A 54373-nucleotide genomic window follows, 5' to 3' on the forward strand; every position below is an offset into this window, starting at 1 on the left:
GGCGATCGCCGCGCTGGCCGGCATGCACGACTACATGATCCGCTGGGAACTGGAGCCCCCGATCGCCTGGCTCACCGAGTGGACCGCCGAACGCTTCCAGCTGCTGCACCTGGGCGCGAGCCTGGTGCTGCTGGCCATGGGCGCGCTGCTCACCCGGCGCTTCATCGCCGCCCTGCATTCGCTGGAAGACGTGAACCAGACGCTGGAGGCGCGCGTGGCCGAGCGCGAACAGCAGCTGGCCGCCAACTACATGCGCATGTTCGCGCTGGAGCGCGAGAACGTTGCCGCGCAGGAGCGCCAGCGCATCATGCGCGACATGCACGATGGCCTCGGCTCGCGGCTGTTCGTGTCGCTGTCGCGGGTGGAGCGCGGCGCGATGCCGCCGGAGGAAGTCGCGAGCATGCTGCGCGACTGCATTTCCGAGATGCGGCTGGCGCTGGACACGCTGGCACCGCAGGAACAGGACTTCCGCTCGACGCTGGGCAACTTCCTGTTCCGCTGGCGCAGCCAGCTGCTGGCCTGCGGCATCCGCCCGCGCTGGGAGATCGCCGTGCCCGACGAGGCGCTGCAGCTCTCGCCGCATGCCTCGCTGCAGCTGCTGCGCATGGCACAGGAGGCGCTGACCAACGTGGTCAAGCACGCAGGCGCCTCCGAGGTGCAGGTGCGGCTGCGCGTCGTCGACGGCCAGCTCGAGCTGGAAGTGCGCGACAACGGCATCGGCGCCGCCGGTGTCTCGCCGGACTCCTACGGGCGCGGCATCGTCAACATGCGCGCGCGCGCCGGCCAGCTGGGCGGCCACGTGGACGTGCACGGCGGCTCGGGCGGTACGCGCGTGAAGGTGCAGGTGCCCTTGCAGGCGGTGTGCGCCTGATCTCACCCTTTGGGGTTGGCAGCTAGCCGCGATGCCGCGGCGCATCGGCGCCATTTCGCCAGCGCGCTTCGCTTCCTAGAGTGGTTCGTACGCCGCCATCGGCGTGCATCGCACCCAGGAGGAAGCATGAAGCACCGTCTCCGCCGCGAAACCACCCGCAGGGGCGCCAGCTGGTGGCTGGTCCCCGTCGTGTTCGCCACGGCCGCCCTGGTGGCGGTGGCGACCGCCGAGAGCGAAGCGCCCACCGCGATGTCCGTGCCGCAACTGCTGCAGCCTGCCCCCGCGCCGGCGCTCCTGCTGCCTGCCGCGCAACACGCGCAGGAAGCCACCGAGGTGACCGAACATGTGCAGGCCTTTTGACCACGTGCTGCGGCGCGGTGCGGCCCTGTGCCTGCTGCTGTCGCTCGCAACGCAGGCGGGCGCCTACGCGCCGGCAGCGACCGCGATGCGCATCAAGTTCGCCCCGCAGGCCAGCGCATCCGCCGCGCCGGAGTCGGCGCTGGCGCAACTGCGCGAGTTCGCCGTGCTGGGCGACACCGATGCCAGCGGCGAACTCGCCACCCGGCTGCTCGATCGCTTCGAGCGCACCGGCGACCGCCGGCACCTGCACGAAGCCATGCAGTGGATCGCGCGCGACTGGGAGCATGAGCGCGTGGTGCGCGCCGACCTGGCCGACCGCGTGCTCTCGCGCCACTGCGCGCGGCCCGCGCTGCAGCGGCACTGGCTGTGCACCGGGGGCGACTGAGGGGCTAGGGGTCGCTTCCTGAAACTGCCCGCGCCGGCCAGGCCAGCGCCAGGTCGCGCACGAAGACCTCGAAAGCCTGCGGCTGCTGCTCGGGCGGCATGCGCAGCAAGGCGGACGGATGCAGCGTGACCAGCACGCGCAGTCCGTCGCCGCGCTCTCGCCATTCGCCGCGCTCGGACAGCACCGCCACCGGCCGCCCGAGCAGCGCGCGGGCGGCCGTGGCGCCCAGCGCCACCAGCGCGCGCGGCCGCACGATCGCGATCTCCTCGTCCAGCCAGTGGCGGCAGGCCAGGGCCTCCTCCTGCGCCGGGGTCTTGTGGATGCGGCGCTTGCCGCGCAGCTCGTACTTGAAGTGGCGCAGCGCGTTGCTCACGTACACGCTCTCGCGCGCCACGCCGATGCGTTGCAGGGCGCGATCGAACAGTTGCCCCGCGGGGCCGACGAAGGGACGACCCCGCAGGTCTTCCTGGTCGCCCGGCTGCTCGCCGACGAACATCACGGCGGGCTGCAGCGGTCCTTCGCCCGGCACCGCCTGCGTGGCGTTGGCGCCGATGGGGCATTCGCGGCAGCGCTGCATGCGCGCGTTCAAGGACGCCAGCGCATCGGGCTCCAGCAGCGGCGGTGCCGGTTCCGCGGCACGCGGGATGCGCCGCAGCGGCACGGTGGCCGGCTGCGCGATCATCCGCGCGCTGCGCTCGCGCGCCTGCGCGGCCAGCGGCGCGATCAGCTGCGCCTCGGGCAGGTTGCGCCAGTACTTGCGCGGCATCTCCTTCTGCATCATGGCCAGCTTCAGCCGTGCCGGGTTGAAGATGTTCTGGTAGTACGTGAGCCACAGGGCTTCGCCGGCATCGGCCGGCGGCGCGTCGGCGCGCGTGGCGCCGGCGCGGAACTGCAGCTGGCGGCGGTCCCATTCCACGCAGCGTTCCGGCGTGAGGATCGCCCAGCGCATGTTGGCAAAGCGGCGGCGGAACCAGGGTGCGTTGGCTTCCACGATCCGGTGGTCCGGCTCGTACCAGGCGACATGCAGCGGATCGAGCGCGTCGTCGGTGTCCTGCACCTGCCGGAAGCGGACGAAGGCATGCATCTTGTGGATGTCGCGCTTGACCGCCTGCGCCATCTGGCGCGCCTGCAGCATGTCGGCGTCCAGCGGGTCGTGGCGCAGCGCCGGCTCGTGCACCAGGCGCCAGAGCAGCCGGTACAGCAGCGCGAAGCGATGCGGCTCGCGGTGCAGCACCAGCGTGTGGCACAGCTCGAGGAAGGCCGGTGGCACCGTCACGCCGGTGTCGGGAGGCGGCTCCTCGTCCTGCGCCACGTCGCCGTCCGCGAACAGGTCGTCGTGGCACGGGCCCGCCGACCAGGACACGTCGATCGGCCGCACCCTGCGCGCCAGCAGCGCGCGGGCCTCGCGGCGAAAGCCCGCGAGGTCGGTCTCGTGGTCCAGCCGCACCAGCATGCTCAGAACAGCGGAACCTGCTGCGGGACCGCCTGCGAGGCCTGCGCCACCAGCCCTCGCACGTCGAGCACGCGCGCCGGGCGGTGGTCCACCAGCACCACGAAGGGCAGCACCTTCTTCACCGGCACGCGCAGCCGCTGCAGGTCGTCCGCGCGCAGGCGGCGCACCCGGCGCGTGAGCAGGAGGCGATCCACCGCCTTCACGCCCAGGCCCGGCACGCGCAGCAGCAGTTCGCGTGGCGCCCGGTTCAGGTCCACGGGGAAATTCTCGGGATGCGCGAGCGCCCAGGCCAGCTTGGGATCGACTTCCAGCCGCAGCATGCCGCCGGTGCGCGGCGAGGCGATCTCGTCGGCCGCGAAGCCGTAGAAGCGCATCAGCCAGTCGGCCTGGTACAGGCGGTGCTCGCGCACCAGCGGCGGCGCCTGCAGCGGCAGCGACGAGGAGGCATCGGGGATCGGGCTGAACGCGGAATAGTAGACGCGCTTGAGTCGGTAGGAGCCATAGAGCTGCGCGCTGGTCGCCAGGATGGTGGCGTCGTCGGCCGCATCGGCGCCCACGATCATCTGCGTGCTCTGGCCCGCCGCGGCGAAGGGCTTGCTGCGTGCCCGTGCCGGTTTCGCACGCGGCAGCGAGACGACCGGACTGGCCTCCACCTCGCGCGCCTGCTCCTTCGCTTCCTCGATGTGCACGCGCAGCCGCGCCATCGAGCGGCGGATCGCGGGGCCGTCCTTCTCCGGCGCCAGCGACACCAGCCCGGCTTCGGTGGGCAGCTCGATGTTGATCGACAGGCGATCGGCGTACTGGCCTGCGCGCTGCAGCAGCTCGGGCGCCGCATCGGGAATCGTCTTGAGGTGGATGTAGCCGCGGAAATCGTGCTCCTCGCGCAGGCGGCGCGCGACCTCGACCAGCTGCTCCATCGTGTAGTCGGGGCTGCGGATGATGCCGCTGGACAGGAACAGGCCCTCGATGCAGTTGCGGCGGTAGAAGTCGAGCGTGAGCCGGACCACCTCGTCCACCGTGAAGCGCGCGCGCGGCACGTTGCTGCTGACGCGGTTGACGCGTACAGGCAGTCGTACTGGCAGTAGTTGGTCAGCAGGATCTTGAGCAGGGAGATGCAGCGGCCGTCGGGCGCATAGCTGTGGCAGATGCCCATGCCTTCGTTGGACCCGAGCCCGCGCCCGTCGGTCGAGTCCCGGCGCTGGCCGCCGCTGGACGCGCACGAGGCGTCGTACTTGGCGGCGTCGGCCAGGATGGCGAGCTTGTCGTGAAGTTCCACTGTATGAGCATACAGTGTTCCGTTGCCGCTGGCGGCAGCAGGCGCACCGCGCTCAGCGCGGGCGCCAACAATTCCCGGCTCAGGCCTGCGCGTGCACCACCCGCAAGCCGACCCAGGCCGCGCCGATCACCGCGTTGATGGGCACGGCCAGGGCGCAAGGCACGTAGAAGACCACGGAAAGGCCGGGGGCGTTCAGCAGAGACTCGACCAGCATCCCGAGGCCGTAGAAGAACAGGCCGCACCACAGCCAGCGCCGCATGTAGGTCGGCAGCCAGCGCGCCTGGTCCCGGTTGTGCCGCCAGGCGGCCGCGCGCTCCAGCAGGTTGCCGCGGTTGACGTCCTTGAACAGCCAGCCGAAGAAGAAATAGCGATACAGCAGGGTGCTGAAAGACATGATTCGCTCGCTCCTAGCCGGGCATAGCGCGCTGAAGCGGCGAACGCCCTCACTGCCATGTTCGTTCCTTGTAGCGCCAAGGCTCGTGCGTGTCCATGCTGCTTTTGTGTAGGAGTGCCGGGACTGGGGCGCCCGGTTCCAGTCGGCGGCCCAAGGGCACCTGACTGGTGCGGCGCACGGTTGCCGCGCGGCGTGCATACTCCCCTTTAACGAAAGACGTTCATGAGCGACTGGACCGAAGAACTGGCCGCGGCCGAAGCGGAAGCGGAGCGCTTCCAGGCCGCAGAGAGCCACGCCGAAGAGAAGTTCCACATCGTGCTGGCCAAGGCCGAGCAGACCGGCGACAAGCAGCGCGCTGGAGAGCCCCGAGTTCCAGCAGTGGATGCATGCCCGCCGCGCGACCGACCTCGCCTGGGGTTCCTGGTCCCTGCTGAAGGACGGCAGCCGCTAGAGGCGCAGGCCGAGCGCCAGCAGGCCCGCCACCACCAGGGCCAGGCCGCCTTGCTCCACCGGCGCGAGCTTCTCGCGCAGCAGGCGGCGCGACACGAGGTAGCTGAACACGACCTCCACCATGCCCAGCGTGCGCACGTTGGCGGCGGTGGTGAGCGCGAAGGCCGTGAACCAGCCGATCGAGGCCATCGCCCCCATGCCGCCCGCCACCGTGGAGATGCGCCACGCGGTGACGGTGGCGCGCAGGGCCTCGGGTGCGCGCCAGGCCAGCCAGCCGCCGAGCAGCACGGTCTGGATGCTCTGCGCCAGCAGCACGCCCCAGGCGCCCGCCAGCCAGGCGGAGCTGTCCGGCACTTGCAGCGCGGCGCCGCGATAACCGACGGCCGACAGCGCGAAGCCCGCGCCCGAGGCCAGCCCGTACCACGCCGCGCCCGAGGTCCACGCCCGGCCTTTCAGTGCCGCGCCCTTCTGCGGCAGCGACAGCATGATCACGCCGGCGGTGGCCAGCGCGATCGCGACCATGGTCACCGCCCCGGGCAGCTCGCGCAGGAACAGCGAGCCGAACAGCGCCACCTGCAGCGCATCGGTCTTGGAGTACGCCACGCCCACCACGAAGTTGCGCTGCTTCATCGCCGCCAGCAGGAAGGCGGTGGCCGCCAGCTGCCCCAACGCACCGAGCAGCAGCCAGCCGAAGTAGCCGCTGGTGAACGCAGGAATGTCCGCCGCCGTCGCCGGCAGCCGGTGCAGCAGCAGGACCCAGGCCGCGGCGAAGGGGATGCCGTAGAGGAAGCGGGCGAGGGTGGCGCCCAAGGTGCCGGCCTGGGCGACCAGGGAGCGCTGGGCGGCGTTACGGGCGGTCTGTGCCAGTGCCGCCCAGAGGACGATGGGCACCCACAGCCACGCCGCGGTGCTCAATGCCGGCAGCTGCCGCCGGTGGCGCGGGTGAAGAACTGGCCCTTGGCCATCGCCAGCATGCCGGTGGCGCCAACGATGCGCGCTCGTTGCCCTGGGCCAGCAGTTCCATCGTGTGGTCGCGCTGCGGATCGGTCTTCACCACGGCGCCGTGCACGTGGCCGGTGATCTCGCGCACGCGCGCCTTGCGCATGAGCTTGCCCTGCACGTCCTGGTAGTGCTGCGCGATCTCCAGCGTGAATTCACGCAGCAGGCCGGCACCGCACCACAGGCCGCCGACGTTCGCCGTGCCCTGGCGCACCGCGACCTGTTCGGGGGCGAGTGCAGGATCCGCGCTCACCGCCAGCGGCAGGGCGGCGAAGGCAAGCGCGGCAGCGGCGAATGCCGCGGGGCGGTGTCTGTACTGCATGGCGCGCACGATAGCACCGCAGGAGTCGCCGTACAAAGGGCTGGGACAAATCCGCTGGCTCAGCGGCGCGGGGGCAGCACCGGTGCGCGTGCGCGCACGCGCGCCGCACGGCCGAGGTACATCGCGTCCGACCAGGTGGCCAGCCACTGCGGCCGATAGGCCACCAGGAAGCTCGCGATCGCGCAGGTCCACGACGCCTCGCCCATGGAGAGCAGGCCGATGGCCACCTTCTGCAGCCCCGCCGTGTTGCCGTGCAGCGTGTGCGCGAGCAGCACGCCGACGATGCCGCAGACGGCCAGCGCCAGCATCGGCACGAAGAACGCACGTCCCAGCATGTACGCCACCGGGTTCGGGCCGAAGGCCTTGCGCACGCCGTGGCCCATCGCCAGCACCAGCGTCGCCGGCACCAGCCCGGTCCAGACGATCAGCGACAAGGCCTGCCAGATGGTGTTGCCCGTGGTGAGCAGGGTGCTCAGGCCGGCGAACACGATCACCGGCACGGCCAGCGGCCAGCCGACCAGCAGCACCACCAGCGGCGCGCCGGACCAGTGCAGCGGCAGCGGCAGCGCCGCCAGCCCCGGCCAGGACCACAGCCAGGGCATCACGGTCAGCGAGGCGAGCAAGGGCGTCGCCAGGGGCACCTTGCCCTCGTGGGGACGCAGCAGCCGCCAGGGACGCAGCGCCAGCGTCGCCGCCGTTGCCAGCAGCAACAGGATCACTTCGATGGCGGCGCGCGAGACCATGGCCGGGCCTATCGGCCGAGAAGGCGGATCTTGCCTTCCTGCACGTAGCGGTCGTACTCGTCGCGGGTGATGGCCGTGGTCGTCACGTTGCCTTCACCGTCGTTCCAGGACAGCGTGACGCTGTCGTCGGCCACTTCGATGTCGACCTCGCCGTCGGGTACCGGCATCAGGATGCCGTCGCCCGCGCGAAAGCAGACTTCTCCCCGGATCATGGCGTGCTGGTTCATCGTGGCTCCTGGTCGTGGGTGAGTGAGCAGTGTCCGGGCGCCGCCGGCGGCTGCCGTGTCAGCGGAGGACGCATGTGCATGCCGGGGGCCGCCGCAGCGCACAATGCAGCCCATGAGGAGAACGTTGAGGGACGCCGGGGCACTGCTGGCCGTGGCGTTGCTGACCGGTGCGCTGCTGGTGTTCGCCCTGCTCTACCTGCGCGAGGCGGCGCTGCGCAGCGGCGAGGAACTGACGGCCTCGCTGTCGCGGGTGATCTCGGAACAGACCGCCCGCACCCTGCAGTCGGTGGACCAGACGCTGCAGCTGGCGATCGTGCGGCTGGAGTCGCTGCGCCAGGCCGGGCAGCTGGACGAGGCCAGCGCGCGGACGACGCTGCGGTCCGAACTGCGCGAGCTGCCCTTCCTGCGGGCGCTGTGGGTGGTGGACGCCCAGGGCCGCATCGTGCTGGACTCGGACGAGGGCAACATCGGCGTGTCGATGGCGGACCGGCCCTACTTCCAGGCCTACCTGGGCAACGACAGGACCGGCTTCTTCATCGGCCCGGTGCTGCGCAGCCGGACCAAGGGCACCTGGATGATGAGCGTGGCGCGTCCCATCCGCAACGCCGACGGCAGCCTGCGCGCGGTGCTGGTGGGCGCGGTCGAGCCGCCTTACTTCGAGGAGCTGTGGCGCGGCATCGACCTGGGTCCCAACGGCGCGGTGGCGCTCTACAACCGCAACGGCCAGCTGCTCGCGCGCAGCCCGACCGACGAGTCGCTGCGCGGCAGGGATTTCTCGCACCTCTCGATCTTCCGCGAGCACCTGCCGCGCGCGCCTTCCGGGACCTTCATCCGCGAAAGCGGCTTCGACGGCGTGGTGCGCGTGATCGCCTACCGGCAGCTGCCGACCTATCCCGACCTGGTGGTGGCCGTGGGCTCGGGCTACGACGAGATGCTGGAGTCCTGGCGCCGCTTCGCCAGCCTCACCGGCGGCGTGTGGCTGGTGGCGCTGGCGATCACGATCGCGCTGGCCCTGCAGGTGCGCCGCCATTCGCGCAGCCGCGAGGAGACCGAGGACCGCTTCCAGCAGCTGGCGCAGGCGATGCCGCAGATCGTGTTCACCGCCGACGCGCGCGGCTCGCTGAAGTTCGTCAACCAGCGCTGGGTCGAAGTCACGGGGGGCGGCCGGTGGAGGAGGCGCTCGGCTCGCGCTGGCAGCACCTGGTGCATCCGGCGGATGCGCAAGCCATGGTGCAGCGGATCGCCGAGGGCCTGCGCACCGGCCTGGAACTGCAGCACGAGCACCGGCTGCGCTACCGCGACGGCAGCTACCGCTGGCAACTGCTGCGCGCGGTGCCCGCGCGCGAGAAGGGCGGCGAGCTGTCCTGGTTCGGCACGGCCACCGACATCGACGCGCTCAAGCAGGCGCAGGACCGGCTGCGCGCGCAGGCCGAGCAGCTGCACATGGCGGGGCGGCTCACGCGCATGGGGCACTGGCGCGCCGACCTTGCCACGCAGCGCCTCACGCTGTCGGAGGAGGCGGCGACCGCGCTCGACCTGCCGCCCCACGCCGAGCCGACGCTGCAGGAGATGTTCGCCATGGTGGCCCCGGGCTCGCTGCCCAAGGCCCTGCACGCCGTCAACGGCTGCGTCGACGAGGGCCTGCCCTTCGACCTGGAACTGGAGCTCGTGACCGGAACCGGGCGCCGCGTGTGGCTGCGCTCGGTGGGCGAGCCGGTGCACGATGCGGCAGGCAAGGTGGTCGCGATCCAGGGTGCGCACCAGGACATCACCCTGCGCGTGCTGATGATGGAGGAGATCCGGCGCCTGAACGCCAGCCTGGAGGAGCGCATCGCGGAGCGCACCAGCCAGCTCGTGCGCCAGGAGGCCTTGTTCCGCACGCTTGCCGAGCAGGCGCCGCTGCCCTTCTGGACCGTCGATCCCAAGGGCCGCATCACCTTCCTCAGCCGCGCGTGGTACGAGCTCGCCGGAGGCGCCCCGCCCAAGTGGCACGGCCACGAGTGGACCGAGGCCATCCATCCCGACGACCGGGCCGTCATGCAGCGGGCCTGGGAGCGCTGCGCGCCCACCGGCGAACCCTTCACCGGCACCCGCCGCATCCGCGCCAGGGACGGCACCTACCACACCACCACCTACCGGGCGGTGCCGGTGCGCGACGAGCGCGGCGAGATCCTGTTCTGGGTGGGCGTGGACGCGGACATCACCGACCTCGTCGCCAACCAGGAGGCGCTGCGGCTGGCGAACAAGCAGCTGGAGTCCTTCTCCTATTCCGTGTCGCACGACCTGCAGTCGCCGCTGCAGCGCGTGAGCTCGTACGCCGCGCTGCTGCAGCAGGAACTGGAGCAGGTGCCCGGCGGGCGCGGCCACCACTACCTGGCGCGCATCCAGGCCAACGCGCAGGAGATGGCGCACCTGATCGAAGGCCTGCTGGCGCTCGCCCACGTGTCCGAGGTGGAGATCATCCGCTCCGTGGTGAACGTGAGCGACCTGGCCACCGACATCCTGCAGCGCCTGCAGGCGGACGAACCGCAGCGCCAGGTCAGCTGGCGGGTGGACCCCGGCCTGGCGGTGCTGGGCGACGCGCGCCTGATGCGCTCGGTGCTCGAAAACCTGATCGGCAACGCCTGGAAGTTCACCTCCAGGACGGCGCAGGCCAGGATCGCCGTCGGCGGCAGCAAGGAGCGCGGCGAATACTTCGTGCGCGACAACGGCTGCGGCTTCGACATGGCTTACGCCGACCGCCTGTTCGGCACCTTCCAGCGCCTGCATGCCGCCGACGAGTTCCCCGGCACCGGCATCGGCCTGGCGACGGTGGCGCGCGCCATCGTGCGCCAGGGCGGCCGGGTCTGGGCGCAGTCCGTGCCGGGGGAGGGGGCCACCTTCTGCTTCACGCTGCCGCGCGCGGACGGGGCCGCTTGACGCGTGTCAACCCGGGGTCGGGACAGCGCGCCTATCGTTGCGGGAACGCTGGAAAGAGGTGTGGTGATGAGAAGCAACCTGACGCTGCTGGGCGCGCTGGTCGTGGTGGGCCTGGGGGCCTGCTCCGCTTACGGTCCCGGTTCCATGATGCAGGAGTACGGCATGGGGCCGGGCATGACGCCCGGCATGCCGCGATCGCTCCATGCCGCCCCCGGCAGCACGATGCTGGCCCTGGGGCCGCTGCCCGCGAGCCTGAGCGCGCAACAGCGCGCGCAGGTGGATGCGATCGCGCACGACCTGCGCCGCGAAACGATGGAACGCACCACCGAGGCGCGCAGGCGCGTCGACGCCGTGTTGACGGCGGAACAGCGCGAGGAGTGGCGGCGCGCGCAGGCGCCGCGTTGATGCCTAGTGCCGCGCGTCGCGCGGCAGCGAGGACTCGAGCGGCTGGAAGGCCGAATCGATCGGGTGGCGGCGCGGCGTGCCCTTGGAGGCGGCTTCCTTGCCCAGCATCAGGCGGGTGATCTTGCGGCCGCGGCCGACGACGAAACGCACCAGCGAGCGCAGCAGGATCGAGCCGTTGAAGGGGATGTACGTGAGCATCCCGTGGCCCTGCACGTAGCCGGGGTTGTTGTCCAGGTAGAAGCGCGTGTCGCGGCGCTTGCTGGCCAGCCAGCGGTTGCGTTCTTCCTCGGTCTCCAGCGTCACCCAGTTCACGTGGCGCACCAGCGGGTTGGCGGGGTCGACGCGTTCCAGGTGGAAGCTCTCGGCGAGATGCTCCATGCGCTGCATCACGTCGGCCGGGATGTCCTTGTGCGTCGCATGCGGCCAGATCACCGGCGCATAGTGCGACAGGAAGGTGTAGCTGCTCGGGTGCGTGAGCGCCGCGAAGATGCAGAACTGGCGCCAGGGCTGGCGCAGCCACAGGCGCAGCAGGCGCAGCACCGCGTACACCATGGTCAGGTCGCGTCCGCGGTAGGCGGGCAGGGTGCCTGCTTCCAGCCGGATCACGAGCGACACGCGCTGGTCGACCGGCACGCGGAAGGCATGCATGGAGGTGTAGCCCACCACCTGCCCCGCGGAGTTGTACTTGACGTAGACCCAGGTGCGCCACGCATCGCGCTCCACCACGTAGGAACGGAATTCCTCGTAGCTCAGGCCGGCGAAGATCTGCGAATGCACGGCGAACAGTTCGCGCGCCAGCGACTCCGCTCCGCGGCTCGCATGGAGTGGACGGTGTGGCAGCTGATGCGGGAAAGCGAGGTCATGCGTCTAGGGCTTTTGCTTAGTATCGCACCGCATTACAAATTGCAACAGCCCCCTTCCGTCGGGTCGTTCAAGGGAAAACGCCAGCATGTCTGCCAGAGGGAAAAGGAGGTTACGCCCCGGCCCTTCCGGCATGATTTCAAATTGTAAATACCTCAACAGGGCGAGGGTCGAAGCTCATCCGTTTTGCAACGGGCTGTGACCGCCCTGCCGCCTGTCGCCGATGGGCGGTCCTGAAGCCCGCAATCCGTGCGGTTTTTCTCGACCTGCCGCCGCGAACTGTCGAATCCCGGCGGGGTCCATCGTCATGGGGATGACGGGCGCACCGGCCCGCAACCCAAGGAGACCGACATGCCAGTGCTGGACAGCTATCTCTTCTTCGACCGCCGCTGCGCCGAAGCCATGCGCTTCTACGAGAAGACCCTCGGCGGCAGGCTCGAGCCCATGATGAAATACGGCGACTCGCCCGACCCCAGCGCGCGCGTGCCCGGCGCGGAAGACCTCGTGATGCACGCCTGCCTCGTCCTCGACGGCCGGCGGCTCATGGCCTCCGACTGCCCGCCCACCCATCCGGCCCAGCCCATGGGCGGCTTCGCGCTCTCGCTGATGTACGACTCGCCCCAGGAAGCGCGTCGCGTCTTCGACGCGCTGGCCCAGGGCGGCGAAGTGACGATGCCGATGCAGAAGACCTTCTGGTCCGAGAGCTTCGGCATGCTGGTGGACCGCTTCGGCACCGCCTGGATGGTCGGCGGCGGCGCGCAGGGGGCTGACACCGCCTGTTGGTTGCCCGCGTCGCGGAAACCTCTTGTAGTAGCTTCCCGCCCCCGCCACCGCCTAGCATCGCGCCAACGACGGAGGGAGCCATGGCAGGAACGGGGACGCGCTTGGGGGTGCTGGCAGCTGCGGCGTGGCTGCTGCTGGGCGCCGCGCCGGCGGGCGCGCAGGAAGCGCCCGCACTGACACCGACCTACAAGTGCCACGCGAACGGCAGGGTGATCTACACCCAGATCCCGTGCGCCGGCGGGCGGGAGCTCGGCCCGGGCGGCGCCCGGACTTCCGAGAGATACAAGACGCCGCCACAGGACCGCGCGAAGGCCGCGCGCCGCGCCCAGCTCGCCCCGGAGGCGCGCCAGGAATGCACGGCGCTGGAAGGCCGGATGAAGGAGCAGGAGGCGGAACTCAAGGCCAGGGGCACCGAGCCGACCATCCAGGAGGAAACGCCGCTGGTGAAGACCAAGCTGCGGTTCCGGGAGTTGAAGTGCTGAGGGTGGGGCGCCGGGGTTCGCTGCGCGCACCGCCAGCCTACGGGAATCCGAAAGCGGGCTGAGTGGCGGAAAGCAGCTGGGTCCGCGCTTCGACGGACCAAACTTCTCGCAAAGCCTGCGCGATCGCGTCCAGCAGGCGTGCCACATCGTCGGCGCCGCCCGCGTGCATCGCCTCGACCACCACGAGCACCTCGCGCGTCTCGTCCCGCACCGCCGACAGGCCGCTTTGCCGGTTGGTCCAGCGGCGGGCGTGGGCGTTGCCCTCGGCGTCCACGAAACTCACCTCGCCCGGCTCCGGGTGCTCGATCCCGCCGCCGAAGGTGAGATAGCGCTCGCTGCCTTCGGCGTGCCGTACCTGCAGCGCGCCTTCGATGCGCGCCACGTCGAGCACCGCCACGAGAATCGCGAACGCCATCGAGATGCCGTTGCACAGGTCGATCAGCGGGTGGATCCGCGGCATCGTCCCTTCCTTGCGCAGGCGCCGCAGCAGCGATTCCGACGCGCAGCGGTACTGCGTGGGCTTCAGGCCCATGCGCGCGCCTTTGCGGCGCCCGCGCCCGCACGCCTCACTTGTTCTTCAGCTTGCCCTTGGGCAGCACCGTCGTCATCGGCGGCATCGGCCGGTCCGACGTGCCTTCCTTGGGCGGCGAAGTGTCCTTCTTGGGTTTCTTCGCCATCTTGTTGCTGCGCTGTTCGCCCTTGGCCATGGTGATCTCCTCTTCGATGGCGCGAATGTACCAGCCCCGGGACGGCAAAAAACCCCCGGCGCAGGGGGTAAGGGTCGGGTGTTAAGCTGGCTTTTTCCTTCCCACAACCGCAAGAGACAACATGCCCGGACTGCTGCCCAACGTCGACCCTGAAGGCCTGCTCGAATTTTCCGTGGTGTACACGGACCGGGCACTCAATCACATGTCGCGCAGCTTCCAGGGCGTGATGAAGGACATCTCCGCGATCCTGAAGGACGTCTACAAGGCGCACTCCACCGTGCTGGTGCCGGGCAGCGGCACCTTCGGCATGGAGTCCGTGGCGCGCCAGTTCGCCGGCGGCAAGGACGTCGTGGTGATCCGCAATGGCTGGTTCAGCTACCGCTGGACCCAGATCTTCGAGATGGGCAACATCCCGGCCTCTTCGACCGTGCTCAAGGCGCGCAAGACCGGCAGCGGCCCGACCGCGTCCTGGATCCCGGCGCCGATCGCCGAAGTGACCGCCACGATCCGCGAGAAGAAGCCCGCGGTGGTGTTCGCGCCCCACGTGGAAACCGCCGCCGGCATGATCCTGCCGGACGACTACCTGCGCGCCGTGTCCGACGCGGTGCACGAGGTGGGCGGCCTGTTCGTGCTGGATTGCATCGCCAGCGGCGCGATCTGGGTGGACATGAAGGCCACCGGCGTCGACGTGCTGATCTCCGCGCCGCAGAAGGGCTGGAGCAGCTCGCCTTGCTGCGCCATGGTCTGCCTGAGCGAGCGCGCCCGCAAGGCGATCGACGGCAGCACCAGCAGCAGCTTCGCCATGGACCTGAAGAAGTGGCTGCAGATCATGGAGGCGTACGAAGGCGGCGCCCACATGTACCACGCCACCATGCCGACCGATGCGCTCACGCGCCTGCGCTCCACCATGAAGGAAACGCAGGCCTACGGCTTCGCCAAGGTGAAGGCGGAGCAGGAAGACCTGGGACGCAAGGTGCGCGCGCTGTTCGACCGCGGCTTCCCCAGCGTGGCCGCCGACGGCTTCAAGGCGCCCGGCGTCGTGGTGAGCTACACGACCGATCCCGACATCCAGTCCGGCAAGAAATTCCTGAACGAAGGCCTGCAGACCGCGGCCGGCGTGCCGCTGCAGTGCGACGAAGGCAGCGACTTCAAGACCTTCCGCCTCGGCCTGTTCGGCCTGGACAAGTGGCACCACGTGGACCGCACGGTCAAGCAGCTGGCCGACGCCCTGGACCGCATCGGCGTGCCGGCGCAGAAGAAGGCCGCCTGAGTCCGCCTGTGGCGGATTGCTGACGCTTCCCCGCCAACAACTTGCGCCCTCCGGGCGCGTTACCTCCTCGCGGTGGACGGCCTGTGGGCCGGCCCCCAGAATGTGTGACAGGCAGTCACAACGAGGAGGCCCCATGAGGGCGGAGACATTGCCTGCGCCGCTGGTGGCGCAGGCCGCACCCCTGGCCGAAGCGCCCGCGCGCCGCGCCCGTACCCTCCTCGGCGTCCGCGTGAACCTCGCCTTCGGCGCGATCGTGCTGCTGCTGGCGGCGCTGACGGCCCTGGCGGCCAACCAGATGCAGGGCACGCCGGAGATGTTCGCCATCGGCCTGGGTGTGGCGGCGATCGTCGCGGCCCTGGCGACCGCCGGCTGGCTGCAGCGCAGCGTGATCCGGCCCATGGGCCAGGCCACCCGCGCGGTGGGCCAGTTGCGCGCCGGCCGGCTCAAGGACCCGATCGCCACCGCCGGAGCCGGCGAGCTGCGCCCGCTGGTGCAGGAACTCGAGGACGTGCGCCGCCGGCTCGCCGACGTGGTCTACCAGGTGCGCACCGCCGGCACCAACGTCGCGATCAACGCCTCCCAGATCACCATCGACAACGAGGCGCTCTCGGGCCGCACCGACACGCAGGCCGAGTCGCTGCAGCAGACCGCGGCCTCGATCGAGCAGCTCACCGCCACGCTGCGCGTGAGCGCGTCCACCGCGCAGCAGGCCAACGACCTGGCCCGCGCCGCAGCGGCGAGGGCGGAGCAGGGCGGCGAGGCGATGCGCGAAGTGGTGGAGACCATGGGCTCCATCCGCGCCAGTTCGCACGGCATCCGCGACATCATCGGCGTGATCGACGGCATCGCCTTCCAGACCAACATCCTGGCGCTCAATGCGGCGGTGGAAGCCGCGCGCGCGGGCGAGCAGGGCCGCGGCTTCGCGGTGGTGGCCACCGAGGTGCGGTCGCTGGCGCAACGCTGCGCGGAGGCCGCCCGCGAGATCAAGGGCCTGATCGGGGCCTCGGTGCAGCAGGTGGACGCCGGCGGCGCGCGCGTGGACCAGGCGGGCGCGGCCATCGCCGGCATCGTGACCGAGGTGCGCCAGGTCGCCGAGCTGATCGGCCAGATCGACGCCATCAGCCAGGAACAGAGCAGCGGCATCCAGAGCATCAACGACGCCATCGGCCGCATCGACGGCGCGACGCAGGACAACGCCACGCTGGTGAGCGCGGCCGCCCGCACCGCGGCGGCGCTGAAGGAGCGCGCGGCGGCGGTCACGCGCGTGATGTCGGCGTTCGACGCCGGCGGCACCGAGCAGGGCACGCTGGAGGAAGCGCGGCAGCTGATGGAGCGCGGCTGCGAATTCGTGCGGCAGCACGGCATGCAGGCGCTGATGGCGGACATCAACCGCATGGAACACGGCCAGTTCGTGATGGGCGACCTCTACCTGAACGTGCTGGACGAAAGCGGCACCTTCGTCGCCCACGGCAACAACCCGGGCCGCATCGGCACCGGCCCGCTGCGCGACCTGGACGGCATGTGCTTCCCGCAGCAGTTCGTGCGCGTGGCCATGCAGCGCGGCGAAGGCACGGTGGACTACCGCATGAAGCACACGCTGACCGGCGAGGTCGCCGTGCGCAGCAGCTTCGTCAAGCGGGTCGGCAAGCACGTCATCACCTGCCCTTACTACAAGGGCTGAACGCGCGGGCCTCAGGTGCGCAGCTTGCGCCCGACGTGGCCCTCGACCGCGTCCACCTTGCTGCGCAGCCGCGGCTCGGTGCCGGCGCGGTAGTCCATCTTCAGGTTCATGGAGATGCGCCGGCAATCCTTCTGCAGTTCGCGGAAGCACTCGCCCACGACGGCCATCACCTCGTCCCAGTCGCCTTCGAGGATGGTGCCCATCGCGGTGAGCTGGTAGGTGACGCCGCTGCGGTCGATGATGTCCAGGATGCGGCCCACGTGGCGGCTGAGGCTTTCCCCCTCGCCGGTGGGCGACATGGCGAATTCGAGCAGGACCATGGGTTCTCCGTCTGTTGTGATCTCGGCTCGCTCAGGTGCCCAGCCGACCCTGAAGTGCATCTGCGACTTTCTGCGTCGCGGAAATCAGATCCTGCACGAGACGCTCGTCGACGTCGAGCAAACCCTCGTACTCGCCGAGGTTCCGCGTGTTGTGGCACTTGTCCAGAACGCGCCACACCTCCGGGCCGAGTCCAAGGGTATGCGGCAAGACCTGGAAGACGATATAGCGATTGGATGACCTGTAGCCGGCGACGCGAAGAGCAGCAAGGCTCAACGCATGCGCTGCGTTGTAGGCAAGGTCGAAGCGGCTCTCCAAGGCCAGTTTCGTGTTCGCCGCATCCTTCAGGCGCGCAAGGCCGGTGCGCGCCAGGCCATTCGTCTCGTTTTGGTCGGGCCTTTCCACGCGGAGTTTTCCCGTGGCGACGAGATTCTCAAGTGGTGAGGGCATGCAGGGCCTCCTCGGATCCAATCAGCCAGATCTTCGGCTGGTGGAGAACGCGCGTCACGAAGGCGTTGTCCTGCTTGACCTTGCGGGCAATTTGCGCGGGGGTGTAGACGGTGGGATTGACCGGCCGTCCCAGTGACAGCGACGCCGGTTCGAGGGCCTCGAAGGTGTCCGCGTAGCCAAGGTCCTGGCTCACGATCAGAACGTCGACGTCGCTCGCCGCGGTTTCCTGCTGCTTCGCGATCGAGCCGAACACGAATGCGAGACCGATACGCGGCGAGAGTGGCTCCAAGGCCGCACGGAGCACGTCCGCCAGGCCGAAGGTCTTCAGGACGAGGCTGCGAAGTTCCGGGAACACGGGCGCCGCATCGTTGGCCTGGTAGTGCTTCTGGTTACCCTGGCTCGTCACCTTCAGCAATCCGGCCGCGGCGAGGTCGGCAAGCTCCCGCTGCACGGCACCGCTGCCCGATTGCGCGAGCGCGATCACCTCGCTTGCAAAGAAGCTCCGCCCCGGGTTGCCAAAAAGCAAAGCGAGGACGCGCTGGCGCACCCTGGGAAACAGGGCGTCTGCCATGCTGGGCGCGCGCGCCGGGGCCGGTGCAGGGGAAGCAGTTTTGGTACCCAATATGGGTAGGATGATACCCAATCTGGGTAGGATCGCAATCCCCTGGTCCGGGGTCGTCGTCAGCGGCGTAGCAAGCGCATCACCATCCAGCCGAAAAGCAGCCCCGCTCCCGCCATCAGCAGGGGCGTGCTGCGGGTCTGCCGGGCGACCTTCTGTTCGACCTTCTGCACCGTGGTCGGCGGTTCCGGGTGGTCCATGTCTTCCGCGGCCGTCTCGGCGCCGGGCACGTAGCCGTCCGCGTAGAAGCGCGGTTCCAGCGCCTCGATGGTCGCCATCTCCTCGTCGTCCAGGTTCAGGTCGAGGCCCACGTCGGGCAGGTGGGTGTCGCCGGTGAGCTTGAGGCGGTTCTTGGGGTGGGGCATGGGTCCGTCCTTGGGGTCTTGTGTGCAGTCAGGACAATCTAGGCAAGGACGAAGGTGCGCGGCGTAGGAAAGCGGCGGAGCCCGCATGGGGACGCATTCCCGCAAGTTCGTTCCCTGCATGCTTTGCGGTACGCTGTGCCATCGACAACAGCAGAGCCACATCGAATTGAGCACCAGACGCCCCCGCATCGGCCTCGCCCTCGGCAGCGGCTCCGCCCGCGGCTGGGCACACGTCGGCGTGATCAAGGCGCTGGAGCGCGCGGGCGTCTCGGCCGAGATCGTCTGCGGAACCTCGATCGGCGCGCTGGTCGGCGCGGCCTACGCGGCCGGCGACATCGAGCGGCTGGACGAGTGGGTGCGCGGCCTGAGCTGGCAGCAGGTGATGGGCCTGATGGACGTGCGCCTGTCCGGCGGCCTGATCCGCGGCTCGCTGCTGGTCGAGTTCTTCCGCTCGCGCTTCGCCGACAAGGGCATCGAGCACCTGGGCAAGAGCTTCGCCTGCGTCGCCACCGAACTCACCAGCGGCCGCGAGGTGTGGCTGCAGTCGGGATCGGTGGTCGATGCGGTGCGCGCTTCCATCGCCATCCCCGGCCTGCTCGCGCCCGTGGTGCACGAAGAGCGCCTGCTGGTCGACGGCGGCCTGGTGAACCCGGTGCCGGTGTCGCTGTGCCGCGCGCTCGGCGCGGACGTCGTGATCGGCGTCGACCTGAACTGGGACCTGATCGGGCGGCGCAAGCAGGTGCCCGAGGTCGTGAAGACGGAAGCCGGGCCGGCGGACAACGGCATCCTTGAGTCCATCTTCGCGAAGTTCCGGGGCCACGACCGGCCGGGCCGCAAATCCAGAACCCCTCGATGCTGGACGTGCTGACGACAAGCCTCAACATCATGCAGGTGCGCATCACGCGCAGCCGGCTCGCAGGGGAGCCGGCCGACGTGCTGATCCAGCCGCGGCTGTCGGGCATCGCGGCGATGGATTTCCACCGCGGGGCGGTGGCGATGGCGGAAGGGGAGAGGGCGGCGGAGCAGGCGATGCCGCTGGTGCGGGAGCTGCTCGGCTGAGTCCGCAGCGGCGCTGCGCGTCAGCCCTGGGGCAACTCCACGACCTGCCCCCGCGCCGCGGCGATCGCGCCGATGACCAGGCGAAGCTGCGTGCCCGGCTTCAAGGCGGGCAGCGCCACTTCCGGCCGCAGCAATTCGACCGGCACGTCCTCCGCGCCCGTTCCGGGCACGGCAGGGCCGACCCGCGCGGTGAAGCCGGCGTTGCCCACGATCAGCGTGCACCGGTTGCCCTCGCACGCGAAGGCAGCGGGCAGGTCCGCGACGAGGCCGGTGGGCTCCAGCCGCACGCGCAGGTGCGGCGTGAAGGCGGATCCCTCGGCGAAACCCGCGGGCGGGGTCGGCTTGCGCGGGATCTTGCGCACGAAGTAGGCGACGAGGTTCCCCACGGCCGGCAGCCAGAGCACCATCAGCAAGGTGCCGATGTCGCGCAGCGTCGAGGGATCCGGCGCGAAGTAGCGCACGAGGGAGCCCGCCGCTGCCAGCAGGAGCAGGGCGATCATGATGAGACGGCGGCGGGCGGGGGTGGCGGTGAGGGCCATGGTCGATTGTGGAGGCTGCGTCCGCACCGTGGCCTTCGCCACGAACGTCACTTCGCCCAGCTGTCCTTCAACCCCGTCACCCGGTTGAACACAGGGCGTTGGCCTGTGACGTGATCCTTTCGATCCGCCACGAAGTACCCATGCCTCTCGAACTGGAACTTCTCATCGGCATGCGCCCGCCCCAATGACGGCTCCACATACGCCGTCACCACCTGCAGGCTCTCGGGGTTGATCTCCTCCACGAAATCCTTGTCCCCCGTCCCCGGCTGCGGCACGGAGAAGAGCCGGTCGTACAGGCGCACTTCCGCCTTCACGCCGTCCGCCACGCCCACCCAGGTGATGTTCCCCTTCACCTTCACGGCATCCGCCCCTGGCGTCCCGCTCCTGGTATCCGGCACCAGCTTGGCCTGCACCTCCGCCAGGCGCCCGGACGCATCGCGCGAAGCACCGACGCACTCCACCACGTAGCCATACTTCATCCGCACCTTGTTCCCGGGGAACAGGCGGAAGAATCCCTTGGGCGGCGTGTCCTCGTAGTCCGTGCGCTCGATCCACAGCTCCTTGCCGAACATGAACTCGCGCTTGCCGCGCTCCGGTGCGTGCGGGTGCACGGGCGCGCTGCAGGGCTCCAGGTGGCCGGCGCCCATCAGCTCGTCCCAGTTGGTGACGACCATCTTCACCGGGTCCAGCACCGCCATCGCGCGCGCCGCCTTCGGGTCCAGGTCGTCGCGCAGCGCGATCTCCAGCGTCGAGTAGTCGATCCAGGAATCGGCCTTGCTCACGCCGATGCGGTCGGCGAACAGGCGCAGGCTCTCCGGCGTGTAGCCGCGGCGGCGCAGGCCCACGATGGTCGGCATGCGCGGGTCGTCCCAGCCGGTGACGTGCTTGCCGTCCACCAGTTGCTTGAGCTTGCGCTTGCTGGTCACCACGTAGGTGAGGTTCAGGCGTGCAAACTCATATTGCCGCGGATGCGGCGAGTTGATGAGGCCGCCTTCGGCCAGGCGATCGAGCAGCCAGTCGTAGAAGGGCCGCTGGTCCTCGAACTCCAGCGTGCAGAAGCTGTGGGTGATGTTCTCCAGCGCGTCCTCGATCGGGTGCGCGAAGGTGTACATCGGGTAGATGCACCACTTGTTGCCCGTGTTGTGGTGCTCCGCGTGCTTGATGCGGTACAGCGCCGGGTCCCGCAGGTTGATGTTGGGGCTGGTCATGTCGATCTTGGCGCGCAGGACTGCCTTGCCGTCCTCCAGCTTGCCGTCGCGCATGTCGCGGAAGCGCTGCAGGTTCTCGTCGATGCTGCGGCTGCGGAAGGGGCTGTCCACGCCGGGCTTGCCGAAGTCGCCGCGGTTGGTGCGCATCTCCTCCGGCGTCTGCTCGTCGACATAGGCGAAGCCGGCTTCGATGAGGTACTCGGCGGCCCGGTACATGAAGTCGAAGTAGTCGCTGGCCTGGTACAGGTGGCTGGTGCCGTTGGCATCCCAGCCATACCCCAGCCACTGCACGGCGTCCTTGATGGCGTCGACGTACTCGATCTCTTCCTTCTCGGGGTTGGTGTCGTCGAAGCGCAGGTGGCAGGTGCCCTGGTAGTCCTGCGCCAGCCCGAAGTTCAGGCAGATGCTCTTGGCGTGGCCGACGTGCAGGTAGCCGTTGGGCTCGGGCGGGAAGCGGGTGCGGATCTTCGCGGGGTCGGGTGCGCCGGCCTTGTGGTGCGCGGCATCACCGGGGCTGCCGCCCCACTGCCGTTGCGCGTAGGTGCCCTGGTCGAGGTCGCGTTCGATGACCTGCCGCAGGAAGTTGCTCTGCCTGGCAACGGGTTCTTTGTCGTTCTGGGAAGCCATATGCCGACGATTTTGTCATGGCTTGTTGCAGGGGACTTTTTGCGGCCCGCGTGACGAAGTGGCGCTCCGGGCGGACGAGCGGCCGAACGGGTTACGTCCCGCAACCGATTTGACGCCCTCGCCGTATGTGTGAAGGCCCCATGGACGTTAAATCAGTGCGTCGGGAGCGTTGCTCTCGAGCAAAGAAGTACCAGCAGGAACCCGCCATGAAACTGAACATCGTCCGAACCCTCGCCGCTGCCGGCGCAGTGGCACTGGCGACCCTGGCCACAGGCGCGCAGGCACGCGACGTCTACTGGTCGGTGGGCATCGACGCCGCCCCCGGCGTGTCCATCGGGGTGGGCAATGCCCGTCCCGTGTATGTGGCTCCGGCCCCGATCTACGTGGCGCCCGCGCCGGTGTACGTGCGCCCCGCGCCCGTGTACTACGCAGAGCCCGTCTACGTACGCCCGGGCCCGGTCTACTACGGCGCCCCGGTGTATTACGGCCACCCGGGCAAGCACAAGGGGCACAAGAAGCACCACAAGGGCCACCGCCACTGGGATTGAACCGTTTCCGGCGCCGGTTGTCGCCTGACCACAACCAGGATCTCCAAGCGTATTCGGCCCCGGCCCTCAAGCTGGGGCCTTCTTTTTGGGCCCCTTGCTCGATGGCTCGCTCGCGCCGTCCCGCGTGAATCCTTCGTGTCCCTTACCGGTGATGCTCGTCCTTGCCCATCTCGGGCTCGGGCGTCGGGTAGGGTGTCGGCAGCAGCGACTTCAGCCTGAGCTGGTCGCGCAAGTGGGGCCGCACGCTTTCCGCGCCATACCCGCTGTGTCCCCGTGCCGTCGCGCGCTCCACGAAGCCGCGCTGCTTCACCGGTCCGCTGCCCCTTCGCCCTGCCGCAGCAGAGCGACGGCCGTCGGGCTCGCTCGCATGGGTGGGTTTTCCGTCCTTCATTTCGGGCTTTCCTCTGTGTGTTAACAGAGTAGGGTCACCGAAACGCTTTACATGCCGGTTGTGCACGGCCGTAAGCGTCGGACCGCTTCGACCGATCCGTAGTCCCTGCGCCCGTGACTTCCCGCACGCGCCCAAAAAAGAACCCCCAGGGATGAGCCTGGGGGTAACAATGCCAGTCGCGGGACGGAGGGCCGGACCAGCTCACCCCGGAGGAGGAGGGGACTCAGAGGAGTCGGGGTGACCGGGACGAAAAGCGCTGTTCTTGTGGGAGGGTATGCGCCTTTCGTGCAATTCGATGCCTTGAAGTAGAAAGGCCTGTCGCGCCACGAACTGTAGGACGCCGCCCACAGGGACTGCCAGACGAAAACCCTAGTTCCCCGCACATAGGCACCGTTGCCTACCGTGGCTCGCTACATCGCCTTGAACAGGTGTGCGTAGAGCCGGCTCACCGGCAGCCGCTCCTTGCGACCGCGCAGCGCCAGGTGCAGCTTGCCCGCCTCGTCGCGATGCACGCTGTCCACCGCGGTCGATCGCACCACGGTGCCTCGGTGCACCTGCCAGAACAGGTTGGCATCCAGCTGGGGCAGCAGTTCCTTCAGCGGCGTGCGGATCAGGACTTCGCCGTCGGCGCAGACCACGCGCACGTACTTGTCCGCAGCCTCGAAGTACACGACCTCGTCCACCGGCACCATGCGGATGCTGTTGCCGACGCTCGCCTGGATCACCTTCAAGGGCGGCTGCGCGGTGCGGGCAGGTCCGGCGGCCAGCAGGTGGCGCAGCTGGCCCAGCGTGGCTTCGAGGTCCGCGCCGCCGCCCTTGCGTTGCCCCAGCACGTGGCGCAGCTTCTCCACGGTCTTCTGCAGGCGCGCGGGCTGCACCGGCTTGAGCACGTAGTCGACGGCCTGGGCCTCGAAGGCCTGCAGCGCGTACTGGTCGTACGCGGTCACGAACACCAGGGCGGGGAAGTTCGTTCCCTGCGGCCAGGCGTCGGCGAGTTCCGCGGCGGCGTCCAGCCCGCCCATGCCGGGCATGCGGATGTCGAAGAACAGCACGTCGGGACTGTGTTCCAGCGCGGCGCGCACGGCCGCGGCGCCGTCGCCCACGGTCTGCACCAGCTGGAGCTCGGGCCAGGCGCGTGCCAGTTCGGCCTGCAGCGCCTGGGCGAGCAGCGGTTCGTCTTCGGCGATCAGGGCGGTGGGGCTCATGCGATGGGCAGGCTGATGCGGGCGTGGGCGCCGCCGGCGTCGCGGTCGAAGTCGAAGCGCGCGCCCTCGCCATGCAGGGTGCGCAGGCGCTCGCGGATCTGCGCCAGGCCGAAGCCGTTGCCCGCGCTCTCCGCACTGGCCTCGCCGATGCCGGTGTCCTCCACCTCCACCAGCAGCCGGTCGCCGTCGCGGCGCGCGCGCACGGCGATGCGGCCGCCCTGCACCTTGGGCTCCAGCCCGTGCTGGATGCTGTTCTCCACCAGCGGCTGCAGCAGCAGCGTGGGCACGCGCTGGCCGGCCAGCTCCGGCGGCAGGTCCAGCTCGTAGGACAGGCGCGGGCCCATGCGGATCTTCATCAGCTCCAGGTAGTCGCGCAGCCGGTCGAACTCCGCCTGCAGCGGGTGGGTGGTGCTGCGCGAGGCGTCCAGCGTGGAGCGCAGGTACGCGATCATGTGATCGAGCATCTGCTGCGCGCGCCCGGGGTCCACGGCGATCAGCGCGCGCAGGTTGGCCAGCGTGTTGAACAGCATGTGCGGCTCGAGCTGCGTTTCCAGCAGCTTCAGCCGCGCCTCGTCGGCATGCCGCTGCGACTCGCGCATGCGGCGCAGGAGGTACTCGCTCTTGTTGCGGCTGTAGAACCAGTAGCTGCCGACGATGCCCGCCATCAGCGTGATCAGCATGCCGGTGCGCACGTGGGCGTCGCCGTGCACCATGGGACGAGGCCCGTACAGGTCGAAGGTGGTGCAGATGAAGTCGCCCAGCCGGTTGCCCAGGAAATAGCCGGCGACGATGCCGGTGACCACCAGCAGCACGCCGGCGATGCCGGGCGGCCAGCCGGTCTCGCGGGCCGATGGCAGCAGGTGCCGGCCCAGGTCCACCACCGCCCAGATGATGGTCCCGATCAGCAGCGAATAGATGGCGTTGGGGACAAAGGGCCGGTGCGGCTCGAACGCGAACTGGAGCGCCGCCACCGCCAGGCAGAAGGCGAGGGTCTGCAGCAGGTGCTGCAGCTTGTGCGCCCACTGGATGGCGATCGCCGGCCGGGCGTCTGGAGGCAGTGGCATGGCGCGGTTCATTCTAGGGGAGCAGGTGCTTGCGCAAGAAGGCGACGATGCGCTGGTCCACGTCGGCCAGCTGCCGGCGGTCGAAGCCGGGCGGATCGCCCAGCAGGTCCGCGGCGACTTCTCCCAGCTTGTCCAGCGGCGGCGGCGGCGAGAGCAGCGCGCCGTGCCCGCCGTCGGCGAGGTGCGCGAGCAGTTCACAGCGCGGACGGCAGGCGGCCAGCACGGCGTCGCTGTGGAAGCGCGGCACCAGCCACTTGTCGTGAGCCGCCGTCACCAGGGCCAGCGGCACGCGCGGCGTGGCCAGCGATGCCATGTCGAAGTCCGCGGAGTAGGGCACGCCCGCGACCACGGCGCGGATGCGCGGGTCCTCGTGCGTGTACCAGGCCTCGTCCCGCACCAGGCCGCGCAGGGCCGTGAGCGCCACGGTCTTCTTCAGCCCGTCGAACATGCCGCCGCGCAGCTGCGTGATGAGGCCGACGCAGGAGTTGAAGTCCTCCCCGATGTGCGCTTGGCAATGGCGGCGCATCTGCGCCGGGGACCAGCGGCCGCCGGCGATCGTGAGCGCCGTGTGCCCGCCGGCCGACATGCCGTACATGCCGACGCGATCGAGGGACAGCAAGGGCGCGAGCTGCGGATGGCGGCCGACCGCGTCGATGGCGCGCGAGACTTCGCCGGGGCGCAGCTTCCAGCTGTCCGGCCCGGGCTTCGAGGGGTCCAGCGCGTTGTCCGCATGGTGCAGCGGCACGGCCACCGTGAAGCCGGCCGCGACCAGCGCCCGCGCCAGGTCCGCATGCACCCAGGGCGTGCCGCCGGAGCCATGCGACAGCACCACCAGCCGGCCGTTGCCGCGCACGGGCGCCGCCTGCTCGGCGAGCTGCAGCGTGAACGGGCCGCGGCGGGCCCAGCGGTCCGGGGCGTCCGTGGGATAGAACACGGTCACCGGGCCGTCGCCGCCGGTGGCCGGCAGCTGCATGGCGCCGGTGCCGGCGCGGGTGGCCAGCGGGGCGGCGGCGGCGGCCAGCGCCAGCAGGACGGCCGCGCCGAAGCGGAGGGCGGCGCTCACCACGGATCCTTCTGCGCGCCGGCCAGCTGGCGGCGTTCGCGCTCGAGCAGGTTCTCGTAGACGCTGCCGCCGGCGACCATGAACACGACGACGCCGTGGATCGCCAGGCCCAGGCCCCAGCCGAGGGCGGGGAACACCGCCCAGTGCCGGCCGCTCGCGATGGACAGGGCGGCCAGCAGCAGGTTGACGGCGACGTACACGCCGGCGTGGATGAACCATCCCATCTTCATGCCCGCGCGGCGGCGGGCGGTGCGTTCGAGTTGCGGGCTCAGGGTGCTCATGGCTTTCTCCGTTGTGGATGATGAATGGTTTTTCATGCGAGGCCCAGCGCGCCCCAGAGCGCCTGGCCGAGGTAGCGTTGCGGCAGCAGCGTGAAAGCGCCGGCGGCGATGCAGGCGGTGAAATACAGGGCCTGCATCACCTTGCGGTGGCCGGCGACGTTGCGGCGCGCCAGCATCCAGAACGCGCCGAACAGCGAGGCGAACACCACGGGCACCAGCAGGTGGATGGGCGTGTAGCCGGCGATGTTGGGCAGGCTGAAGTCGCGGATGAAGAGGGCCGAGACGGCGGTCACCAGCATCAGCGTCACCCAGGCGTAGCCGAAGGCGCGGTGCAGGCGCGGGTGCTGCGCGCGGCCGCGGCGGGCCCAGAGCGCGACCGGGCCGGTGGCCACGGCCAGCAGTGCGGCGGTCATGTGGACGGCGATCACGGGGGTCATCTGCATGGCGCTTCTCCTGTCTGCGATGGGGTGGACTGTCGGCGCCGGCCGCCGCCGCCGCGAGCCGGATGCGACGAAACGCCGGCGGCCGGGAGCGAAATGCAGCCGCCGGGGCGCCAACGGCGCCGGGCTGGGCGCCCGGCCGGGCTGTTCCTACAATGCTGCGCATGCAGAAGTTCACCTGGAAGCTGGGCGCCGCGGCGGCGCTGCTGCTGCTGGCGGCAGGCGGCGGCGCGTGGTGGTGGAGCCAGGCCAGCACGCCCGCCGTCAGCTACCGCAGCGCGAAGATCGAGCGCGGCCAGCTGCAGGCCAGCGTCTCCGCGTCCGGCACGGTGAATCCGGTGACCCAGGTGTCGGTCGGCACGCAGGTGTCGGGCCAGATCAAGGAGCTGATGGTGGACTTCAACTCCGAGGTGAAGGCCGGCCAGCTGATCGCGCGCATCGACCCCGAGACCTTCGAATACCGCATGCGGCAGGCGCAGGCGGACCTGGACGCCGCGCAGGCGGCCGTGCTCACCGCGCAGGCGAATTCGGCAGCGGCGCGCGCCGGCGTGTCGCGTGCCCGCGTGGACCACGCCGAGGCGCTGCGCGACCTGGAGCGCAAGAAGTCGCTGGTGGAAAAGCAGTTCATCTCGCAGACCGAGGCCGAGAAGGCGCAGGCGCTGGTGAACACCACGCGCGAGTCCGTGGCCTCCGCCGACGCGCAGCTCGGCGTCGCGGCCGCGCAGGTGAAGAGCGCGCAGGCGAGCGTCGCCCAGCGGCAGGCGGCGCTGTCGCAGGCGCGCGTGGACCTGCAGCGCACGCAGATCACCTCGCCGGTGAGCGGCATCGTCATCAAGCGCGCGGTGGAGCGCGGCCAGACCGTCGCCGCCAGCCTGCAGGCGCCGGAGCTGTTCGTGATCGCGCAGAACCTGCAGGACATGCAGGTGGAGGCGAGCATCGACGAAAGCGACGTGAGCCGCATCCGCCTGGGGCAACGCGCCACCTTCACGGTGGACGCCTTCCCCGGCCAGGCCTTCGAGGGCGAGATCCGGCAGGTGCGCAAGGCGGCGCAGAACGTCGCCAACGTGGTGACCTACGTGGCGGTGATCGGCTTTTCCAATAGCGGCGGGCGCCTGCTGCCCGGCATGACGGCCAACGTGCGCGTGGTGACCGACACGCGCGAGGGCGTGCTGAAGATCCCGAACGCGGCCCTGCGCGTGCGCATCGCGGGTGTCGAGCCGGCGCAGGCGCCGGTCGATGCCGCCGCGCCCGCAGGCGAGCAGAAGGCGAGGCCGCAGGGGCGGGCGGCGGATTCGCCGGGCCGGGCCGTGACGCGGGGCCGCATCCACCTGCTGGACGCCGGCGGCAAGCCCCGGGCCTTCAACGTGCGCCTGGGCATCACCGACGGCACCGCCACCGAACTGCTGGTGCCGGCGGGCGCGCCCGAAGCCTCCGAGCTGAAGGAAGGCGCGACGGTCGTGACCGGCGTGATCGGCGCCAGCGCACCGAAGGCGCCCATCGGGCCGCGGATGCCCTTCTGATGGCCCTGGTCGAAGCGCGCGGCCTCACCAAGGTCTACGCCACGGGCGGCCAGACCGTGCATGCCCTGCGCGGCGTGTCGATCGCCATCGAAGCGGGCGAGTTCGTCGCGATCATGGGAGCCTCGGGCTCGGGCAAGTCCACGCTGATGAACATCCTGGGCTGCCTGGACCGGCCCACCGCCGGCGCATACCAGCTGGCAGGCGAGCCGGTGGAGACCATGGCGGCCGACCAGCTCGCCGCCGTGCGCAACCGGCGCATCGGCTTCGTCTTCCAGCAGTTCAACCTGCTGCCGCGCACCACGGCGCTGGAGAACGTGGAGCTGCCGATGGTCTATGCCGGCGTGCGCGCCGCCGACCGCCGCGCCCGGGCGCTGGAGGCGCTGCAGCGCGTGGGCCTGGCCGAACGCGCGAGCCACACGCCTTCCGAGCTTTCCGGCGGCCAGCAGCAGCGCGTGGCGATCGCCCGCGCGCTGGTGAACCGGCCGCAGCTGATCCTGGCCGACGAACCCACGGGCGCGCTGGACTCGCAGACCAGCGAGGACATCATGCGGCTGCTGACCGACCTGAACCGGCAGGGCATGACGATCGTGCTGGTCACGCACGAGAACGACATCGCGCAGTGGGCGCGCAGGAAGATCGTGTTCCGCGACGGCATGATCGTCGAGGACACGGCGGGAGTTCCCGCATGACCTTCCTCGCCGCCCTGCGTTCCGCGTTGCGCGCGCTCGCCGCCAACAAGCTGCGCAGCGTGCTCACCATGCTGGGCATCATCATCGGCGTGGGCGCGGTGGTGACCATGATCGCCGTGGGCCGCGGCGCGACCGACCGCGTGCAGGAGCAGATGAAGAGCCTGGGCTCCAACGTGATGCTGGTGCTGCCCGGGACCGTCAATGCCGGCGGCGTGCGGCTCGGCGCGCAGACCGGCCAGGCGCTGACCGAGGAAGACGCCGCGGCGATCGCCCGCGAGATCCCCGAAGTGCAGGTGGCCGCGCCCAGCCTGCGCAGCTTCGCGCAGGTGGTGGTGGGCAACACCAACTGGAACACCACCGCGCTGGGCGCCACCAACGACCACCTGGAAGCGCGCGACTGGCCCGTCGCCAACGGCCGCATGTTCGAAGCCGCGGAGATCGCCGGTTCGGCCAAGGTGGTGATCATCGGCCAGACCGTCGCGCAGCAAGCTGTTCGCCGACGCCGACCCGCTGGACCAGGTGATCCGCGTGAAGAAGGTGCCGGTGACCGTGATCGGCCTGCTGGAAAGGAAGGGGCAGAACGCGCTCGGCCAGGACCAGGACGACGTGGTGATCCTGCCGATCAGCACCTACCGCAACCGCATCCAGGGCGGTTCGCCGGGCAAGCTCAAGCGCGTGGGCTCGATCAGCGTGAAGGTGCGCGAAGGGCAGGACATGAAGGCGGTGGAGGAGGGCGTCAAGGAGCTCCTGCGCCAGCGCTTCAAGGTGCAGCCGGGAGGGGACGATCCCTTTTCCATCCGCAACCTCACCGAGATCCTGGCGGCGCAGGAGGCGGCGAGCCGGGTGATGACGCTGCTGCTGGCGGCGGTGGCCGGCATCAGCCTGGTGATCGGCGGCATCGGCATCATGAACATCATGCTGGTGAGCGTGACCGAGCGCACGCGCGAGATCGGCCTGCGCATGGCGGTGGGCGCGCGGGGCCGGGACATCCTGGGTCAGTTCATGATCGAGGCGGTGACGCTCTCGCTGATCGGCGGTGCGATCGGGGTGGCGCTGGGGGCCGTGGCCACCTGGGCGGTGGGCCAGTTTGCCGGCTGGCAGGTCAGCATGACGGCCGGCTCTGTCCTCCTGGCGGGAGGCTTCGCCGGCTTCGTCGGCGTGTTCTTCGGGTTCTATCCGGCCAGGCGCGCGTCCCGGCTGCTGCCTATCCAGGCGCTGCGCTACGAATGACCAGTCGCGGGCTTCAGCCCCAGACGCGACGGTATTTCTCCGCCAGTTGCTGCTGGCGCACCATGATCTTCGGCACGTCCGGATGCATCGGGCTGATTTCGTTCATGGCCCACTTGTAGAACGCCTGGGCGCAAACCACGTGGAGGAGTTGGAGGATCTTCATGGCCGCAATGGTGGGGGCGCCTCCGGTCGCCCCCTGTAGGTAGCCTGCGTCACGGTCCCTGCCACGATTGCTACAGGGCGTGTCAGACAAAGCCATGGCTGAGCCATACGCCAAGGTCTGAGCCAGCCCGCCGGGGCGCCCCGCAGCGATAATCCGCCCTTTTGTTCAGGGAGCTCGCGTGGACGTTGTGTTGCTGGTGAAGGCCGCGATCATGGGCATCGTGGAGGGGCTCACCGAGTTCCTGCCCATCTCCAGCACGGGCCACCTCATCCTGGCCGGTGCCTTGCTCGGCTTCGATGACGAGAAGGCCAAGGTGTTCGACATCGCGATCCAGACCGGGGCGATCCTGGCGGTGATCATCGTGTACTGGCAGAAGATCCGCAGCACCATCGCCTCGCTGCCGAGCGACCGGGAAGCGCAGCGCTTCGCGCTCAACGTCGCGGTCGCCTTCTTCCCCGCCGTCGTGCTGGGCCTGCTGTTCGGCAAGGCCATCCAGCAGAACCTGTTCACGCCGGTCGTCGTGGCGACCACCTTCATCCTGGGCGCCTTCGTGATCCTGTGGGCCGAAGGCCGCCACCACCCGAAGGTGCGCATCCAGGAAGTGGAGGAGATGCGCTGGACCGACGCGCTCAAGCTCGGGCTGGTGCAGTGCTTCGCGCTGATCCCGGGCACCAGCCGCAGCGGCGCGACCATCATCGGCGGCATGCTGCTGGGCCTGTCGCGCAAGGCGGCGACCGACTTCTCGTTCTATCTGGCGATTCCCACGCTCATTGGAGCGGGCGGCTACAGCCTGTACAAGGAGCGCGGCCAGCTCGGCATGGAGGACATCCCGATGTTCGCGGTCGGCCTGCTGTTCTCCTTCCTCAGCGCCTGGCTGTGCGTGCGCTGGCTGCTGCGCTACATCTCCACGCACGACTTCAAGCCCTTCGCGTGGTACCGAATCGCCTTCGGGCTGATCGTGCTGCTCACTTCCTGGACCGGCTGGGTGCAGTGGACGCCGGCTTGACCCCGGCGCGGGGCCGGCGGTAAGGCCGCCAGCGGCCTTCGGGCTGCGCCAGGCGGTTGGCGACGATGCGCAGCACGTCCGGGTGCGTGGGCATGCCCAGGTGGCTGGCGTGCACGGCGATGTTCTCCACGTCGGGGCCCGCGTCCTCCAGGCAACCCTGCCAGCAGACCACGCCGTCGCTTTCGCTGTAGATGGAAGTGGTGGGCACCGGCGGCCGGTCGCGCAGCCGGTCCAGCAGTTCCGGCGTGAGCTGCGAGCTGTCGCCCCCAGCATCTTGAAGATCGTGCCCGCATGGTTGAAGCCGTCCATGGCCTTGTGCGGCGTGCCCAGGGTGATCACCTGCCGCACTTGCTGGGGGCAGCGCTTGGCGATCTCGCGCGCGTAGATCCCGCCCAGGCTCCAGCCCAGCAGGCTGACCTTGCGCTGGTAGCGTTCGTGCAGGCGGTGCACGCGCTCCATCAGCGCGGGCAGCCATTCGTCGAGGTGGCCGTCGGGGCCGGTGTTCACGCCCAGCTCCCAGTCGTGGACTTCGAAGTTGCAGCTCTTCAGGTGCTTGCGCAGGGGCGAGGTGGTGAGCGATCCCGCCCCGAGCCCGGGATAGACGATGACCGGATGGCCGTCGCCCTGCACCGGCGTGAGGTCGCCCACCTTGGCGGCGAACTGTTCGAGGATGGCGCGCAGCGGCTCGGTGGCGAGCAGCGCGAACGAGGGTGCCTGGAAGGCAAGGGCGTGCGTTGGAGGCATCCCCCATGTTGGGTTGCGCCAGGGCCCCAGCCCTGTGGGCGCGGCGAGGACAGGCGCGTAGGACGCCCGCGCTTCAGAGGGCGAGCAGCGCCGCTTCGATCGCCGCCGCCGTCGCCAGCGGCTTTTCCATCGGGAACAGGTGCGATCCTGACAGCATCATGACGCGCCCCTCGGTGATGCGCGCCGTCATCGCCATGCCCACCTGCCGCACTTCCTCCGATTGCAGGCCGCCGATGAAGGCCACCGGGCAGCGCAAGGGGTGGCGTTTCAGCATGGCGTCCATGTTGTCCGGCAGCGTGTTGTAGATCGCCGTCTCCACGTCGCGGTCGAAGCTCAGCACGCGGTGGCCGTCCTCGTCGTGCGTGCCATGCGTGGCGTAGTCCTGCAGCACCTGCGGGTCCCAGCGCGCGAAGGCCTTCTTGTGGCGGAAGTGCTCCAGCACCGCTTCGGCCGTGGGCCAGCGGTTCTTGCGCTTGCGGCTGACGGCGCCCGGCGAGATCGATCCCACCAGCTGCGTGCGCTTGGCGGCACGCAGTGCATGCGCCTTCCAGCCTCCCAGCAGGGGCGAGTCCAGCAGCAGCACGCCGCGCGCGAGCTGCGGGTGGCGCGCCGCGCACATCGCGCTCAGGAAGCCGCCCAGCGAGTGGCCGACGAAGAAGGCGGGCTCGCCGGCCTTGTCCACCTCGCGCGCGGCGAAGTCGTGCAGTTGCTGCACGAGGCCGGGCCAGTTGTTGCCGACGGGATAAGCCGGGTCGTGGCCGAAGCGGTCGACCGCCTTGACCGTGAAGCCGCGCGAGCGCAGGTGCCGGAACAGCACGCCGTAGGTGGCGGCGGGAAAGCTGTTGGCGTGGGAGAAGACGACGAGCGACACCCTCTAGATCAGTCTTTCTTCCGGCCGCGTGATCTTCTTCAGCGGCTTGCTGCGCCCGCCCGCGTGCGTGAGCAGCGGGATGTCGGTGTGGGTCTCGTCCCAGACCGGGTCGTCCAGGCTGTCGAACACCTCGCGCAGCTTCTGGCCCCAGTTGGTGTGCAGCATGCGGAAGTAGGGGTTCTGGGCGTCGATGCAGACGATCTTGTCGGTCTCGAAGCGGTTGGCCTCGTACACCACCAGGTCCAGCGGCGGGCCCACCGACAGGTTGGACTTCATGGTGGAGTCCATGGACACCAGCGCGCACTTGGCGGCTTCGTCCAGGTCGGTGTCGGGCGTCAGCACGCGATCGAGCACCGGCTTGCCGTACTTGTATTCGCCGATCTGGAAGTAGGGCGTCTCGGCGGTCGCCTCGATGAAGTTGCCCGCGGAATACACCTGGAACAGGCGCATGCCTTCGCCGCGGATCTGGCCGCCGAACACCAGGTTGACGTTGAACTCCACGCCGGCGCGCTGCAGCGACTTGGCGTCGCGGTCGTACACGTGGCGCACCGTCTGCCCCAGCACGCGGCAGGCGTCGAACATGCTCGGGGCGTTCCAGATGGTGATCGGATCGGCGGCATCGTTTTCCTTGAGCTGCTCGACCTGCAGGATCTCGCGCACCGACTGCGAGATGCTCAGGTTGCCCGCGGACAGCAGCACCATGAAGCGGTCGCCCGGCTTCTCGTACACGATCATCTTGCGGAAGGTGCTGATGTTGTCCACGCCCGCGTTGGTGCGCGAGTCGGAGAGGAACACCAGTCCCGCATTGAGCTTGATGCCGACGCAATAGGTCATGGTTGGATGAGTTTTTTCAGCGTGTACAGGGCGTCGAGGGCGTCGCGCGGGGTGAGCGCATCGGGGTCCAATGCTGCCATGGCCGCTTCCAGCCGGGTGGGCGCGGATGCCTCGGCAGCGGGCGGCGGTGCGAACAAGTCTACCTGTTCGCGGCTTTCTTCCTGGTGCCTCTCCAGGGCCGACAGGGCGTGCCGGGCGTGGTTGACCACCCCCGTGGGCATCCCTGCGAGCTTGGCGACCTGGATGCCGTAGCTGCGGCTGGCCGGGCCGGGCTGGATCTCGTGCAGGAAGACGATGTCGGTGCCGGACTCCGTGGCGCCCACGTGCACGTTGACGGCGCAATGGTGCTTGGCCGGGAATTCGGTCAGCTCGAAGTAGTGGGTGGCGAACAGCGTGAAGGCCTGGGTCTTGTCGTGCAGGTGCGCGGCGATGCCCGAGGCGAGCGCCAGCCCGTCGAAGGTGGAGGTGCCGCGGCCGATCTCGTCCATCAGCACCAGGCTCTGCGCGCTGGCGCCGTGCAGGATCTGCGCGGCCTCGGTCATCTCCAGCATGAAGGTGGACTGCGCGTTGGCCAGGTCGTCGGCCGCGCCGATGCGCGTGTGGATCGCGTCCATGGGGCCGAGGCGGCAGGCCTGCGCCGGCACGTAGGAGCCCATGGCCGCCAGCAGGCTGATGATCGCCACCTGCCGCATGTAGGTCGACTTGCCGCCCATGTTGGGGCCGGTGATGATCTGCATGCGCTGCTTGGGACCCAGGCGCGTGTCGTTCGGGATGAACTGGCCGCCGGTGGTTTCGGCCAGCCGCGCTTCCACCACCGGGTGGCGGCCCTGCGTGATCTCGATGCCCGGTTCCTTCATGAACTGGGGGCGGCACCAGTCGAGCGTGAGCGAGCGTTCGGCCAGTGCGCACAGTGCGTCCAGCGAGGCCAGCGCGCGCGCCAGCCGGGTGAGGCAGGGGATGTGTTCCTGCAGGGCATCGAGCAGCTGCTCGTACAGCCACTTCTCGCGCGCCAGCGCCCGCTCCTGTGCCGACAGCGCCTTGTCCTCGAAGGCCTTGAGCTCCGGGGTGATGAAGCGCTCGGCGTTCTTCAGCGTCTGGCGGCGGCGGTAGTCCTCCGGCACCTTGTCCAGCTGGCCCTGCGTGACCTCGATGTAGAAGCCGTGGACCTTGTTGTATTGCACGCGCAGGTTGGCGATGCCGCTGCGGGCGCGCTCGCGCGTCTCCAGCTCCAGCAGGAAGCCGTCGCAGTTGTCCTGGATCGCGCGCAGCTCGTCCAGGTCGCCATCGTGGCCGGTGGCGATCACGCGCCGCCGTCGCGCACCAGCGCCGCCGGCTCCTCGCGCAGCGTGGCTGCCAGGCGCTCGGCGCAACCCGAGGGCGGCTGCAGGTCGTGCGCGGCATTCGACAGCAGGCCGGGGAGACCCTGGATCAGGGCGGACAGCTGTTGCGACTTGGCGAGGGCGAAGCGCAGGCCGACCAGCTCGCGCGGCCGCACCTGGCGCAGCGCGATGCGCGCGGTGACGCGTTCCACGTCGCTGATGCCCTTGAGTTCGCCGCGCAGCTTCTGCCACAGGTTCTCGCGCAGGCCGGAAATCGCGTCCAGCCGCTGTTGTGCCACGGTGCGATCGCGCAGCGGCTCCAGCAGCCAGGACCTGAGCAGGCGGCTGCCCATGCCGGTCATGCAGGTGTCCAGCAGCGAGAACAGGGTCGGACTGTCCTCGCCGCGCAGCGTCTGCACCAGCTCCAGGTTGCGGCGCGTGGCCGGCGGCAGCTCGATGCGTTCGCCGTCCCGAACCACCAGCAGCTGCTGCACGTGCGACAGCGCCCGGCCCTGCGTGTGTTCCGCATAGGCGAGCAGGGCGGAGGCAGCCGCGTGCGCGTGCGGCAGGTCCTCGGCGCCCCAGGCGGACAGGCTGGCCGCCTTGAGCTGCTCCAGCAGCTTGCGCTGGCCCAGGCCGCTGTCGAACTGGAAGCCGGGACGCTGGGTGACGGGCACGGCGCGGAAGGCCTGCAGGCGCTGTCCGAACGCGGGCGTCACCTCGCTGGAGTGCAGCACTTCGCTGGGCGACACGCGGGCGATCCAGTCCTGCAGCTCGTCGGCGTCGCATTCGGCCAGCTGCAGCGAGCCCTGCGTCACGGCCAGCCAGGCCAGGCCCACGCGGTGCTTGGTTCCCTGGTGCACGGCCAGCAGCACTGCTTCGGACTTGTCGTTCAGCAGTTCGCTGTCGGTGAGCGTGCCGGGCGTGACGACGCGGATCACCCGGCGCTCCACCGGCCCCTTGCTGGCGCCGACTTCGCCCACCTGTTCGCAGATCGCCACCGATTCGCCGCAGCGGATCAGGCGTGCGAGGTAGCCCTCGACCGAATGGAAGGGGACGCCGGCCATGACCACCGGCTCGCCGGCGGACATGCCGCGCCGGGTGAGGGTGATGTCCAGCAGGCGGGCGGCCTTCTCGGCGTCCTCGTAGAACAGCTCGTAGAAGTCGCCCATGCGGTAGAACACGAGCGTCGAGGGGTACTCCGCCTTGATGCGGAGGTACTGGCCCATCATGGGCGTATGGGCCGAGAAGTCCGGCGGGGAGCCGCTGTTGGAGGAATCGTTGCCCATGGAGGAGGTGACTGGTTTCCGTACTGCAGGGGGATTGGACCAGAAGCGCGCGGCGCTCCCCGGCCAGGCCCTCCATGGTAGGGCAGGCTCCTAGGGCTCCCGCGCCACCCGCCGCCACACCTCGTAGGGGCTCACCGGCCGCAGGAACTGCGGGGCGATGGTCCAGACCGCGCCGATGAACAGGAAGAAGCCCGTCTGCATCAGCGCATAGGGCGCCAGGAACATCAGCAGCCACAGGCCCTGCACCGAGGGCTGCGCCGGATCGGAGTGGAAGTCCAGGGACTGCAGCAGCCCGTAGAGGCTCGCCCCCAGCACCACCCCGAACAGGTAGGCCACGGTTCCCTGCATGGCACGCTCGGCCGCGAACAGCGTGCGCACCTGCTCGCGGCTGCTGCCCAGCGAGCGCCCGCGCATGTACAGCAGCGAGGTGAAGGCGAAGAACACGACCAGGATCGGCAGGCAGAAGCCCGCCAGCGGCCGGAAGTCCAGGGTGTAGACGTGGTGCAGCACGACCGTGAAGAACACCGCGCCGGCACTGGCGCGCAGCAACGCGAGGGCGAGGCGGCGCAGCTGGTTCTTCCTGGACTTGCTCATGACGGGCTCCGGTGCGGTCGGCGGTTCAGGCGGGATGGGCGAGCGAGCGCGTCCAGGCGGACAGCGCGGCATGGCCCGGGGCGGCCGTGGGTGCGGTCGTCGCCACGCGGGCCCGGGCCGGACGGTGTTCGCCCGGGCGGACTTCCTTGAGGGCGCGCCGGGCGCGGTCCGGTCCTGCTGCGGCCAGCGGCGCGGCCGCGGCGGCCAGCGACTCCAGGATGGCGCAGTGCGCGGACTGGTCGCCGCGGCACTCGGCCACCAGTTGCCGCAGGGAGGAGCGCATCTGGTCCAGCTCGCGCTGCCGCTCTTCCAGCTGCGCCAGCTGCCGCACCGCGACCTCCTTCACCTCCCGGCTGTGGCGGCCGGGGTCGCGCCACAGCGAGAGCAGCGACTCGATCTGCTCGATCGGGAAGCCCAGGCCGCGCGACTGGCGGATGAAGCGCAGCATGGCGATCTCGCGCTCGCCGTACAGGCGATAGCCCGCGTCGGTGCGCCGGGCCTCGGGAATGAGGCCCAGCGCCTCGTAGTGGCGGACCATCTTGGGGGTCACGCCCGCCGCGGCGGCGGCATCGCCGATGTTCAGGAATGGCATGGCTGCTCCTTGGAATGGACGCAGTGTCAACCTTGCCCCGATGGGAAGGTCAAGCCGCCGCGGCAACGGACGGGCAGGCGTTGACCTTGCCATCGGGTGAGGCTTGAACCTTGCGGCAGGTCGCGTCGACCTCCCACCCATCGCAAGGATCTCCATGAACACATCGACTCCCCAGCGCGCGCCCGGCGCGCAACGCCGCTCGCTCCTGTTCACGTTCGCGCTGCTCGCCGGCGGGCTGCTCTCCGCGTGCAGCGCCGATGCGCGCATGCAGCCGCCGCAGTCGCCTGCGGACTACGCCACCGAGCGCGATTCGGCGCAGGGCACCTTCCGCGTCTCGTACCGCACCGAGGCCGGCGTGCCCGTCGGCCGGATGCACGCCTGGACCCTGCGCGTGCAGCGGCCCGACGGCACCCCGTCACCGACGCCGCCATCGCGGTGGACGGCGACATGCCGCAGCACCTGCATGGCCTGCCGACGCGGCCGCGCGTGACCGCCCACCTGGGCAACGGCGACTACCTGGTCGAAGGCGTGAAGTTCCAGATGGGCGGCTGGTGGGTGATGGACTTCGACATCACCGCCGGCGGCCGCACCGAGCGCGTGCGCTTCCACCTCCAGCTGAAGAAGTAAGGGGAACGCCATGCGGATCGAAAGATGGACGATCGCCGCCTTGCTCGCGCTGTTCGCCCTGCTGGCGGTGGCGGCGAGCACCGGCAAGCCGTGGAACGCCGAGCAACTCGCGCAGTTGCAGCAGCTGTCCCTGGCCAGCCTGCCGCCGCTGCCGGCGGACCCTTCCAACCGCGTCGCCGATGACGAGCGCGCCGCCGAACTGGGGCAGCGCCTGTTCTTCGACCAGCGCCTCAGCGCCAACGGCAAGGTCGCGTGCGCGACCTGCCACCTCCCGGACAAGCAGTTCCAGGACGGCACGCCGCTCGCGCAAGGCGTGGGAACCACCGACCGGCGCACCATGAGCATCATCGGCACCGCGCGCAGTCCCTGGCAGTTCTGGGACGGCCGCAAGGACAGCCAGTGGGCGCAGGCGCTGGGCCCGCTGGAAAGCGCGGTGGAGCACGGCGGCGACCGCACGCAGTACGTGCACCTGCTGGCCGCGAACTACCGCGCCGAATACGAGGCGATCTTCGAGCCATGCCCGACCTGCGTGGCCTGCCGAAGCACGCCGGCCCGGTCGCGGACCCGGAAGCGAATGCCGCCTGGCGCGCCTTGCCGCAAGCCGAACGCGACAAGGTCAGCGGCGTGTTCGCCAACCTGGGCAAGGCGATCGCGGCCTACGAGCGGCGCATCGAACCCGGGCCGTCCCGCTTCGACGCCTACGTGGAAGCGGCCGTGGCCGGCGACGGCGCGAAGATGCAGGCCACGCTGTCACGCGACGAGGTGGCCGGCCTGAAGCTGTTCCTGGGCAAGGCGCAGTGCGTGCAGTGCCATGCCGGTCCGCTGTTCACCAACAACGAGTTCCACAACACCGGCGTGCCGGCCGCGCGCGGGCTGCCGGCCGACAGCGGCCGGCTCGCAGGCGCCAGGCAGGTGCTGCAGGACGAGTTCAACTGCCTGGGCCCGTTCAGCGATGCCAGGCCGCAGCAGTGCGGCGAGATCCGCTTCCTGGCGGCCGACAACGCCGTCCAGATGCGGCAGTTCCGTGTTCCCTCGCTGCGCAACGTGGCGCAGCGCGCGCCCTACATGCATGCCGGCCAGTTCGCGACGCTGCGCGAGGTGGTGGAGCACTACAACCGCGCGCCGGCGGCGCCGCAGGGGCACGGCGAGCTGCAGCCGCTGGGCCTTTCCGCCGGTGAGGTCGGCCAGCTGGTCGCCTTCCTGGGCGCGCTGAGCGGCCCGGTACAGGCCGACAGCCGCTGGCTGCAGTCGCCTTCGCCTTGAGCGGCTAGCGCTGCGGCAGCGTCTGCAGCCAGGCCGTCAGCGCCGCGTGGGCGGGCTGCGATGACGACTTGGCCGGTGCGTGGCAGGGTTTCGCGGTGCCGGCCGTGGATCCTGCCCGCACCTGCTTGAGCGTCTTCGCTGCCGGCTTGCCATCGACCTTCGCCGGCTGGCCCGCAGCGGACAGCTCCTCCAGGATGGCGCAGTGCGGGTCGTCGTCGCCCTTGCACTTCGCGACCAGGGCGGAGAGCGTGCTGCGCATCTCGTCGATCTCGCGCTGGCGCTCTTCCAGTTCGGCCAGTTGCTGCCGCGCCAGTTCCTTGACCTCGCGGCTGGCGCGACTGTCGTCGCGCCACAGGGCGAGCAGCGAGTCGATCTGCTTGACGGAGAAGCCCAGCGCGCGGGCCTGGCGGATGAAGCGCAGCATGCCGACCTCGCGTTCGGAATACAGGCGATAGCCCGCCTCGGTGCGCTGCACGTCCGGGATCATGCCCAGGGACTCGTAGTGCCGGATCATCTTGGGGGTGACGCCCGCTGCGGCGGCGGCGTCGCCGATGTTCATGTGGCCCATGACCGCTCCTTCGCGCTGGCTGCACGCGGGCGCCACTGTCCGCCCGCGGGCGGGCGCGCTGTCAAGGCAGCGGCATGCGGGCAGAGGGGGACTGCGGCGGCGGGCGCCGGGAGGAGGGGGGGGGGAGGGAGAAGGAGAAGGAGAAGGAGAAGGAGAAGAGGCCTGCGCGGCCAGGCTGGCGGCGCGGGCCGCCGGGCAGCGCCCGTGGGGCGCTCCCGGCCAGCCACGGCATCAGATCTGCTCGTGGATCACGCGCGTGCGGGCGGCCTGCATGGCTTCGGCGCGCACCTCGGCGCGGCTGCGCGTGAAGGCCGCGCCGGCCTGTTCGTTGCCCGCGTAGTCGCTGGTGGACAGCGTGCCCGTGCTGCGCGCGTGCATCACTTCGGCCTTGACTTCGGCACGGGTGCGCTCGCCGGCGAAGGCGGCGTGGTTGGCCTGCGCATCGGCCGCTTCGTTGGCGTAGGCGGCGGCGGAGGTGAACAGGAACAGGGCGATCAGGGACTTGTGCATGACGAGACTCCTTCGTGGAACCAGCTTGCGGCTGGGATCCGGCCGGCCTCGACGAGGCCAGTGCGCCGGAACGGAACGAAGTCTCGTGATTGACACGATGGCAAGGTCAAGCGGCGTGCGCCGCTCCACCCATCAGGCGTCCTGCGCCGGGCCCTCGTCGACGTGCGTGCCCGGGGCCATGCCGGGTTCGACCAGCGTCGGCGTGTTCTGCCGCAGGTCGGCCTTCTCGCCGGCGCTGGCGAACTTGCTGTACTTGCCCAGGATCTTCACCAGCTGGCCGTAGATCTTGGGGTTGCCGGCGACGCATTCGCGCTGTTCCAGGAAGTCGGCCTCGCCGGTGAAGTTGCCCACCAGCCCGCCCGCTTCGGTCACCAGCAGCGAACCGGCGGCAACGTCCCAGGGCGACAGGCCGGTCTCGAAGAAGCCTTCGGTGAAGCCTGCGGCGACATAGGCGAGGTCGAGCGCCGCCGCGCCCGGGCGGCGCAGGCCGGCGGTGCGCTTCATGACGTCGGCCATCATGCGCAGGTAGATGTTGAAGTTGTCGCCCGGGCGGAAGGGGAAGCCGGTGGAGACCAGCGATTCCTTCAGCTGCGTGCGCTTGCTCACGCGGATGCGGCGGTCGTTGACATAGGCGCCGCGGCCGCGGGTGGCGGTGAAGAGGTCGTTGCGGGTGGGGTCGAAGATCACGGCCTGCTCGACGCGCCCCTTCACCAGCAGGGCGATGCTGATGCAGTAGACGGGGAAGCCGTGGATGAAGTTCGTCGTGCCGTCCAGGGGGTCGATCAGCCACACGTGATCGGAGCTCGCCTTGCCATGCTCGCGGCCGGACTCCTCGGCCCAGATGCCGTGGTCGGGATAGGCGGTCAGCAGCGTGTCGATGATCGCGCGTTCGCTGGCGTGGTCGACTTCGGTGACGAAGTCGTTGACCTGCTTCTGCGAGATGCGCACGGACTCGACGTCGAGCGCGGCCCGGTTGATGATCGCGCCGGCGGCGCGGGCGGCCTTGACGGCCACGTTGAGCATGGGATGCTGGTTGGACGACATGAGTTGTTGAAGAACTTCGGCCCCTGGGGGACGGGAGGCAGGCCGGCGATGCGGCATGCCACGTTGGCCGCGATTTTACCGGGCGGGTGCGGCCGGCGCGCGGCAAGGTCTTGACGCCGGTCGTCCTACGTCCTTCCACGTACCGGACAATGACGGGGATGAGCACGCGCTTCGTCCTGATCCAGCCCAGCCACGCCGGCAACGTCGGCGCCGCCGCCCGCGCCCTGAAGGTGATGGGCTTCGACGACCTGGTGCTGGTGAAGCCGCGCTGGGAGGACGTGCTCACGCGCGACGAAACCGTCGAGCGGGCCAGCGGCGCCGTCGACGTGCTGCAGAAGGCGCGGGAGGTGGAGACGCTGGAGGAGGCGCTGCAAGGCATGACGCACGTCTGCGCCACGGTGATGACGCCGCGCGACTTCGGCCCGCCCACCTTCGGGCCGCGCGAGCACCTGGCCGGCGTGGCGCGAGAAGGCCACCACGTGGCCTTCCTCTTCGGCTCGGAGCGCTATGGCATGCGCAACGAGGACGTGTACCGCTGCCACGCGGCCCTGCGCATCCCGGTGTCGCCGGACTATGGCTCGCTGAACCTGGCCGCAGCGATCCAGGTGATCGCCTACGAGTGGCGGATGGCGCTGGGCGGCTTCGAGCTGCCGCCCTCTCCCGGACCGCAGGCCGCGGACGCCGCGGCGGTGGCCGGCATGCTGCAGCACTGGGAAGAGGCGCTGGTGGCGATCGGCTTCCTCGACCCGGCGGCGCCCAAGAAGCTGATGCCCCGGCTGAACCAGCTGTTCAACCGCGCGCAGCCCACCCCTGAGGAAATCCACATCCTGCGTGGTGTCGCCAAGGCCATGGCCGAAGCGGCCCGCAAGCCAAAGCCTTAGACTTGGCAGCACATCAGCTCGACACCATGTTCAGCCGCCTGCGTTCCGACATCCAGTGCATCCTCGACCGCGACCCTGCCGCGCGCAGCAAGTGGGAGGTGCTCACGTGCTATCCGGGCCTGCATGCGCTGGTGTTCCACCGGGGCGCCCACTGGCTGTGGAAGCGCGAGCTGCGCTGGCTGGCGCGCTTCACCTCGCACCTCTCGCGCTGGCTGACGGGCATCGAGATCCATCCCGGCGCGCAGATCGGCGACCGCGTGTTCATCGACCACGGCATGGGCGTCGTGATCGGCGAGACGGCGGAGATCGGCGACGGCTGCACCATCTACCAGGGCGTGACGCTGGGCGGCACCTCGCTGTACAAGGGCACCAAGCGGCATCCGACGCTCGGAAAGAACGTGGTGGTGAGCGCGGGCGCCAAGGTGCTGGGCGGCTTCACCGTGGGCGACGACGCCAAGATCGGCAGCAACGCGGTGGTGATCAAGCCGGTGCCGGCGGGCGCGACCGCCGTGGGCATCCCGGCGCGCATCATCCAGGCGGAAGACACGGCGCGGCGCGAGGAAGCCGCGGCCAAGATGGGTTTTTCCGCGTATGGCATCACCGCCAACGACGACCCGCTGTCGCAGGCCATGAAGGGCCTGATCGACAACGCCGCCACGCAGGAACACCAGATCGCGCTGCTCTGGCAGGCGATCGAGAAGCTGTCGGACCAGCGGCGCGGGGAACCGTGCGTGCCGCTGGATGCGAAGACGACGGAGGATTTCGAGAAGGAGAAGCTCACCCAGCTGGTGGGCAAGTGATCCTCACTTCACCCGGATCGCGCTCTTCGGCCGGAAGCCCTTGCACACCTCGTCGTTCGTCTCGAGGTAAGGCCCGCCGATCAAATCCACGCAATAGGGCACCGCGGCGAAGATTCCCGGCACCACCTGCCTGCCGTCCTCCTTCAGCCCTTCCAGCGTCTCCTGGATGGACTTGGGTTGCCCCGGCAGGTTGAGCACCAGGCTCTTGCCGCGGATCACCGCGACCTGCCGCGACAGGATCGCGGTGGGCACGAAGCGCAGGCTGATCTGCCGCATCTGCTCGCCGAAGCCGGGCATTTCCTTGTCCGCGATCGCCAGCAGCGTCGCCTCGGGCGTGACGTCGCGCGGCGCCGGGCCGGTGCCGCCGGTGGTCAGCACCAGGGAGCAGCCGGCGTCCACCAGTTCGATCAGCGTCGCGCTGATGCGCTCCTTCTCGTCGGGGATCAGCCGCTCCTGGAAGGTGAGGGGGTTCTTCAGCGCGCGCCCCAGCCACTCCTTGAGCGCGGGCAGGCCCTTGTCCTCGTAGACGCCGCTGGAGGCGCGGTCGCTGATGGAGACGATGCCGATGGTGACGGGGTCGTGGTCAGCCATGTTCTTCCTCGTCCAGGGTGTCGCGCACGATCTGGAAGATCTCGCGGAAGGCGCGGCCGCGGCGCGGCGCCTGGCCCCTGGAGACTTCGTCCTGAGAAGGCGCGCCATCCTTGCGCGCCTGGCGGATCAGCGCGCGCAGCTGCTGCGAATCGGTTTCGGGATGCGACTGCAGCCAGGCCTGCAGCGCGTCGTCGCTGGCGATCAGGTCGTCGCGCCATTTCTCGGCCGCGTGCAGCGCCAGCGTCTGCTGGGCCGAGCCGCTGCGCTGTTCCTCCAGCGCGTCGCGGACGGACTGCAGCGTTTCCGGCTCCAGCTGCCGCATGAGCTTGCCCACGTACTGCAGCTGGCGGCGGCGGCCTTCGAAGTTGGTGATCTTCTTCAGGTCCGCCAGCGCGGTGAGCAGGCCCTCGGGCAGGGCCAGCTTCTCGAACAGGTCGCCGCGCAAGGTCAGCAGCGCTTCGCCGACCTTCTGCAGCTCGGTGCTTTCCTTCTTCAGTTCGGTGCGGCTCGGCTCGCCACCGGTCTGCTCGGCGCGCAGCTCGAGGTCGAGTTCGCTGCCTTCGGCGACGAAGTGGCCTTTGACGAAATAGCCTTTTTTGGGTTTGCGGGACATGCGGGGGAGTTTGGAACGGCGGCTGCGCGGCCGTGGTGCGCTGCAATGCACAAGTATCATAGCCCGCCATGAACAATACACCCGCGCAGGACGGAACCGGCTTCAGCTACAGCCGCACCGATTTCGAGGAACTGGTCGACTTTGCGCTGGAGCATGCCCGCAAGCTCGGAGCCACCGACGCGGGAGCGGAAGCCTCCGAGGGCTGCGGCCTGAGCGTGTCCGTGCGCAAGGGCGAGATGGAGACGGTGGAGCGCAACCGCGACAAGTCGCTGGGCATCACCGTGTACGTCGGCAGCCAGCGCGGCAATGCCAGCACCTCCGATTTCTCGCGGCCCGCCATCGAGCGCACGGTGCAGGCGGCCTACGACATCGCCCGCTTCACCGCGCAGGACCCGGTGGCCGGCCTGCCCGAGCCCGAGGACATCGCGCCGCCGGAAGCGCACCCCGACCTGGACCTGTTCCACCCCTGGGCCATCACCAGCGAACAGGCGGCCGAACTGGCGCTGCGCTGCGAACGCGCCGCCTTCGACACCGACGCCCGCATCACCAACAGCGAAGGCGCGGGCGTGTCGGCGCAGCAAAGCCATTTCTTCAGCGCGCACACGCACGGCTTTCGCGGCGGCTATGCCAGCTCGCGGCATTCGATCTCGGTCGCGCCGATCGCCGGCAAGGGCGAGGAGATGCAGCGCGACGCCTGGTACAGCTCGATGCGCTCGGCGCCCGAACTCGCTTCACCCGAGGTCGTGGGCCGCTATGCCGCGGAACGGGCGCTGGCCCGCCTGCGGTCGCGCAAGATCAGCACGCGCGAATGCCCGGTGCTGTTCGAGTCGCCGCTGGCCGCCGGACTCCTGGGCGGCTACGTGCAGGCCACCAGCGGCGGCGCCCTCTATCGCAAGAGCACTTTCCTGGTCGACTCGCTGGGCAAGCAGGTGTTCGCCGACCACATCGACGTGCTCGAGGATCCCTTCGTGCGCCGCGGCAAGGGCAGCGCGCCCTTCGACGAGGAGGGCGTGCGCACCAAGCCGCGCAAGGTGGTGGATGGTGGCCGGGTCGAGGGCTACTTCCTCAGCAGCTACTCCGCCCGCAAGCTGGGCATGAAGACCACCGGCAACGCCGGCGGCTCGCACAACCTGACCCTGGCCTCGCGCCGCACGCAGCCGGGCGACGACCTGCCGGAAATGCTGCGCAAGCTGGGCACCGGCCTGTTCGTCATCGAGCTGATGGGGCAGGGCATCAACTACGTGACCGGCGACTACTCGCGCGGCGCCAGCGGCTTCTGGGTGGAAAACGGGGAGATCGCCTATCCGGTGCAGGAGATCACCATCGCCGGCAACCTCAAGGACATGCTGATGGGGATCGAGGCCGTCGGCGCCGACGTGTACAACTACGGGGCGAAGACGGTGGGCTCGATCCTGATCAACCGGATGAAGGTGGCGGGGTCCTGACGGGGTGTTGGGGTGCGCTTCGCGCAGCCCAACCTACGGGACACCGCTGGGTAGGTTGGGCTCGCGCAGCGACCCCAACACCAGAAATCAACCCGCCAGCGCGGCCTTGACCGCCGCCGACACCTGTCCCATGTCGGCCTTCCCCGCCAGCCGCTGCTTCACGGCGCCCATCACCTTGCCCATGTCCCCCGGCCCCTTGGCGCCCAGTTCCGCCACGATCGCCTGCACTTCGGCCTGGACCTCGTCGGCCGACAGGCGCGCCGGCAGGTAGGCCTGCAGCACCACCACTTCCGCCTTTTCCTTGTCGGCCAGGTCCTGGCGGCCGGCCTTCTCGAAGGCCTCGATGCTGTCCTTGCGCTGCTTGAGCAGCTTGTCCACGATGCCCACCACCGCGGCATCGTCCAGTTCGACCCGCTCGTCCACTTCCTTCTGCTTGATGGCGGCGGTGAGCATGCGGATGGCGCCCAGGCGCTCGGCGTCCTTGGCGCGCATGGCGGCCTTCATGTCTTCGGTGATGCGTTCCTTGAGCGTGACCATGGTCGGATTCCTCGGTGAATATGAAAAAGCCCGCCTGGGCGTCCCCAGGCGGGCAGCATCAGGAAAAAAGCCCGACTGGGCGTCCCCAGGCGGGCTTTCGTGATGCTGTCAGCCGGGGCTCAGTAGAGCTTTTCGGCAGCTGCATGCTGCGAACGCGCTTGAAGTGGCGCTTCACGGCGGCTGCCTTCTTGCGCTTGCGCTCGGCGGTGGGCTTCTCGTAGAACTCGCGGGCACGCAGTTCGGTCAGCAGGCCCAGCTTCTCGATGGTGCGCTTGAAGCGGCGCAGGGCCACGTCGAACGGCTCGTTTTCCTTGACACGGATGGTCGTCATGAATTTCCGGATAACTTGTGGCGAACGAAGATCGAGGACGTCCGCCGGGGTTCCCCACCTGAAATGTCGATCAGGCCGGTGGGGGTTTGCCAGCAAAGCCCGAGATTATAGCGTTGCCCGGCCGGGCAGCAAGATGCCCTCCCGTACAGCCCGGCCATGGGGCTTTGAGCAGCCGCAAGAAGCGGAGGAATGTAAGGAGAAACCGTAAGCGAATTGCGCGGTATCAATTCGTTTCGGCCCGCGCTGCCCATAGTTGGGCTTAGGCATGCATCGACCCGCGCGCAGGCTGTGGAGGCTGCCAGCGCGCGCATTCATTCAAATGCCAGCAGGACGATGCAACTGGCAGCAGCAAGAGGGGGCCCATGGCCCGAGAAGAAGTTGCCGTTGGTCCCGCGGGGACGCTCCCGCGGGTGATCGTGTACTCCACCGAGGCACGCGCACCGGTGGCCCAGACGCTGGCTGCTTCGCTGCAGTGCCAGGGACTGCAGGCGGAATGCGGCTCGCTCGCCGGGACGCCCGTGGCCAGCGACCTCGCCATCCAGGTGGCGGCAGAAGAAGACCTGCCACTGGCCTTGCGGCAGCTCGCCCTCCTGCGCGCCGTCGCGCCGGAGTGCCGGGTCATCGTCGCCAGCCTCGCGCTGTGCCCGGTCGGGCTCGCGCGCCTGCTCGATGGGGGAGCGGGGGATTTCCTGAGCATCCCCCGGACCCGCGCGAGATGGGGGTGCGCGTGCGCCGCATGCTGCGCCTGCCCTGCGGGGTTCCGGAGGGGGACGGGCCCGCGGACCAGGCCGCGCCGCACCCGGCCCTGCGCGCGCTCGTGGGCCACAGTCCGGCCTTCGTGCAGCAGGTCGCGCGCCTGCCGGTGTTCGCCCGCTACGACGCCAGCGTGATGATCCTGGGCGACACCGGCACGGGCAAGGAACTGTGCGCGCGCGCAATCCACTACCTTTCCGCCCGCGCCGACAATCCCTGGATCCCGGTGAACTGCGCCGCCATCCCGGCGGAACTGCTGGAGGCGGAGCTGTTCGGGCACGTGAAAGGCGCCTACACCGGCGCGCACGCCGCGCGGCCGGGGCTGGTGCGCGAGGCCGAGGGCGGCACGCTGTTCCTGGACGAGATCGATTCGCTGCCCCGCGCCGCGCAGGGAAAGCTGCTGCGCTTCCTGCAGGACAAGGAGTGCCGCGCGGTGGGCGCCGACACCGTGCAGCACGCGGACGTGCGCATCATCGCGGCCAGCAACCGCCCGCTCATGCAACTGCGCGCGGACGGCGCGTTCCGGCAGGACCTGCTGTACCGCCTGAACGTGCTCACGCTGCACCTGCCCGCGCTGCGCGAGCGGCGCGCGGACATCGCGCAGCTCACGATGCACTTCGTCCGCGGCGCCGCGGTCCAGTGGCAACGGCCCGCGCCGACGCTCTCGGGTGACGCCCTGCAGCGGCTGATCTCGCACGACTGGCCCGGCAACGTGCGCGAGCTGAAGAACGTGGTCGAGCGGGCCGTGCTGATGTGCGGCGGCGACACGCTGTCCGCCGCCGACATCGACCTCGACGGCACGGCCGGGGACGTCGCGGCCTGCGAGGACTCCTTCCGCATGGCCAAGGCGCGCATGGTGGAACACTTCGAGCGCGCCTTCATCCAGCAACTGCTGGCCAGCAACGGCGGCAACGTCACGCGCGCCGCGCAGGCCGCCAAGAAGAACCGGCGCGCCTTCTTCGAGCTGATGCGCAAGTACCGGATCGAGCCGGCGCCCTTCCGCGACTCGCAATGATGCGCGGGTCCCCCACACCCACCAGGGCATTTTTGTCCACCCCGCACCCACAGGCGTGGGCGGCGCCCGCGGCGCCTGGCGCGCGGCAAACGGGAGGATGAATTTGTCCCACGGGCTCTCCCCTTCCCCAGCGGCGCAGGGCTGAACGGAGGTGGCAAGGAAGTTGCATTGACCACGACTGGCGAGTTGTTTTCCGGCCGGCGGTAGGTGCGATCGCCGGTCGCAAATCCAGTCACCCCCAGGAGGATGATCATGCTTGAACGGCACGACGGAGTCTGGCGTCTATCAACCGCTGTCAGTCCGCCGAAGTTGCGACGCTGGGCACGAACGGCCTGGGGGCTGGCGCTGACGGGCATGGCGGCACTGGCGATGGCGCCGGATGCCCAGGCTGCCATCAGCTGCCAGCGGCAGGTCACCGCCAACGTGGTCGCCTTCGACAAGCCCCTGATGTACAACCGGCTGGGCGCCGGCAATGTCAACGGCATGATGTACGCCCTCCAGCGGGACGTCATCAATACCAGCAGCCAGTCGCCGCTGACCGTCAGCGGGCAGGCAACGGCCGGCCAGCTGGACCTGCGGCCCGACAAGCGGCACCGGCCGCTGGTGCTGCGGGTGCGCGTCGGCGATTGCCTCACGGTCAACCTGCAGAACCTGCTGACTCCGGTCGCCAATCCGAACAACGTGCCGCTGACCGAGCCTTCGGGCCAGCGGTTCACGGTCCAGGTCGACGACCAGGTCCGGGGGCGTTTCGTCGGCTTCCATGCCGCGGGCATGGAGCTCGTGGACAGCATCGCCGATGACGGCAGCCACACCGGCGCCAACGTGAGCAGCCTGGTCGCCCCCGGCGGCAGCAGGAGCTACCGGCTCTACGCCAGCAAGGAAGGCGTGTTTCCCGTCAGCAGCGGCGGCGCCGTGGTCGGCGCGGACGCCAACCAGGGCAACTCGTCCAACGGCCTGTTCGGACAACTGATCGTCGAACCCGCCGGCGCCCGGATCTACCGCGGGCAGGTGTTCGAGGAGGAAATGCGCCTGGCGGCCGACGTCAACAACGACGGCGTGCTGGGTGCGACGGAGCTGACCGCCGAAGGCCACCCCCGCATCCGCTACGAAGCGACCTATCCCGGCGGAACCCCTTGGACGGCGGAAGGCAAGAACGGCCTGCCGATCCTCAACATGATGAAGTGCGCCTCGGCGACGGCCTGCGAGATCGTGCACTCGGAGATCAATGCCGTGGTCGCCGGCCCGAATGCGGACGGCACCTTCCCCCGAGCACCTACCCGCTGGAATCGGTCGGCAAGCGCAACCCCTCGCTGCCGAACCGGCTGGAGCCCTTCCGCGACTTCGCCTCGGTCTGGCACGACGAGCCCGCCACTGCGCAGGCCTTCCCGGGCTTCTACAAGAACGACCCGGTGTTCCGCTACGTGCTGGCGGGCGTGAAGGACGGCTTCATGATCAACTACGGCTCGGGCGGCATCGGCTCCGAGATCATCGCCAACCGGCTGGGCGTCGGACCCACCAGCGACTGCGCGTCCTGCGCCTACGAGGAATTCTTCCTGACCTCGCTCGCGCTGAACGACCCCGCCCTGACGGTCGACATCCCGGCCAACGTCGGACTGGAAGCGCTGCTGCCCGGCCAGGTGCCGCCTCCTGGCACCCAGGGACCGAAGGCGAACTACGTGATCGGCGCGGAAGACGCGGCCAACGTGCATCACAGCTACCTGAATGACTTCGTCAAGTTCCGCAACACGCACATCGGCAAGGAACAGCACGTCTTCCACCTGCACAACCACCAGTGGCTGTTCAACCCCAACGACGACAACTCGAACTACCTCGATGCGCAAGGCATCGGGCCGGGGGCCGGCTACACGTACGAGATGAACCAGGGCGGCTCGGGCAACCGCAACAAGTCCACCGGCGACGCGATCTTCCACTGCCACTTCTATCCCCACTTCGCCCAGGGCATGTGGTATCACTTCCGCATCAACGACACCTTCAGCGCCGGCACCAGGCTGGCCGCGTCGGGCACGGGCTACCACACGGCGCGCTGGGGGAGTGGGCAACACCACGCCGGCGGCCGGCGCACGCGCCTATCCCGATGGCGAGATCGTCGCGGGCACGCCGATCCCGGCCGTGGTGCCGCTGCCGGGCAAGGGCCTGGCGCCCATGCCGGGTGAAGTCACCGTGGTGACCAATCCGCTCCTGTCGCCCCTGAACGGCAAGCCGCTGGGCTCGCTGGCCAAGGTGGTCGACCGCACCAAGAATCCCGGCTTCCCGTTCTGGATCGCCGGCATGGAAGACCTGATCGGACATCGCCCGCCGACACCGCCGCTGGACATGCTCACCAAGGCCAAGGCCGAAGCGCTCAAGGCTTCGGGCAATCCCCTGTGGGCGCAGCTGCAGCCGAACCAGGCCGACGGCTTCGACGGTGGCCTGCCGCGCCATGGCGTGAAGGGCTACGCCGCGGGCGGCGTCACCCACACCGTCACCACGCGGCTCGACTTCTCCAAGGAGTTCGAGAAGGCCGTGCCGGTGTACTACCCCGAGGAAGGCACGGACCTGGAGCAGCTGGCGATGGCGTTCCACGCCAAGCGCACGCACCCGACCGTGAAGCTCGACCTGGCCGGCGTGGCCACGGCGGCGACCTTCACGACCAACGGCAGCGGCGGCCCGGTGGTGGGCGCGCCCTTCCACAACCCCTGCATCGACGACCAGGGCACCGTGCTGAAGCCGGGCGTGGTCGGGACCTTCTTCTCGGGAGAAAGCCTCACCGGCATGAGCACGCGTGGCTCGAGCATCTTCAACTCGGACACGCCGCGCATCTACAAGGGAACCAACCTGCAGTTCGACGCGGTGCTGAACAAGACCGGCTACCACTATCCGCAGCAGCGCATCGTCGCCCTGTGGCAGGACGTGGCACCCATCATCTCCAAGCAGAAGCCGCCGGAGCCGCTGGTGATGCGCGCCAACACCTTCGACTGCACGGTCTTCCACCACAGCAACCTGGTGCCGGGCGCCTATGAGATCGACGACTACCAGGTGCGCACGCGACCGACATCATCGGCCAGCACATCCACCTGCCCAAGTGGGACCTGACGACCACCGACGGCGCGGCCAACGGCTGGAACTACGAGGACGGCACCATGGCCGCGAGCGTGATCCGCGAGCGCATCCATGCGATCCGCGCGTTCAACGCCTGCGTCGGCGCCGACTCCGGCGACCCGCGGGATGGCACGGGCGCCTGCCCGGTGGCGAAGGACCACCCGTACTGGGGCAAGGTTGCCGCGCAACTGGGCGGCCGCTTCCAGGACGAGTGGAAGGGCGCGCGCACCACGCTGCAACGCTGGTTCACCGACCCGATCGTCAACACCGAAGGCGTGGACCGCGGCCTGGGCATCGTCTTCACGCACGACCACTACGGTCCGTCGACCCACCAGCAGATCGGTCTCTATTCGACCCTGCTCACCGAGCCGGCGGGCTCGCGCTGGGTGATGAACGAAACCGGTGCGCAACTGGGTTACGACCCGGTGAGCGGCGCGCCTGCGCGCACCGATACCACCAGCGACGGCACGCAGTTCAGCGACGGCGGGCCGACCAGCTGGCAGGCGGCGATCCTCACGCCCGCGGCCGCGCCTGGCGGCAGCACCGTCAAGAGCGAGGCGCTGACGCCTTACCGGGAGTTCTACTTCGAGTTCAGCGACTTCCAGCACGCCTACGAAGCCGGCGTGTACATGGGCGCCGGGCAGGACGGCCTGCCGCTGGCGGGCACCGGCCCCGGCCTGCCGCCGGTGGTGGTGAACGCCGGCAACCCGCAGTTCGACGGCACCACGGCGAATGCATTCCGCTTCGCCATCAATCCGCCGGCGCGCAAGCAGATTACCCCGGTGTTCCCCGACCTCGTGCTGGAACTCAAGAGCACGGCCGACGACCCGCTGAACAACTTCTGTCCGTCGCGACCCTGCCCGCAGGCGATCGACGTGCAGGACCCGGGCGTGCTGGTCGTGAACTACCGCATGGAGCCGGTGGCGATGCGGGTGTACGACCCGGCCAAGATCGGCCCGGACGGCAAGCCGGGCATGCAGGCCGACGGGTTGCCGGGCGACCTCGCCTTCGCGCTGCAGTCGCGCACCGACCGGAAGATCCCGCAGCTCAACGTCATGCCTGACGGCAACACCGTGATCCATGGCACCAGGTTCCCGCCGCACATCAACGCTGCCGGCTTCACGGGCGGCGACCCCTTCACGCCCATGATGCGCTCCTACCAGGGCGACATCGTGCGGGTGAAGGTGCAGGCCGGCGGGCACGAGGAGGAGCACAACGCCACCATCCTCGGCGTCAAGTGGCTGCAGGCGGGCTCGGGCCATGGCATGGCGCCCAACTCCGGCTGGCGCAATGCGCAGGCCAGCGGCATTTCCGAGCAGTTCTCGCTCAGGACCCCGATCCTGCCGGTGGACCTCGCTCGCGGCCAGCTGGCGGACTACGCCTACTCGATGGATGCGTCCAACGACGGCTGGTGGAGCGGCATGTGGGGCTTGCTGCGCACCTATGAGCAGCAACGCGCCGACCTGTTCAAGCTGCCCGGCGCCGGCACCGGCCCGGTCAGGATCGCCAACCAGCAGAACTTCAACGGGGCCTGCCCGAGCAACGCGCCGATCCGCAGGTACTTCATCACGGCTGCCCTGGCCAGCGACCTGCTGGGCAACCCGCTGGGAGTCACCGTGGCCCCGCAAGGCCCGGTCGGCACCATGCACGTGGGGGCCCCCGTGAACCCGGCCGGTGGCACGCTGGTGTACAACCACCGCAACACCACGGTGACGGGCAACTTCGTCAACGAGGACGGCACGGTGGTCAACGTGACGCACCAGGGACCGCTGCACGACCCGACCGCGATCCTGTTCGTGAACCGTGACGATGTCATCACCACGGGTCCCGGCCAGGGCAGGGGCAAGCTCAAGCCCGGCGTCCCGCTCGAGCCGGTGGTGATCCGTGCCGCGGCCGGCGAATGCGTGCATGTGCAGCTGGAGAACAGGCTGCCTGCGCTGGTGCCGGACCTGGCCACGTACAGCACGCTGCAGGGCATCGTGAAGCGCGACCGCGGCGCGGGCAACGACCAGGGTTCGACCACGTTCAACCAGAACCTGATCCGTCCTTCCAGCTACGTCGGCATCCACCCCCAACTGGTGGCGCTGGACGTGACCCAGGACTCCGGCCGGATCGTAGGGGCCAACCCGGTGCGCGGCCAGCTTGCGGCTCCCGCCGGCGGCGGCACGTTTTACCGCTGGTACGTGGGTGACCTGGGCGGCACGCCGCTCAACGGGGAGGTTGCCCTCGTTCCGACACCGATCGAGTTCGGCGGCTTCAGCCTGCTGCCCTCTGACACCGTGAAGCAGGGTGCCAAGTCGCTCGTCGGTGCCATGGTGGTGCACCCGCCAGGCGCGAGCTGGGTCGAGAACACGCAGGTGTTCGACCACCAGAACGGCGCCGGCACGCGGGCCACGCGTGCCCAGGCGACGGTCACGGCCGGTGCCAGCACCTTCCGCGACTTCTCGCTGGTGCTGACGAAGGGCAACACCCACTACTACCGTGACGGGACGCCGGTGGAGCACATCAACGGCGAGGGCGTGGGCATCCCCGAGGACAGCCAGGAAGCCTCCGGCATGTTGCTGAACTACGGCACCGAGCCCCTGTGGTTCCGCTTCGGCATCCTGCCGCAGGCGCCCTTCGGCAACTGCCCTGGCTGCTATGGCGGCATCGCCAACCCCGAACTGGCCTACAGCAACTC

The 54373-nt window shown here is 69.6% G+C and carries 58 protein-coding genes and 7 pseudogenes (2 of these 65 only partly in view); 28 read left to right on the plus strand and 37 right to left on the minus strand.

Going from position 1 to position 54373, the window contains the following annotated elements; all coding sequences use genetic code 11:
• From HK415_RS02600 to HK415_RS02610, 3 genes are all read left to right on the plus strand, one after another.
• A protein-coding gene (locus HK415_RS02600; protein WP_171556656.1) for a sensor histidine kinase crosses the window boundary here: on the plus strand, positions 1-871 show its 3' portion. It extends 998 nt beyond the left edge of the window; the window shows 871 of its 1869 coding nt (coding positions 999-1869); its start codon lies beyond the left edge, outside the window; it ends in the stop codon at positions 869-871.
• A 126-nt stretch (positions 872-997) separates the two neighbouring features.
• Positions 998-1231 carry a hypothetical protein gene (locus HK415_RS02605; protein WP_171556657.1) on the plus strand — a complete coding sequence of 78 codons (234 nt, stop codon included), beginning with the start codon at positions 998-1000 and terminating at the stop codon, positions 1229-1231.
• Positions 1215-1616 carry a hypothetical protein gene (locus tag HK415_RS02610; protein ID WP_171556658.1) on the plus strand — a complete coding sequence of 134 codons (402 nt, stop codon included), beginning with the start codon at positions 1215-1217 and terminating at the stop codon, positions 1614-1616. The genes HK415_RS02605 and HK415_RS02610 overlap by 17 nt, the downstream gene beginning before the upstream one ends.
• Before the next feature lie 4 nt (positions 1617-1620).
• Here HK415_RS02610 and HK415_RS02615 read toward each other — a convergent pair whose 3' ends face one another.
• From HK415_RS02615 to HK415_RS02645, 7 genes and pseudogenes are all read right to left on the minus strand, one after another.
• Positions 1621-3069 carry a UdgX family uracil-DNA binding protein gene (locus HK415_RS02615; RefSeq protein WP_171556659.1) on the minus strand — a complete coding sequence of 483 codons (1449 nt, stop codon included), beginning with the start codon at positions 3067-3069 and terminating at the stop codon, positions 1621-1623.
• A gap of 2 nt (positions 3070-3071) precedes the next feature.
• Positions 3072-4345, minus strand: a pseudogene (locus tag HK415_RS02620) (putative DNA modification/repair radical SAM protein).
• A 79-nt stretch (positions 4346-4424) separates the two neighbouring features.
• Positions 4425-4739, minus strand: coding sequence for a hypothetical protein (locus tag HK415_RS02625; RefSeq protein WP_171556660.1), 315 nt, complete (start codon positions 4737-4739; stop codon positions 4425-4427).
• 447 nt (positions 4740-5186) lie between these two features.
• A complete protein-coding gene (locus HK415_RS02630; RefSeq protein WP_171563105.1) occupies positions 5187-6113 on the minus strand; it encodes a DMT family transporter in 927 nt (308 codons plus the stop codon).
• Positions 6037-6510, minus strand: coding sequence for a hypothetical protein (locus tag HK415_RS02635; RefSeq protein ID WP_171556661.1), 474 nt, complete (start codon positions 6508-6510; stop codon positions 6037-6039). Before HK415_RS02635 ends, HK415_RS02630 begins: the two co-directional genes overlap by 77 nt.
• A 59-nt stretch (positions 6511-6569) precedes the next feature.
• Complete coding sequence (locus HK415_RS02640) at positions 6570-7253, minus strand: hypothetical protein (protein ID WP_171556662.1); 684 nt, start codon at positions 7251-7253, stop codon at positions 6570-6572.
• Positions 7254-7261: 8 nt separating this feature from the next.
• Positions 7262-7480: a hypothetical protein gene (locus HK415_RS02645; RefSeq protein WP_171556663.1), complete on the minus strand. Its 219-nt coding sequence runs from the start codon at positions 7478-7480 to the stop codon at positions 7262-7264.
• Between the two features lie 112 nt (positions 7481-7592).
• On the opposite strand from HK415_RS02645, the pseudogene HK415_RS24335 reads away from it, so the two are divergent.
• From HK415_RS24335 to HK415_RS02655, 3 genes and pseudogenes are all read left to right on the plus strand, one after another.
• Positions 7593-8411: pseudogene (locus tag HK415_RS24335) on the plus strand (cache domain-containing protein); the annotation flags it as partial.
• A 272-nt stretch (positions 8412-8683) separates the two neighbouring features.
• Positions 8684-10399, plus strand: a complete 1716-nt coding sequence (locus HK415_RS02650) for a PAS domain-containing sensor histidine kinase (RefSeq protein ID WP_309246552.1) — start codon at positions 8684-8686, stop codon at positions 10397-10399.
• A gap of 66 nt (positions 10400-10465) precedes the next feature.
• Positions 10466-10804 (plus strand): hypothetical protein, encoded by a 339-nt coding sequence (locus HK415_RS02655; protein WP_171556665.1) that lies wholly within the window; start codon positions 10466-10468, stop codon positions 10802-10804.
• 3 nt (positions 10805-10807) lie between these two features.
• On the opposite strand, the gene HK415_RS02660 is transcribed toward HK415_RS02655, so the two are convergent.
• Positions 10808-11581 (minus strand): hypothetical protein, encoded by a 774-nt coding sequence (locus HK415_RS02660; protein ID WP_171556666.1) that lies wholly within the window; start codon positions 11579-11581, stop codon positions 10808-10810.
• 435 nt (positions 11582-12016) lie between these two features.
• Here HK415_RS02660 and HK415_RS02665 point away from each other — a divergent pair, with 435 nt between their 5' ends.
• Together HK415_RS02665 and HK415_RS02670 are read left to right on the plus strand one after the other, a co-directional pair.
• A complete protein-coding gene (locus HK415_RS02665; protein WP_171556667.1) occupies positions 12017-12625 on the plus strand; it encodes a VOC family protein in 609 nt (202 codons plus the stop codon).
• Between the two features lie 32 nt (positions 12626-12657).
• On the plus strand, positions 12658-12930 hold the full coding sequence (locus HK415_RS02670; RefSeq protein WP_171556668.1) for a hypothetical protein: 273 nt from the start codon (positions 12658-12660) through the stop codon (positions 12928-12930).
• Between the two features lie 37 nt (positions 12931-12967).
• Here HK415_RS02670 and HK415_RS02675 read toward each other — a convergent pair whose 3' ends face one another.
• Both HK415_RS02675 and HK415_RS02680 read right to left on the minus strand, forming a co-directional pair.
• Positions 12968-13462: a B3/B4 domain-containing protein gene (locus HK415_RS02675; protein WP_171556669.1), complete on the minus strand. Its 495-nt coding sequence runs from the start codon at positions 13460-13462 to the stop codon at positions 12968-12970.
• 34 nt (positions 13463-13496) lie between these two features.
• Positions 13497-13637: a hypothetical protein gene (locus tag HK415_RS02680; RefSeq protein WP_171556670.1), complete on the minus strand. Its 141-nt coding sequence runs from the start codon at positions 13635-13637 to the stop codon at positions 13497-13499.
• Between the two features lie 121 nt (positions 13638-13758).
• On the opposite strand from HK415_RS02680, the gene HK415_RS02685 reads away from it, so the two are divergent.
• Both HK415_RS02685 and HK415_RS02690 read left to right on the plus strand, forming a co-directional pair.
• On the plus strand, positions 13759-14907 hold the full coding sequence (locus HK415_RS02685; RefSeq protein ID WP_171556671.1) for an aminotransferase class V-fold PLP-dependent enzyme: 1149 nt from the start codon (positions 13759-13761) through the stop codon (positions 14905-14907).
• 133 nt (positions 14908-15040) lie between these two features.
• Complete coding sequence (locus HK415_RS02690; protein WP_171556672.1) at positions 15041-16588, plus strand: methyl-accepting chemotaxis protein; 1548 nt, start codon at positions 15041-15043, stop codon at positions 16586-16588.
• An 11-nt stretch (positions 16589-16599) separates the two neighbouring features.
• Here HK415_RS02690 and HK415_RS02695 read toward each other — a convergent pair whose 3' ends face one another.
• The 4 genes from HK415_RS02695 to HK415_RS02710 form a co-directional block, all read right to left on the minus strand.
• Complete coding sequence (locus HK415_RS02695) at positions 16600-16908, minus strand: MTH1187 family thiamine-binding protein (protein WP_171556673.1); 309 nt, start codon at positions 16906-16908, stop codon at positions 16600-16602.
• A gap of 31 nt (positions 16909-16939) precedes the next feature.
• Complete coding sequence (locus tag HK415_RS02700; protein ID WP_171556674.1) at positions 16940-17356, minus strand: hypothetical protein; 417 nt, start codon at positions 17354-17356, stop codon at positions 16940-16942.
• Positions 17340-17927 (minus strand): nucleotidyltransferase domain-containing protein, encoded by a 588-nt coding sequence (locus HK415_RS02705; RefSeq protein WP_171556675.1) that lies wholly within the window; start codon positions 17925-17927, stop codon positions 17340-17342. The genes HK415_RS02700 and HK415_RS02705 overlap by 17 nt, the downstream gene beginning before the upstream one ends.
• 110 nt (positions 17928-18037) lie before the next feature.
• A complete protein-coding gene (locus tag HK415_RS02710) occupies positions 18038-18340 on the minus strand; it encodes a hypothetical protein (RefSeq protein ID WP_171556676.1) in 303 nt (100 codons plus the stop codon).
• Positions 18341-18500: 160 nt separating this feature from the next.
• Between HK415_RS02710 and rssA the strand changes: the two are divergent.
• Positions 18501-19399 (plus strand): annotated as a pseudogene (gene rssA, locus HK415_RS02715) (patatin-like phospholipase RssA).
• A 20-nt stretch (positions 19400-19419) separates the two neighbouring features.
• Here the strand turns inward: rssA and HK415_RS02720 are convergent.
• Both HK415_RS02720 and HK415_RS02725 read right to left on the minus strand, forming a co-directional pair.
• Entirely contained in the window at positions 19420-19989 is a 570-nt protein-coding gene (locus HK415_RS02720; protein WP_171556677.1) for a hypothetical protein, read from the minus strand.
• On the minus strand, positions 19986-21773 hold the full coding sequence (locus tag HK415_RS02725; protein WP_171556678.1) for a glutamine--tRNA ligase/YqeY domain fusion protein: 1788 nt from the start codon (positions 21771-21773) through the stop codon (positions 19986-19988). The genes HK415_RS02720 and HK415_RS02725 overlap by 4 nt, the downstream gene beginning before the upstream one ends.
• A 206-nt stretch (positions 21774-21979) precedes the next feature.
• On the opposite strand from HK415_RS02725, the gene HK415_RS02730 reads away from it, so the two are divergent.
• Positions 21980-22321 carry a hypothetical protein gene (locus HK415_RS02730; RefSeq protein ID WP_171556679.1) on the plus strand — a complete coding sequence of 114 codons (342 nt, stop codon included), beginning with the start codon at positions 21980-21982 and terminating at the stop codon, positions 22319-22321.
• A gap of 142 nt (positions 22322-22463) precedes the next feature.
• Here the strand turns inward: HK415_RS02730 and HK415_RS02735 are convergent, their stop codons facing one another.
• The 6 genes from HK415_RS02735 to HK415_RS02760 form a co-directional block, all read right to left on the minus strand.
• Positions 22464-22712 carry a hypothetical protein gene (locus HK415_RS02735; protein WP_171556680.1) on the minus strand — a complete coding sequence of 83 codons (249 nt, stop codon included), beginning with the start codon at positions 22710-22712 and terminating at the stop codon, positions 22464-22466.
• A gap of 410 nt (positions 22713-23122) precedes the next feature.
• The gene (locus HK415_RS02740) at positions 23123-23917 is read right to left on the minus strand and encodes a LytR/AlgR family response regulator transcription factor (RefSeq protein WP_171556681.1); all 795 of its coding nucleotides are present in this window, start codon (positions 23915-23917) and stop codon (positions 23123-23125) included.
• Entirely contained in the window at positions 23914-24981 is a 1068-nt protein-coding gene (locus HK415_RS02745) for a sensor histidine kinase (RefSeq protein ID WP_171556682.1), read from the minus strand. Before HK415_RS02745 ends, HK415_RS02740 begins: the two co-directional genes overlap by 4 nt.
• A 13-nt stretch (positions 24982-24994) precedes the next feature.
• Entirely contained in the window at positions 24995-26044 is a 1050-nt protein-coding gene (locus tag HK415_RS02750; RefSeq protein WP_171556683.1) for an alpha/beta hydrolase family protein, read from the minus strand.
• Entirely contained in the window at positions 26041-26325 is a 285-nt protein-coding gene (locus HK415_RS02755; protein WP_171556684.1) for a 2TM domain-containing protein, read from the minus strand. Before HK415_RS02755 ends, HK415_RS02750 begins: the two co-directional genes overlap by 4 nt.
• A 32-nt stretch (positions 26326-26357) precedes the next feature.
• A complete protein-coding gene (locus tag HK415_RS02760; RefSeq protein ID WP_171556685.1) occupies positions 26358-26768 on the minus strand; it encodes a DUF2306 domain-containing protein in 411 nt (136 codons plus the stop codon).
• A gap of 161 nt (positions 26769-26929) precedes the next feature.
• On the opposite strand from HK415_RS02760, the gene HK415_RS02765 reads away from it, so the two are divergent.
• From HK415_RS02765 to HK415_RS24345, 4 genes and pseudogenes are all read left to right on the plus strand, one after another.
• Complete coding sequence (locus HK415_RS02765; RefSeq protein WP_171556686.1) at positions 26930-28285, plus strand: efflux RND transporter periplasmic adaptor subunit; 1356 nt, start codon at positions 26930-26932, stop codon at positions 28283-28285.
• Positions 28285-28974, plus strand: coding sequence for an ABC transporter ATP-binding protein (locus tag HK415_RS02770; protein WP_171556687.1), 690 nt, complete (start codon positions 28285-28287; stop codon positions 28972-28974). Before HK415_RS02765 ends, HK415_RS02770 begins: the two co-directional genes overlap by 1 nt.
• Positions 28975-29081: 107 nt before the next feature.
• A pseudogene (locus HK415_RS24340) lies at positions 29082-29396 on the plus strand (ABC transporter permease); the annotation flags it as partial.
• A gap of 106 nt (positions 29397-29502) precedes the next feature.
• Positions 29503-30204, plus strand: coding sequence for an ABC transporter permease (locus tag HK415_RS24345; RefSeq protein ID WP_309246553.1), 702 nt, complete (start codon positions 29503-29505; stop codon positions 30202-30204).
• 13 nt (positions 30205-30217) lie between these two features.
• Here the strand turns inward: HK415_RS24345 and HK415_RS02780 are convergent, their stop codons facing one another.
• The gene (locus HK415_RS02780) at positions 30218-30367 is read right to left on the minus strand and encodes a hypothetical protein (protein WP_171556688.1); all 150 of its coding nucleotides are present in this window, start codon (positions 30365-30367) and stop codon (positions 30218-30220) included.
• A 178-nt stretch (positions 30368-30545) separates the two neighbouring features.
• Here HK415_RS02780 and HK415_RS02785 point away from each other — a divergent pair, with 178 nt between their 5' ends.
• Entirely contained in the window at positions 30546-31373 is an 828-nt protein-coding gene (locus HK415_RS02785; RefSeq protein WP_171556689.1) for an undecaprenyl-diphosphate phosphatase, read from the plus strand.
• On the opposite strand, the gene HK415_RS02790 is transcribed toward HK415_RS02785, so the two are convergent.
• The 7 genes and pseudogenes from HK415_RS02790 to HK415_RS02820 all read right to left on the minus strand — a co-directional run bounded on the left by HK415_RS02790 (position 31333) and on the right by HK415_RS02820 (position 37616).
• Positions 31333-31581 (minus strand): hypothetical protein, encoded by a 249-nt coding sequence (locus HK415_RS02790; protein ID WP_171556690.1) that lies wholly within the window; start codon positions 31579-31581, stop codon positions 31333-31335. The genes HK415_RS02785 and HK415_RS02790 overlap by 41 nt on opposite strands.
• Before the next feature lie 125 nt (positions 31582-31706).
• Positions 31707-32117: pseudogene (locus tag HK415_RS26800) on the minus strand (esterase/lipase family protein); the annotation flags it as partial.
• 73 nt (positions 32118-32190) lie between these two features.
• A complete protein-coding gene (locus HK415_RS02800; RefSeq protein WP_171556691.1) occupies positions 32191-32988 on the minus strand; it encodes an alpha/beta hydrolase in 798 nt (265 codons plus the stop codon).
• A 3-nt stretch (positions 32989-32991) separates the two neighbouring features.
• Positions 32992-33822, minus strand: a complete 831-nt coding sequence (locus HK415_RS02805) for a proteasome-type protease (protein WP_171556692.1) — start codon at positions 33820-33822, stop codon at positions 32992-32994.
• Positions 33819-36430 (minus strand): annotated as a pseudogene (gene mutS, locus HK415_RS02810) (DNA mismatch repair protein MutS). Before mutS ends, HK415_RS02805 begins: the two are co-directional and overlap by 4 nt.
• A gap of 90 nt (positions 36431-36520) precedes the next feature.
• Positions 36521-37024, minus strand: coding sequence for a hypothetical protein (locus HK415_RS02815; protein ID WP_171556693.1), 504 nt, complete (start codon positions 37022-37024; stop codon positions 36521-36523).
• Between the two features lie 25 nt (positions 37025-37049).
• Positions 37050-37616: a MerR family DNA-binding protein gene (locus tag HK415_RS02820; RefSeq protein ID WP_309246554.1), complete on the minus strand. Its 567-nt coding sequence runs from the start codon at positions 37614-37616 to the stop codon at positions 37050-37052.
• A gap of 154 nt (positions 37617-37770) precedes the next feature.
• Between HK415_RS02820 and HK415_RS02825 the strand changes: the two genes are divergently transcribed.
• The 4 genes from HK415_RS02825 to HK415_RS23740 are packed head-to-tail and all read left to right on the plus strand — an operon-like array spanning position 37771 to position 39506.
• Positions 37771-38106 (plus strand): hypothetical protein, encoded by a 336-nt coding sequence (locus HK415_RS02825; RefSeq protein WP_216369714.1) that lies wholly within the window; start codon positions 37771-37773, stop codon positions 38104-38106.
• Positions 38064-38243: a FixH family protein gene (locus HK415_RS23730; protein WP_253261737.1), complete on the plus strand. Its 180-nt coding sequence runs from the start codon at positions 38064-38066 to the stop codon at positions 38241-38243. Before HK415_RS02825 ends, HK415_RS23730 begins: the two co-directional genes overlap by 43 nt.
• A 10-nt stretch (positions 38244-38253) precedes the next feature.
• Positions 38254-39018, plus strand: a complete 765-nt coding sequence (locus HK415_RS23735) for a cytochrome-c peroxidase (RefSeq protein ID WP_216369716.1) — start codon at positions 38254-38256, stop codon at positions 39016-39018.
• Entirely contained in the window at positions 38958-39506 is a 549-nt protein-coding gene (locus HK415_RS23740) for a cytochrome-c peroxidase (RefSeq protein WP_216369717.1), read from the plus strand. Before HK415_RS23735 ends, HK415_RS23740 begins: the two co-directional genes overlap by 61 nt.
• Before the next feature lie 4 nt (positions 39507-39510).
• Here the strand turns inward: HK415_RS23740 and HK415_RS02835 are convergent, their stop codons facing one another.
• From HK415_RS02835 to HK415_RS02845, 3 genes are all read right to left on the minus strand, one after another.
• Positions 39511-40074 carry a MerR family DNA-binding protein gene (locus tag HK415_RS02835; protein ID WP_253261738.1) on the minus strand — a complete coding sequence of 188 codons (564 nt, stop codon included), beginning with the start codon at positions 40072-40074 and terminating at the stop codon, positions 39511-39513.
• 231 nt (positions 40075-40305) lie between these two features.
• Positions 40306-40584 (minus strand): DUF4148 domain-containing protein, encoded by a 279-nt coding sequence (locus HK415_RS02840; protein WP_171556694.1) that lies wholly within the window; start codon positions 40582-40584, stop codon positions 40306-40308.
• Positions 40585-40716: 132 nt separating this feature from the next.
• On the minus strand, positions 40717-41628 hold the full coding sequence (locus tag HK415_RS02845; RefSeq protein ID WP_171556695.1) for an inositol monophosphatase family protein: 912 nt from the start codon (positions 41626-41628) through the stop codon (positions 40717-40719).
• Positions 41629-41786: 158 nt separating this feature from the next.
• Here HK415_RS02845 and HK415_RS02850 point away from each other — a divergent pair, with 158 nt between their 5' ends.
• Both HK415_RS02850 and cysE read left to right on the plus strand, forming a co-directional pair.
• Complete coding sequence (locus tag HK415_RS02850; RefSeq protein ID WP_171556696.1) at positions 41787-42509, plus strand: RNA methyltransferase; 723 nt, start codon at positions 41787-41789, stop codon at positions 42507-42509.
• A gap of 26 nt (positions 42510-42535) precedes the next feature.
• Positions 42536-43309 (plus strand): serine O-acetyltransferase, encoded by a 774-nt coding sequence (cysE, locus tag HK415_RS02855; RefSeq protein WP_171556697.1) that lies wholly within the window; start codon positions 42536-42538, stop codon positions 43307-43309.
• Between the two features lie 3 nt (positions 43310-43312).
• Here cysE and mog read toward each other — a convergent pair whose 3' ends face one another.
• Entirely contained in the window at positions 43313-43900 is a 588-nt protein-coding gene (gene mog / locus HK415_RS02860; protein ID WP_171556698.1) for a molybdopterin adenylyltransferase, read from the minus strand.
• Positions 43893-44513: a ribosome biogenesis factor YjgA gene (gene yjgA / locus HK415_RS02865; protein WP_171556699.1), complete on the minus strand. Its 621-nt coding sequence runs from the start codon at positions 44511-44513 to the stop codon at positions 43893-43895. The genes mog and yjgA overlap by 8 nt, the downstream gene beginning before the upstream one ends.
• A 68-nt stretch (positions 44514-44581) precedes the next feature.
• Between yjgA and pmbA the strand changes: the two genes are divergently transcribed.
• Positions 44582-45958: a metalloprotease PmbA gene (gene pmbA / locus HK415_RS02870; protein ID WP_171556700.1), complete on the plus strand. Its 1377-nt coding sequence runs from the start codon at positions 44582-44584 to the stop codon at positions 45956-45958.
• Positions 45959-46045: 87 nt separating this feature from the next.
• On the opposite strand, the gene HK415_RS02875 is transcribed toward pmbA, so the two are convergent.
• Together HK415_RS02875 and rpsU are read right to left on the minus strand one after the other, a co-directional pair.
• Complete coding sequence (locus HK415_RS02875) at positions 46046-46495, minus strand: GatB/YqeY domain-containing protein (RefSeq protein WP_171556701.1); 450 nt, start codon at positions 46493-46495, stop codon at positions 46046-46048.
• 130 nt (positions 46496-46625) lie between these two features.
• Positions 46626-46826: pseudogene (gene rpsU / locus HK415_RS02880) on the minus strand (30S ribosomal protein S21); the annotation flags it as partial.
• A 715-nt stretch (positions 46827-47541) separates the two neighbouring features.
• Between rpsU and HK415_RS02885 the strand changes: the two are divergent.
• From HK415_RS02885 to HK415_RS24360, 4 genes are all read left to right on the plus strand, one after another.
• Positions 47542-48594 carry a sigma-54 interaction domain-containing protein gene (locus HK415_RS02885; RefSeq protein ID WP_253261739.1) on the plus strand — a complete coding sequence of 351 codons (1053 nt, stop codon included), beginning with the start codon at positions 47542-47544 and terminating at the stop codon, positions 48592-48594.
• Between the two features lie 354 nt (positions 48595-48948).
• Positions 48949-50031 (plus strand): cupredoxin domain-containing protein, encoded by a 1083-nt coding sequence (locus HK415_RS24350; RefSeq protein ID WP_253261740.1) that lies wholly within the window; start codon positions 48949-48951, stop codon positions 50029-50031.
• Between the two features lie 615 nt (positions 50032-50646).
• Complete coding sequence (locus HK415_RS24355) at positions 50647-51687, plus strand: hypothetical protein (protein WP_253261741.1); 1041 nt, start codon at positions 50647-50649, stop codon at positions 51685-51687.
• Positions 51688-51734: 47 nt separating this feature from the next.
• Positions 51735-54373 carry the 5' portion of a hypothetical protein gene (locus HK415_RS24360; RefSeq protein WP_253261742.1) on the plus strand. The gene runs 400 nt beyond the window's last position, so only the first 2639 of its 3039 coding nucleotides appear in the window; it begins with the start codon at positions 51735-51737; the stop codon falls past the right edge of the window.

It is taken from the genome of Ramlibacter montanisoli, assembly GCF_013087525.1.
In the GTDB taxonomy this organism is placed as follows: domain Bacteria; phylum Pseudomonadota; class Gammaproteobacteria; order Burkholderiales; family Burkholderiaceae_C; genus Ramlibacter; species Ramlibacter montanisoli.

Bases quoted from the DNA above. Each gene is read 5' to 3' on its own strand.
- HK415_RS02680 (WP_171556670.1), bottom strand. From the start codon at position 13,637: ATGGCCAAGGGCGAACAGCGCAGCAACAAGATGGCGAAGAAACCCAAG.
- HK415_RS02675 (WP_171556669.1), bottom strand. From the start codon at position 13,462: ATGGGCCTGAAGCCCACGCAGTACCGCTGCGCGTCGGAATCGCTGCTG.
- HK415_RS02685 (WP_171556671.1), top strand. From the start codon at position 13,759: ATGCCCGGACTGCTGCCCAACGTCGACCCTGAAGGCCTGCTCGAATTT.
- HK415_RS02755 (WP_171556684.1), bottom strand. From the start codon at position 26,325: ATGAGCACCCTGAGCCCGCAACTCGAACGCACCGCCCGCCGCCGCGCG.
- HK415_RS02635 (WP_171556661.1), bottom strand. From the start codon at position 6,510: ATGCAGTACAGACACCGCCCCGCGGCATTCGCCGCTGCCGCGCTTGCC.
- HK415_RS02655 (WP_171556665.1), top strand. From the start codon at position 10,466: ATGAGAAGCAACCTGACGCTGCTGGGCGCGCTGGTCGTGGTGGGCCTG.
- HK415_RS02735 (WP_171556680.1), bottom strand. From the start codon at position 22,712: ATGAAGGACGGAAAACCCACCCATGCGAGCGAGCCCGACGGCCGTCGC.
- cysE (WP_171556697.1), top strand. From the start codon at position 42,536: ATGTTCAGCCGCCTGCGTTCCGACATCCAGTGCATCCTCGACCGCGAC.
- HK415_RS23730 (WP_253261737.1), top strand. From the start codon at position 38,064: ATGCCGCAGCACCTGCATGGCCTGCCGACGCGGCCGCGCGTGACCGCC.
- HK415_RS02840 (WP_171556694.1), bottom strand. From the start codon at position 40,584: ATGCACAAGTCCCTGATCGCCCTGTTCCTGTTCACCTCCGCCGCCGCC.
- yjgA (WP_171556699.1), bottom strand. From the start codon at position 44,513: ATGTCCCGCAAACCCAAAAAAGGCTATTTCGTCAAAGGCCACTTCGTC.
- HK415_RS02645 (WP_171556663.1), bottom strand. From the start codon at position 7,480: ATGAACCAGCACGCCATGATCCGGGGAGAAGTCTGCTTTCGCGCGGGC.
- HK415_RS02780 (WP_171556688.1), bottom strand. From the start codon at position 30,367: ATGAAGATCCTCCAACTCCTCCACGTGGTTTGCGCCCAGGCGTTCTAC.
- HK415_RS02770 (WP_171556687.1), top strand. From the start codon at position 28,285: ATGGCCCTGGTCGAAGCGCGCGGCCTCACCAAGGTCTACGCCACGGGC.
- HK415_RS02760 (WP_171556685.1), bottom strand. From the start codon at position 26,768: ATGCAGATGACCCCCGTGATCGCCGTCCACATGACCGCCGCACTGCTG.
- mog (WP_171556698.1), bottom strand. From the start codon at position 43,900: ATGGCTGACCACGACCCCGTCACCATCGGCATCGTCTCCATCAGCGAC.
- pmbA (WP_171556700.1), top strand. From the start codon at position 44,582: ATGAACAATACACCCGCGCAGGACGGAACCGGCTTCAGCTACAGCCGC.
- HK415_RS02700 (WP_171556674.1), bottom strand. From the start codon at position 17,356: ATGCCCTCACCACTTGAGAATCTCGTCGCCACGGGAAAACTCCGCGTG.
- HK415_RS02765 (WP_171556686.1), top strand. From the start codon at position 26,930: ATGCAGAAGTTCACCTGGAAGCTGGGCGCCGCGGCGGCGCTGCTGCTG.
- HK415_RS02710 (WP_171556676.1), bottom strand. From the start codon at position 18,340: ATGCCCCACCCCAAGAACCGCCTCAAGCTCACCGGCGACACCCACCTG.
- HK415_RS24350 (WP_253261740.1), top strand. From the start codon at position 48,949: ATGGCGGCACTGGCGATGGCGCCGGATGCCCAGGCTGCCATCAGCTGC.
- HK415_RS23735 (WP_216369716.1), top strand. From the start codon at position 38,254: ATGCGGATCGAAAGATGGACGATCGCCGCCTTGCTCGCGCTGTTCGCC.
- HK415_RS02690 (WP_171556672.1), top strand. From the start codon at position 15,041: ATGAGGGCGGAGACATTGCCTGCGCCGCTGGTGGCGCAGGCCGCACCC.
- HK415_RS02725 (WP_171556678.1), bottom strand. From the start codon at position 21,773: ATGGCTTCCCAGAACGACAAAGAACCCGTTGCCAGGCAGAGCAACTTC.
- HK415_RS02820 (WP_309246554.1), bottom strand. From the start codon at position 37,616: ATGCCATTCCTGAACATCGGCGATGCCGCCGCCGCGGCGGGCGTGACC.
- HK415_RS02825 (WP_216369714.1), top strand. From the start codon at position 37,771: ATGAACACATCGACTCCCCAGCGCGCGCCCGGCGCGCAACGCCGCTCG.
- HK415_RS02805 (WP_171556692.1), bottom strand. From the start codon at position 33,822: ATGACCTATTGCGTCGGCATCAAGCTCAATGCGGGACTGGTGTTCCTC.
- HK415_RS02605 (WP_171556657.1), top strand. From the start codon at position 998: ATGAAGCACCGTCTCCGCCGCGAAACCACCCGCAGGGGCGCCAGCTGG.
- HK415_RS02625 (WP_171556660.1), bottom strand. From the start codon at position 4,739: ATGTCTTTCAGCACCCTGCTGTATCGCTATTTCTTCTTCGGCTGGCTG.
- HK415_RS02885 (WP_253261739.1), top strand. From the start codon at position 47,542: ATGGGGGTGCGCGTGCGCCGCATGCTGCGCCTGCCCTGCGGGGTTCCG.
- HK415_RS02610 (WP_171556658.1), top strand. From the start codon at position 1,215: ATGTGCAGGCCTTTTGACCACGTGCTGCGGCGCGGTGCGGCCCTGTGC.
- HK415_RS02815 (WP_171556693.1), bottom strand. From the start codon at position 37,024: ATGAGCAAGTCCAGGAAGAACCAGCTGCGCCGCCTCGCCCTCGCGTTG.
- HK415_RS02745 (WP_171556682.1), bottom strand. From the start codon at position 24,981: ATGCCACTGCCTCCAGACGCCCGGCCGGCGATCGCCATCCAGTGGGCG.
- HK415_RS02835 (WP_253261738.1), bottom strand. From the start codon at position 40,074: ATGGGCCACATGAACATCGGCGACGCCGCCGCCGCAGCGGGCGTCACC.
- HK415_RS02665 (WP_171556667.1), top strand. From the start codon at position 12,017: ATGCCAGTGCTGGACAGCTATCTCTTCTTCGACCGCCGCTGCGCCGAA.
- HK415_RS02705 (WP_171556675.1), bottom strand. From the start codon at position 17,927: ATGGCAGACGCCCTGTTTCCCAGGGTGCGCCAGCGCGTCCTCGCTTTG.
- HK415_RS02850 (WP_171556696.1), top strand. From the start codon at position 41,787: ATGAGCACGCGCTTCGTCCTGATCCAGCCCAGCCACGCCGGCAACGTC.
- HK415_RS02615 (WP_171556659.1), bottom strand. From the start codon at position 3,069: ATGCTGGTGCGGCTGGACCACGAGACCGACCTCGCGGGCTTTCGCCGC.
- HK415_RS02730 (WP_171556679.1), top strand. From the start codon at position 21,980: ATGAAACTGAACATCGTCCGAACCCTCGCCGCTGCCGGCGCAGTGGCA.
- HK415_RS02695 (WP_171556673.1), bottom strand. From the start codon at position 16,908: ATGGTCCTGCTCGAATTCGCCATGTCGCCCACCGGCGAGGGGGAAAGC.
- HK415_RS02845 (WP_171556695.1), bottom strand. From the start codon at position 41,628: ATGTCGTCCAACCAGCATCCCATGCTCAACGTGGCCGTCAAGGCCGCC.
- HK415_RS02875 (WP_171556701.1), bottom strand. From the start codon at position 46,495: ATGGTCACGCTCAAGGAACGCATCACCGAAGACATGAAGGCCGCCATG.
- HK415_RS02740 (WP_171556681.1), bottom strand. From the start codon at position 23,917: ATGAGCCCCACCGCCCTGATCGCCGAAGACGAACCGCTGCTCGCCCAG.
- HK415_RS02640 (WP_171556662.1), bottom strand. From the start codon at position 7,253: ATGGTCTCGCGCGCCGCCATCGAAGTGATCCTGTTGCTGCTGGCAACG.